37 protein-coding genes and 1 tRNA gene are annotated in these 43,199 nt (G+C 60.3%); 21 read left to right on the forward strand and 17 right to left on the reverse strand.

Annotated features, from left to right (window positions below):
- On the forward strand, positions 1 to 211 hold a 211-nt coding region (locus tag BN1123_RS21815), incomplete at its 5' end, for a hypothetical protein (RefSeq protein ID WP_231555603.1).
- 71 nt (positions 212 to 282) lie between these two features.
- Positions 283 to 1,395, forward strand: a complete 1,113-nt coding sequence (gene asd, locus BN1123_RS08505) for an aspartate-semialdehyde dehydrogenase (RefSeq protein ID WP_042026412.1) — start codon at positions 283 to 285, stop codon at positions 1,393 to 1,395.
- A gap of 260 nt (positions 1,396 to 1,655) precedes the next feature.
- Here asd and fdhD read toward each other — a convergent pair whose 3' ends face one another.
- The 5 genes from fdhD to BN1123_RS08535 all read right to left on the reverse strand — a co-directional run bounded on the left by fdhD (position 1,656) and on the right by BN1123_RS08535 (position 8,259).
- Positions 1,656 to 2,471, reverse strand: coding sequence for a formate dehydrogenase accessory sulfurtransferase FdhD (gene fdhD / locus BN1123_RS08510; protein WP_042026414.1), 816 nt, complete (start codon positions 2,469 to 2,471; stop codon positions 1,656 to 1,658).
- A 12-nt stretch (positions 2,472 to 2,483) separates the two neighbouring features.
- Entirely contained in the window at positions 2,484 to 4,580 is a 2,097-nt protein-coding gene (locus BN1123_RS08515) for a sigma 54-interacting transcriptional regulator (protein WP_042026416.1), read from the reverse strand.
- Between the two features lie 369 nt (positions 4,581 to 4,949).
- The gene (locus tag BN1123_RS08520) at positions 4,950 to 5,267 is read right to left on the reverse strand and encodes a hypothetical protein (protein ID WP_224209547.1); all 318 of its coding nucleotides are present in this window, start codon (positions 5,265 to 5,267) and stop codon (positions 4,950 to 4,952) included.
- Positions 5,268 to 5,464: 197 nt separating this feature from the next.
- The gene (fdhF, locus tag BN1123_RS08525) at positions 5,465 to 7,609 is read right to left on the reverse strand and encodes a formate dehydrogenase subunit alpha (protein ID WP_082037504.1); all 2,145 of its coding nucleotides are present in this window, start codon (positions 7,607 to 7,609) and stop codon (positions 5,465 to 5,467) included.
- Positions 7,610 to 7,653: 44 nt separating this feature from the next.
- Complete coding sequence (locus tag BN1123_RS08535; RefSeq protein WP_042026419.1) at positions 7,654 to 8,259, reverse strand: 4Fe-4S binding protein; 606 nt, start codon at positions 8,257 to 8,259, stop codon at positions 7,654 to 7,656.
- A gap of 651 nt (positions 8,260 to 8,910) precedes the next feature.
- Between BN1123_RS08535 and BN1123_RS20860 the strand changes: the two genes are divergently transcribed.
- The 19 genes from BN1123_RS20860 (at position 8,911) to hypB (ending at position 29,757) form a co-directional block, all read left to right on the forward strand.
- On the forward strand, positions 8,911 to 10,527 hold the full coding sequence (locus BN1123_RS20860; RefSeq protein ID WP_082037505.1) for a TIGR04141 family sporadically distributed protein: 1,617 nt from the start codon (positions 8,911 to 8,913) through the stop codon (positions 10,525 to 10,527).
- Positions 10,528 to 10,598: 71 nt separating this feature from the next.
- The gene (locus BN1123_RS20865) at positions 10,599 to 11,498 is read left to right on the forward strand and encodes an HNH endonuclease (RefSeq protein ID WP_082037506.1); all 900 of its coding nucleotides are present in this window, start codon (positions 10,599 to 10,601) and stop codon (positions 11,496 to 11,498) included.
- 339 nt (positions 11,499 to 11,837) lie between these two features.
- On the forward strand, positions 11,838 to 12,503 hold the full coding sequence (locus BN1123_RS08540) for a 4Fe-4S dicluster domain-containing protein (RefSeq protein WP_042026420.1): 666 nt from the start codon (positions 11,838 to 11,840) through the stop codon (positions 12,501 to 12,503).
- Positions 12,503 to 14,386 (forward strand): hydrogenase 4 subunit B, encoded by a 1,884-nt coding sequence (hyfB, locus tag BN1123_RS08545; protein ID WP_042026421.1) that lies wholly within the window; start codon positions 12,503 to 12,505, stop codon positions 14,384 to 14,386. The genes BN1123_RS08540 and hyfB overlap by 1 nt, the downstream gene beginning before the upstream one ends.
- A gap of 1 nt (position 14,387) precedes the next feature.
- On the forward strand, positions 14,388 to 15,341 hold the full coding sequence (locus tag BN1123_RS08550; RefSeq protein WP_042026422.1) for a respiratory chain complex I subunit 1 family protein: 954 nt from the start codon (positions 14,388 to 14,390) through the stop codon (positions 15,339 to 15,341).
- Positions 15,342 to 15,421: 80 nt separating this feature from the next.
- Positions 15,422 to 17,140: a hydrogenase large subunit gene (locus tag BN1123_RS08555; RefSeq protein ID WP_017784116.1), complete on the forward strand. Its 1,719-nt coding sequence runs from the start codon at positions 15,422 to 15,424 to the stop codon at positions 17,138 to 17,140.
- Between the two features lie 9 nt (positions 17,141 to 17,149).
- Complete coding sequence (locus BN1123_RS08560; protein WP_042026425.1) at positions 17,150 to 17,695, forward strand: formate hydrogenlyase complex iron-sulfur subunit; 546 nt, start codon at positions 17,150 to 17,152, stop codon at positions 17,693 to 17,695.
- Positions 17,695 to 18,510: an NADH-quinone oxidoreductase subunit B family protein gene (locus BN1123_RS08565; RefSeq protein ID WP_042026428.1), complete on the forward strand. Its 816-nt coding sequence runs from the start codon at positions 17,695 to 17,697 to the stop codon at positions 18,508 to 18,510. Before BN1123_RS08560 ends, BN1123_RS08565 begins: the two co-directional genes overlap by 1 nt.
- Positions 18,503 to 18,937 carry a formate hydrogenlyase maturation HycH family protein gene (locus tag BN1123_RS08570; protein ID WP_042026429.1) on the forward strand — a complete coding sequence of 145 codons (435 nt, stop codon included), beginning with the start codon at positions 18,503 to 18,505 and terminating at the stop codon, positions 18,935 to 18,937. The genes BN1123_RS08565 and BN1123_RS08570 overlap by 8 nt, the downstream gene beginning before the upstream one ends.
- A complete protein-coding gene (gene hycI, locus BN1123_RS08575) occupies positions 18,937 to 19,428 on the forward strand; it encodes a hydrogenase maturation peptidase HycI (RefSeq protein WP_042026431.1) in 492 nt (163 codons plus the stop codon). The genes BN1123_RS08570 and hycI overlap by 1 nt, the downstream gene beginning before the upstream one ends.
- 192 nt (positions 19,429 to 19,620) lie before the next feature.
- Positions 19,621 to 19,712, forward strand: a tRNA-Sec gene (locus BN1123_RS21330).
- Positions 19,713 to 19,928: 216 nt separating this feature from the next.
- On the forward strand, positions 19,929 to 21,341 hold the full coding sequence (gene selA, locus BN1123_RS08580; protein ID WP_042026434.1) for an L-seryl-tRNA(Sec) selenium transferase: 1,413 nt from the start codon (positions 19,929 to 19,931) through the stop codon (positions 21,339 to 21,341).
- Between the two features lie 4 nt (positions 21,342 to 21,345).
- The gene (selB, locus tag BN1123_RS08585) at positions 21,346 to 23,244 is read left to right on the forward strand and encodes a selenocysteine-specific translation elongation factor (RefSeq protein ID WP_042026436.1); all 1,899 of its coding nucleotides are present in this window, start codon (positions 21,346 to 21,348) and stop codon (positions 23,242 to 23,244) included.
- Positions 23,241 to 25,661: a carbamoyltransferase HypF gene (gene hypF / locus BN1123_RS08590; protein WP_042026438.1), complete on the forward strand. Its 2,421-nt coding sequence runs from the start codon at positions 23,241 to 23,243 to the stop codon at positions 25,659 to 25,661. The genes selB and hypF overlap by 4 nt, the downstream gene beginning before the upstream one ends.
- A gap of 144 nt (positions 25,662 to 25,805) precedes the next feature.
- The gene (locus tag BN1123_RS08595; RefSeq protein ID WP_026458475.1) at positions 25,806 to 26,057 is read left to right on the forward strand and encodes a HypC/HybG/HupF family hydrogenase formation chaperone; all 252 of its coding nucleotides are present in this window, start codon (positions 25,806 to 25,808) and stop codon (positions 26,055 to 26,057) included.
- Positions 26,051 to 27,169, forward strand: coding sequence for a hydrogenase formation protein HypD (hypD, locus tag BN1123_RS08600; RefSeq protein ID WP_042026440.1), 1,119 nt, complete (start codon positions 26,051 to 26,053; stop codon positions 27,167 to 27,169). Before BN1123_RS08595 ends, hypD begins: the two co-directional genes overlap by 7 nt.
- Positions 27,170 to 27,254: 85 nt before the next feature.
- Positions 27,255 to 28,259, forward strand: a complete 1,005-nt coding sequence (gene hypE, locus BN1123_RS08605; protein WP_042026441.1) for a hydrogenase expression/formation protein HypE — start codon at positions 27,255 to 27,257, stop codon at positions 28,257 to 28,259.
- A 9-nt stretch (positions 28,260 to 28,268) separates the two neighbouring features.
- A complete protein-coding gene (gene hypA / locus BN1123_RS08610) occupies positions 28,269 to 28,610 on the forward strand; it encodes a hydrogenase maturation nickel metallochaperone HypA (protein WP_042026442.1) in 342 nt (113 codons plus the stop codon).
- A 238-nt stretch (positions 28,611 to 28,848) separates the two neighbouring features.
- Positions 28,849 to 29,757 (forward strand): hydrogenase nickel incorporation protein HypB, encoded by a 909-nt coding sequence (gene hypB, locus BN1123_RS08615; RefSeq protein WP_326938638.1) that lies wholly within the window; start codon positions 28,849 to 28,851, stop codon positions 29,755 to 29,757.
- 169 nt (positions 29,758 to 29,926) lie between these two features.
- Here the strand turns inward: hypB and BN1123_RS08620 are convergent, their stop codons facing one another.
- The 12 genes from BN1123_RS08620 to BN1123_RS08675 all read right to left on the reverse strand — a co-directional run bounded on the left by BN1123_RS08620 (position 29,927) and on the right by BN1123_RS08675 (position 43,133).
- Positions 29,927 to 30,565 (reverse strand): ATP-binding cassette domain-containing protein, encoded by a 639-nt coding sequence (locus BN1123_RS08620; RefSeq protein WP_042026444.1) that lies wholly within the window; start codon positions 30,563 to 30,565, stop codon positions 29,927 to 29,929.
- Positions 30,565 to 31,353 (reverse strand): ATP-binding cassette domain-containing protein, encoded by a 789-nt coding sequence (locus BN1123_RS08625; RefSeq protein WP_026458563.1) that lies wholly within the window; start codon positions 31,351 to 31,353, stop codon positions 30,565 to 30,567. The genes BN1123_RS08620 and BN1123_RS08625 overlap by 1 nt, the downstream gene beginning before the upstream one ends.
- A 210-nt stretch (positions 31,354 to 31,563) precedes the next feature.
- The gene (locus BN1123_RS08630) at positions 31,564 to 32,376 is read right to left on the reverse strand and encodes an ABC transporter permease (RefSeq protein WP_042026445.1); all 813 of its coding nucleotides are present in this window, start codon (positions 32,374 to 32,376) and stop codon (positions 31,564 to 31,566) included.
- Complete coding sequence (locus BN1123_RS08635; RefSeq protein WP_042026447.1) at positions 32,366 to 33,370, reverse strand: ABC transporter permease; 1,005 nt, start codon at positions 33,368 to 33,370, stop codon at positions 32,366 to 32,368. The genes BN1123_RS08630 and BN1123_RS08635 overlap by 11 nt, the downstream gene beginning before the upstream one ends.
- Positions 33,355 to 34,965, reverse strand: a complete 1,611-nt coding sequence (locus tag BN1123_RS08640) for an ABC transporter substrate-binding protein (RefSeq protein ID WP_042026449.1) — start codon at positions 34,963 to 34,965, stop codon at positions 33,355 to 33,357. The genes BN1123_RS08635 and BN1123_RS08640 overlap by 16 nt, the downstream gene beginning before the upstream one ends.
- Before the next feature lie 108 nt (positions 34,966 to 35,073).
- Positions 35,074 to 35,607: a hydrogenase-2 assembly chaperone gene (gene hybE, locus BN1123_RS08645; RefSeq protein ID WP_042026451.1), complete on the reverse strand. Its 534-nt coding sequence runs from the start codon at positions 35,605 to 35,607 to the stop codon at positions 35,074 to 35,076.
- Positions 35,589 to 36,119, reverse strand: a complete 531-nt coding sequence (locus BN1123_RS08650; protein WP_042026452.1) for a HyaD/HybD family hydrogenase maturation endopeptidase — start codon at positions 36,117 to 36,119, stop codon at positions 35,589 to 35,591. The genes hybE and BN1123_RS08650 overlap by 19 nt, the downstream gene beginning before the upstream one ends.
- Entirely contained in the window at positions 36,119 to 37,822 is a 1,704-nt protein-coding gene (gene hybC, locus BN1123_RS08655; RefSeq protein WP_042026454.1) for a hydrogenase 2 large subunit, read from the reverse strand. The genes BN1123_RS08650 and hybC overlap by 1 nt, the downstream gene beginning before the upstream one ends.
- A complete protein-coding gene (gene hybB / locus BN1123_RS08660) occupies positions 37,819 to 39,006 on the reverse strand; it encodes a Ni/Fe-hydrogenase cytochrome b subunit (RefSeq protein ID WP_026457707.1) in 1,188 nt (395 codons plus the stop codon). Before hybB ends, hybC begins: the two co-directional genes overlap by 4 nt.
- Positions 38,999 to 40,024 carry a hydrogenase 2 operon protein HybA gene (gene hybA, locus BN1123_RS08665; protein ID WP_042026456.1) on the reverse strand — a complete coding sequence of 342 codons (1,026 nt, stop codon included), beginning with the start codon at positions 40,022 to 40,024 and terminating at the stop codon, positions 38,999 to 39,001. Before hybA ends, hybB begins: the two co-directional genes overlap by 8 nt.
- Positions 40,025 to 40,026: 2 nt before the next feature.
- The gene (hybO, locus tag BN1123_RS08670) at positions 40,027 to 41,160 is read right to left on the reverse strand and encodes a hydrogenase 2 small subunit (RefSeq protein ID WP_042026457.1); all 1,134 of its coding nucleotides are present in this window, start codon (positions 41,158 to 41,160) and stop codon (positions 40,027 to 40,029) included.
- A gap of 833 nt (positions 41,161 to 41,993) precedes the next feature.
- Complete coding sequence (locus tag BN1123_RS08675; protein ID WP_082037507.1) at positions 41,994 to 43,133, reverse strand: glycosyltransferase family 4 protein; 1,140 nt, start codon at positions 43,131 to 43,133, stop codon at positions 41,994 to 41,996.
- Between the last annotated feature and the right edge of the window lie 66 nt (positions 43,134 to 43,199).

The raw sequence follows: 43,199 nt of genomic DNA on the forward strand, positions 1-43,199 counted from the left end.
ACCTTATGCAGGTGGCCTGCCTGTTTTTTCATCCCCGCCTCTCCCCACCTCTTTTCTACGGCGCTTTTTCCGCCTCCCTACGGTGTTCACACCGCTGGATATTGCAGCGAACGACACAGAATATTGCGCAATTCGACTTGCGCCCGCCGCCACAATCCGTAATGTGGACAGACACATTTTTCGCAACTCGTATTTTGTAACCAGCTTGTAAATGGCCGGCGCCATACAAGGGGTCACGGGATCCACAACGCATTATTAAGCAGCTATCCAGGGTAGGACATTATGAAAAAAGTAGGTTTGGTCGGTTGGCGTGGCATGGTGGGATCGGTTCTGATGAGCCGGATGCAGGAAGAGCAGGATTTCGCCCATATTCAACCTACCTTCTTCACCACTTCCCAGGCCGGTGAGGCCGCCCCCAACTTCGGCGTCGATGCCGGCACTCTGCAGGATGCCTTCGATATCGAGGCGCTGGCCAGGCAGGAGATCATCATCACCGCTCAGGGCGGCGATTACACCAAGGATGTCTATCCGCGCCTGAAGGCCGCCGGCTGGCAGGGTTACTGGATTGACGCCGCCTCTTCCCTGCGCATGGAGCAGGACGCCGTCATCATCCTGGATCCGGTCAACGGTGACGTCATCGAGCAGGCCTTGAACGATGGCATCAAGACCTTTGTTGGCGGTAACTGCACCGTCAGCCTGATGCTGCTGGCCCTGGGCGGCCTGTTCAAGGCCGATCTGGTGGAGTGGGTGAGCGTGGCCACCTATCAGGCCGCCTCCGGTGGCGGTGCCCGCCACATGCGCGAGCTGGTGACCCAGATGGGGATCCTGCGCGACGAAGTGGCGGTAGAGCTGGCGGATCCCGCCTCCGCCATCCTCGATATCGAGCGCAAGATCACCGAGAAGACCCGCTCCGGCACCCTGCCGGTGGACAACTTCGGCGTGCCGCTGGCCGGTGGCCTCATCCCCTGGATCGACACCAAGCTCGACAACGGCCAGAGCCGTGAAGAGTGGAAAGGCCAGGCCGAGACCAACAAGATCCTGGGGATCCAGGATGCCGCCATCCCGGTGGATGGTCTGTGCGTGCGGATCGGCGCCCTGCGCTGCCACAGCCAGGCGTTCACCATCAAGCTGAAGAAGGATGTGCCGCTGGCAGAAATTGAATCCCTGCTGGCCGCCCACAACGACTGGGTCAAGGTGATCCCCAACGATCGCGACATCACCGCCCGCGAGCTGACCCCGGCTGCCGTCACCGGTACCCTCAGCATCCCGGTGGGTCGTCTGCGCAAACTCAACATGGGCCCCGAGTATTTGGCCGCCTTCACCGTGGGTGATCAGCTGCTGTGGGGCGCCGCCGAGCCCCTGCGCCGCATGCTGCGCATCCTGCTGGCCCGCTAATTCGCCGCGCCAATACCAAAAGGGCGGGGAGTCACACTCCCCGCCCTTTTTTACGGCCTCTTGCTGGTGATACCTTTGCCTGTCACTCGCACCTGATGGCACAGGGCAAGCCGCCCCCATCACGCCTTAACGTTGTTCTGCCCCATCCCTGTGAGCTTATCCCTGCCCTGTTACACCCACTCAACGCCAATGTCAGCACTGAATGTCACTACTGATGCCAGTGCCTATCCCGGCGAAGTGGTCCGGCACCAATCCAGCACTTATGCCAGCACGATACGCTGGCGGCCGCTGTAGATCTCGGCGCGCCCCGGGCGGCAAAACCCCACCAGGGTGAGACCGGTCTGTTCGGCCCGCGCCACCGCCAGTTCGGTGGCAGCCGAGATGGCGAGCAGGATCTCCACCCCGGCGCTGGCAGCCTTTTGCACCATCTCGAAACTGGCGCGGCTGGTCACCAGGATGGCGCCATCGCGCCGGCCGGTGCGACACAGGTGGCCCACCAGCTTGTCGAGCGCAATATGGCGCCCCACGTCTTCGCGAATGGCGAGGATGTTGCCCGCCCCGTCCACATGGACGGCGGCGTGGGTGGCGCCGGTGCACTGCCCCAGCAACTGCAGGGGGCGCAGCCCATCCAGCGCCTTGTCAATAAGACCCACCGCAAAGCGCTGGCTGTCCGGCAAGGGGGGCAAGGTGCGCACCACCTGCTCCAGGCTCTCGCTGCCACAGATGCCGCAACCGGTGCGTCCCGCCAGGGTGCGCCGCTTCTCCTTGAGGCGATAGATGCAGCGATTGGCCAGGGTGATGTGCAGCTCGATGCCCTGACAGCCATTGACCTGCTCGATGTCGTGAATGTCGTGCAGGCCGTCGATGATCCCCTCACTGAGAGAAAAGCCGATGGCAAAATCCTCCAGATCGGCGGCCGAGCACATCATCACGCTGTGGGCGATGCCGTTGTAGACCAGCGCCACCGGGGTTTCGCAAGGCAGCTGCATGGCGCTGTCGGTGGTCACCTCACGCCCCTGATAGTGCACCACCTCGCGCGGCGCGGCGCACCGGAACACGTCACTCTCTTGCCACATCTTGTTGCCGCCTTATTCGATGATCCTGGGATCCTTTGCCGAAATACCGAGCCGCTTCATTTTCGAGAGCAGGGTGGTGCGTTTCATGCCAAGACGCTGGGCCGCCCCCCGGGCACCGGCGACGATGCCGTTGCTCTCCTTGAGCGCCGCGATGATCGCCTCGCGCTCATCCTCCGGCCCCTGCCGGAACAGGGGGGCATCGGGCTCGTCATAAACCAGGGTCTCAATCTTGTGATAGCCCTTGAGGGGCAGCAGCTCGTCGGGGGAGAGATTGAGCACCTGACCGCGGGTCATCACCACGGCCCGCTCTATGATGTTCTCCAGCTCGCGAATATTGCCGTACCAGGGGAGCGACACCAGCATCTTCATGGCATCGGCCGGAATGGCGGTGATGGTACGGCGCATCCGCTTGGCGATCTTCTTGATAAAGAAGTTGACCAGCAGCGGGATGTCTTCGCGCCGCTCGCGCAGGGGCGGCAGCTCGATGGGAAAGACGTTGAGCCGGTAGTAAAGGTCGCTGCGAAAGCGCTTGTTCTTGACCATGGAGAGCAGATCGCAGTTGGTGGCCGCCACCAGTCGCACGTCCACGGCGATGGGGTTGCTGTTGCCCACCCGCTCCAGCTCGTGCTCCTGCAATACCCTCAACAGCTTGGGTTGCAGATCGATGGGCATGTCCCCCACCTCGTCGAGGAACAGGGTGCCCTTGTGGGCCCGCTCGAAGCGGCCGATGCGCTGGGTCAGGGCGCCGGTGAAGGCCCCCTTCTCGTGGCCGAACAGATCGCTCTCGATAAGGCCGGTGGGAATGGCGGCGCAGTTCACCTTCACCATCTCCCGGCTGCTGCGGGCACTGAGTTGATGAATAGCCTGGGCGATCAGCTCCTTGCCGGTGCCCGTCTCCCCCAAAATCAACACGGTGCAGTCGCTCTCGGCCACCAACCGTACCTTCTCCATTACGCTCTCCATCACGGGGCTCTGGTAGATGATGTGGGAGAACTCTCCCCGCACGGCGGGTTCGCCAATACGAAGGGTCTTCTCTTTCGCGCCGTTGGTGTTGGAGATCTCCTGCTGCGACTGCACGTTGTTCATGGCGATCGCCGTGCGCGCCGCCACCTGTTCGAGCAGGGAAATGTCGATATCGACGAAGAAATCCACCTCCGGGTGAGAGAGGATCAGCACCCCCAGCAGGTTGCCCCGATAACGCAGCGGCAAGATGCAGGAGCTGTTGGCCTCGGGGGGCAGGATCTGGGTGGCGAAGCGGCAGTGGGCATTGCAGCCGTGGCCATGCTCGCGATAGATGAAATAGGGTTCGCTGTGACCCAGGGCCCCCTGCAGGCAGTTCTTTTCGAAACAGGAGTGGTCGATAATGCCGGGCTGCTCGCTCTGGCTTTCGTTCACCAGATAGCTCTTGAAGCTGTCGGAGGTGGCGTTGTATTCAGCAAGACAGAGGCTGCTGATGGCAAAATGGTGCTGCAGGATGGCAAACAGGCTTCTTGGCAGCTCGGCGATGCGCACCAGTTTGATCACCGCATTGGTTACGTCCACCAAAATTTTGCAGCTGTCGCGCTCAAGGCGCAGGGAGTGGGCCTGCTCCAGGGTGCGCTCCTTGTCCTGCACGTTCTCCAGCGCGATGGCGATGATGGCCGCCAGCTGGGTCAGTTTGGCCAGCACCTCCATGGGAAAGGCGCGAGCCTCGCGGCTGATGAACTCCACCCCGCCCAGGTGGCTGCGAGCGGTGGTGATGGGCAGTTGGCAGTAGGATTGCAGGTCATCATAGACGGGGGTGCTCGCCAACAGGGCGCAGCGGTTTTCAAAGCGGGCAGCGGGTAGAATGATCGCCTGCTCCTTGGAAAAGTGAAGGTCTGCCTTGCGGCAGACGAGGTGCCTTGGGCCCCTCTCCCCCATGTAGCAGAAGATGGCCTCCTCCCCCGTCCCCTGGTTGAGGATCAGGTTGACCCGGATCACGTCGTCGAAACAGACGTCTATCTTGTTGAGTTTCTTGATGAAGTCATCGAGCGTCACGGCCGACAGCAGGCTTTTTGAGAGCAGGAGGAAACCGTCATCCCAGATGGGGGAGATCTCGTCCAGCGGGATGGCACTCACATTCAGCATTACGGCCTCACATTGGATCAGTGTCAGTCACAGAGCCGGCCTGCCATGCCGTGGCATACTGATTCGCCATGGCAACCGGATATAACAACAAGGGGTCGCCCTCATGCTGCTGACAAATATTGAATGGCATGATGCTTTATCAAATGTTGCAATTCAAAACGGGCACGTAACGAACAATAACAAAAGATAACATCGTCAGCGTCGATATATTCAAAGCTGGCGTGCCATCATAATGAAGCGGCGGGTTCATTACAAATCAGGCTGAATATTTTCTCGCGCATTTGTCCACATTTAATCAAGCCCGCGATTAAATAACTGATAATTAATTCAAGAGTGCCGCCCGAATTATTTGACGCAGAGCAATCTGGCTCACTGGCACTGATCACCCTGGCCCTGCTGCCACTGCAGATGTCCGCTTTTCAGCCCACCCAGGATAAAGAGCGCCGAACAGCCCTGAAAGGCCATCAGCAGCCAGCTGGCGTTGTCGGCCAGCTCCTGCGCCACCGTCCGGTGCGTAAGGTAGACCAGCAAAGTGATCAGCCCCAACAACAGGGCGTTGATCAAGGTGGTCGAGACGAAGGCGATCAGCCAGGCGATGGTGGTACTCAGCGCGGAAAATACCCCGCGCATGGCCAGCCGCGCCGCCATGAAACAACCGAAAAAGCCAAAGCCCAACAGAAATATCATCTCGTCTTGCCAGATATAACAGCCAATACCCAGCAATATTGCGACAAAATAGCCACAAATATAAAAGATACCGAATAACCGGTTGATATCATGTTGCATGATCTCACCCATATCGAAATTTAACCAAGACAAGGGTAACCGACTCACAAGATGAGTCGGTCCCTTATTTTTATCTCTCCAAAGAGAGTGGTTGCCAATTACCCCTTGGCGGCGCTGCGCAATTTTGCCTTGAGCGCGCTGTACTCGGTCTGGACGTAGACTTCTGCCTCGGCCTGATCCGGGATGCGCTCAATTTTCACCGCGCAGTATTTGTACTCAGGGGTGTAGGAGACGGGGTCCACGTGCTCGATGGTGAGCTCGTTGCAGGCCCCGATCCACCACTGGTAGGTCATATAGACCACCCCGGCATTTACTCGCTCGTTGTAGTTGGCCCGGGTAATGACTTTGCCCCGCCGCGACGAGATCCAGACCAGCGCCTGATCCTTCACCCCGAGTTTTTGGGCATCAGTCGGGTGGATCTGCACATAGCCCGGCTCATCGGCCAGGGTCTGCAGCGCCGAACAGTTGCCGGTCATGGAGCGACAGGAGTAGTGGCCGACTTCGCGCACGGTGGAGAGCACCAGCGGGTACTCGGCGCAGGGCTGCTCCAGCGGCGCGCGCCACTCGGCGGCAATCAGCTGACCCTTGCCGCTCGGGGTGCTGAACACATTGCCCTCGAACAGGGTGCTGGTGCCCGGATGATCCTCGGTTGGGCAGGGCCACTGCACACACTTAAGATCCGCCATCTTGTCATAGCTGACCCCGGCGTAGAGCGGGCAGAGCGCACGCATCTCGTCCCAGATCTCTTCGGTGTTGTGGTACTCCATGGGATAACCCATGGCGGTGGCCATCAGCGAGAAGATGGCCCAGTCGGGTTTGACGTTTTCAGGGGGCGTCACCGCCTTGTAGAAACGCTGGAAGCCGCGATCCGCCGAGCTGTAGACCCCCTCGTGCTCGCCCCAGCTGGTGGCGGGCAGAATGACGTCGGCCATCTCGGCAGTCTGGGTCATGAAGATATCCTGTACGATCACCAGATCCATCCCCGCCAGGGTACGGCGGAACTGACCGAGGTCTGCCTCGGTCTGGGCCGGATCTTCACCGAAGATGTAGAAGGCCTTGCACTTGCCCTCCTCCACCTTGTGACCAAGCTCGGTAAGCCGGTAACCGGGTTTCTGGGAGAGCGACTCCACGCCCCACGCCCTGGCAAACTTGGCGCTGATCTCGGGGTCGCTCACCGACTGATAACCCGGGAACTGGTGCGGCAGCATCCCCATGTCGCAGGTGCCCTGCACGTTGTTCTGGCCGCGTACCGGCCCGCAGCCGGTACCACGCCGACCGAAGTTGCCGGTCAGCAGCGCAATACCCGCCAGCCCCTTGACCACGTCCACCGCCTGACCGTACTGGGTCACCCCCATGCCCCACAGGATCATGGAAGCAGGCGATGCGGCATAGGTGCGAATGGCGGCGCGGATATCCGCGGCTTTCAGGCCAGTGATCCCCTCGACATATTCCGGGGTGTACTTGGCCACTGTGGCCTTGAAAGTGTCGAACCCTTCGGTGTAGTTGACGACGAACTCTTTGTTGTAGAGCCCTTCATTGATCAACACGTTGGCGAAGGCGTTGACCAGCGCCATATTGGAACCGTTTTTGAGCGGCAGCCACTGATCGGCGATGCGGGCGGTCTCCACCATGCGCGGATCACACACAATCACCTTGGCCCCGTTGGCCTTCGCCTTGAGGATATGGCGGGCAACGATGGGGTGAGAGTCAGCAGCGTTGTACCCAAACACCAGCAGGCATTGGGTCTCTTGAATTTCGGGAATGGCGTTGCTCATGGCGCCGTTGCCTACAGTTGTCTCCAGACCGGAGACTGAGGGTGCGTGTCACACCCTCGCGCAGTGATCGACGTTGTTCGTTCCAAGCACGGCGCGGGCAAATTTCTGCATCACATAGTTGGCTTCATTGCCGGGGCCACGGGCAGAGCCGGTGGTCATGATGGCGTCCGGGCCATATTTCGCCTTGATGGCAGAGAGGCGGCTGCTGGCGAACTCGATGGCTTCGTCCCAGGAGACGGCTTCGAGCTTGCCACCGCGCTCGCGGCGGATCATCGGGCTCTTGAGACGGGGGGTCAGCAGGTTGGTGTCATTCAAGAAATCCCAACCGTAATAGCCCTTGAGGCAGAGCTGCCCCTCGTTGGTCCGGCCGTTGGCGCCTTCGGCCCCCACCACCTTGTCGTTTTCAACCAGCAGGTTGATCTTGCAACCGGTGCCGCAATAGGGGCACACGGTAATGACTTTTTTCATGACTCACACTCTTTTATTAACGAAAAATGTTCGGTAAAACCCGCTCAGACCTGCGCCGGGACATGGCCTGCCAGCAGCGCCTCAGCACTGGCCAGCTGCTTTTGCCGGTTCAGGGTCTCAAGGCTCTCCGGGGTAACCAGTCGCAGTGCCTGGGTCGGGCACACCTCGACACAGGCCGGGCCCGCCTCGCGGTGCTGGCAGAGATCGCACTTGAGCGCCTGCGCCTTGCTCTGCACACGTTTGAAAAGCGCATCGGCCGCGGGGGCCACTTCTTTCACCACCACCGCCATGGCGCCGTAAGGACAGGCCACCACGCAGGACTTGCAGCCGATGCAGCGCGCCTGCAGCACCTTGACGCAACCATCCTCGCTGACGATGGCGTTGTTCGGGCAGGCCATGGCGCACGGCTTGTCTTCACACTGGCGGCAGAGCACCGGCGTGGTCACCTTGCTGCCCACGATGACTTTGAGGCGCGGCTGAAAATGGCTGTCTTTGGAGACCAGATGTCCATCCTCGATGGCAAGATGCAGGCCGCCCTCCCGCGCAAGGGTCCCGCTGCAAGACCCTGACTGGTGTGAAACGGCGCACGCCACCTCACAGGTACGACACCCAATACAGAGACCGGGATCGGCAATCACGAAGCTGTTCATAGAGAGGGATCCTAAATGGTTCGTTACACCGGGCCGCCCGCCGACAGGCAAAGAGGCGGCCAGCCCCCCACAAGGCATTTATCAGACCAAAACGGGCCAATAGAGCGACATATATTTACAAGCAACTGAAAATAAAGGATTAATCAGAAATGGCTGTGTGCTGTTGATCACCGCTGACGAGGGTGATGAAGGGATGGGAAGTGTGATCGACACGACAAAAGTGACGAGATCGACACTGGTGGCCCCCCCAACCCCAATCGCTTTACAAACAGAATCGAGATAGGTTGGAAACTAGGGTCGGGCGCCATGTTCCAAGCAAATGGAGCAACGAAACCCGGGGAAATCCCCCTGAAAGGGTACAAAATGATTTGTACAGAGCACTGGTCGGTCTATCGCAAAGGACGGTTGTTTGGTTTTACTATTGAGTTTGCCAAGTAACACCTAGCCGAAACGCACAACAAACGGCCCGCTATTAACAAATTTGTTGAGCTAGAGCCTACTTTACGCCCCCGCCTCTTCTGTTTTTCACCTGTCCGGTTATCATGTGCCTCACTTGAAGACTAATCAGACAATATTGAGCTCATGATTAACTCCACCATGTTCATTAGAAAAATACATGTGGACATGGTTATTGATAAATAGTGGGATCACATGCCGAATCAAAGACAATATAGATACTTGAACGTCTTATTAGCTAAAAATGAATTTACTGATAGTACATTTTCAGATTTTATGAATCCTGAATCTAGATATCATATATTCTCTGTGGAGCCTCAGCATAATTTGGAAGGTGCACTATATGTCAAAATATCCCATGAAAAAAGGCCACAGTGGGCGCAATTATTAGATAGTGTTGCAGGACAAACTATAGAGCAATTATCAAATAAGTCTAGCTCTGCGGCGCTACTAGTACGTGTTAGAGAAAACATTGTTGTATTCACATTTGGTTATGGTCGATTTTTATTAAATCTAAGTATGTTTGAGCAGGACTTTGGGCTGAAAACCGCTCTCAATACTCTTGATCACAAAAGTTTAAGAAGTATAGATCTACATACAATAGAAGATCAGCCTATTCAAAGAAAAACTCAAACGCTTCGTGGCTCTGAAGCTAGTGTATTTGGTGTTGATATCTTTAGAGATGTACTAAGAGCGGTGACGGGTTCACCTAGAGACTCTGTGAGCTACAAAAATATATCTGGTGGTGACGCAATTTTCTCATTTGGTTTAGAAATGTCAGTACAGGATATACCCATGATAGTACAAGAACTAATGAACTACTATAAGATGGATTTATATAAGAGTTCATTTGGCTGGGTCGATAATATACGGCGAGTTAAAGATAGCGCAACAACATCGACTTTAGAAGAACAGTTAATAGAGGCTATTAGAACTAAAAACAAAAACTTATCTATAACCTTACCAGAAATAATTGAATGGGATTCAGTACTTGGCTTCAGCTTTACTAGGACTAAAAGAACTATATCACCAACAATTGATGTGTCTACATATCTCGATAACATAGATATAGACTCTTTATCAAATGATTCTATACGAAGAGACCGACTATACGTCACAGATATTCACGGGAATGAGTTTGGATACTCAATATACTCTTGCTTATATCTCGAGTTAGAGACTGACAATACTAAACAGGTTATTTATGGTGGTAATTGGTATGAGATCGACAAAACATTTATGCAAAGTATTGATACAACTCTCTCTCTCATAAATACTAGCAATATCCATTTTCCTGGTGTTCAAGTCTGGGAAGAAGATGGTAAACAAATGATAGAGACAGAAGGAGATTACAACGCACGAATTGCGGATTATATGAGCTATTACTTACTCGATAAAAAGTTAGTGAAATGCACAAAAACGACGTCCCCAATAGAATTATGTGACTTACTCACAGACTCCAAAAAACTTATACATGTAAAACACCGAAAAGGTGGCTCTGCAGGTTTGAGCCATCTATTCGCTCAAGGTTCTGTTTCTGCAGAGATAATTCTTGGAGATAGACAGTTTAGAAAGGAATCACGAAAAGTATTACGCAGGGTATCTGTACGAGCACAAGAACTTATCCCTATAGATGGGTTACAAAGTTCTGACTATGAGATTATATTTTTAATATTAGGCGACACCAGTGATAATGTTAAAGATAATTTACCATTCTTCAGCAAAGTTAATTTGGCACGTGTATATGAAAATCTGTCACAAAAAGGTTTTAACGTTAGCGTTACTGGTGCTGAAAAAACACACAAACTTTAATAAAACAAGGTTACGCGCAATCTAAAGTAGATGGCTACATCGTAATCATGCATTATATATTAGGGGGGGATATGAAGTATTTATTTTGCAATGTAGGTTGGATGAAGCGATATGATGGCATTTATAATGATAAACCTGAGCGAGGTGGCGCCTATAACAAAGACGAAATTGGACATGAGGCTTGTAATTTTACAGTAGTAGATGATCATGTATTTGGTTATGTAAGACCTACGGGACAAATAAAACTAGAGAAGTTAGGTGCATCTAAATCAGATGAATCCATAGATGATGTGTTAGTAATTTGGACTGCTGGCCCAGATTCTGGTGGTACAGTGGTTGTGGGTTGGTATAAACATGCGACTGTATTTAGATATGAGCAATTTTTAAACTCGGAAAGCATAAAACATAAAGAGAGTGGGATAAATATATTTCGAATTAAGGCACATAAAGACAATGTAACCTTATTGCCTATGGAACAACGTCATTTAATGATCCCCAGGGCAGTAAAAGGAGGAATAGGACAAAGTAACGTTTGGTTTGGCAACACTGAAGACAGCGACCAATATACTAAACCAATTCTAGAGTTTATTGATGGTTATGGTTCAAGTGATATCATCCCAGATATCGATTTCTCTGCTCTGGAAGGCAACCCTCGGTTGTTAGCTCATATCAAAAGAGAAAGAAACCAGAGGCTCGTTAAGCTTAAGAAGAAAAAAACTTTAGAACACACAGGCAAACTTGTATGTGAAGTATGCTCTTTCGATTTTAAAAAAATCTATGGTGCTCTAGGTGAGGATTTTTGTGAAATTCACCACCTTATAAAATTGGCGGATGCAGAAAAGCAAGTAGAGACCACATTGTCTGATTTAGCTGTAGTTTGCTCAAACTGTCATCGAATGCTTCATCGAGATAGTCCAATGAAAACACTCTCTCAATTGAAAAGTATTGTTCGCACCGGAAATCCTTCCTAACAAAGCATTCTGCCGTTATTCCATAACCTAGCTATTAATATAAATAGTGCAATGAACTTCGTTCATTGCACCCTACCCTTATCTCCCGTTTCGCTATCAGTCCCACGCGCAGACCCCTTCCTATTGAGACTCTCTGTGTCGATCACGGTTCTTTCCCCTCGTCACAAGTGACGAACGTCACAGTTCGACATCTACCAGCCTTCTTGCTGCGCTCTCACCTAAAAAATAAATTCATTTAAAAACATAAACTTATAGTGATAATTCACGCCAAATCCATATTGGCCCGCATTTTGCCATCCAGCACCTACTCCATTCCTTCGCGACACGACAAGGTAGGTTATGAACCGCTTCGTTATCGCTGACCCTAAGCTTTGTATCGGCTGTGGCACCTGTATGGCGGCCTGCAGCGAGGTACACAAGGCGCAAGGTTTGCAACAAGCCCCCCGTTTAACCGTTATGCGACACGAGCAGGCGACCATGCCGGTTCAGTGCCGTCACTGTGACGATGCCCCCTGCAGCAAGGTGTGCCCAGTCGAGGCAATTCGCCAGACCGGCGATTGCGTGCAACTCAATGAGTCGCTCTGCATCGGCTGCAACCTCTGCGCCGTGGCCTGCCCCTTTGGCGCCATCCAGAGCGGCGGCAGCCGTCCGGTGGCCGTGGCCACCAGTTACGACACCTATATTCCCTGCTCCATCCGCTCCAGCAACCCCTCCACCTCCGCCGGCCTCGGCTGCTTTGGCGAGGATCTGCTGAGCTGGGAGCCGGGCGTGCGCAGCATCGCGGTCAAATGCGACCTGTGCGAGTTTCGCGCCGAAGGGCCAGCCTGTGTCGATGCCTGTCCCTCCCAGGCACTGAAGCTGGTCAATGACGGCGACACCGAACGCGCTACCCGTATCCGTCGCCAGCAAGCGGCCGACACCAACCCGCAGGGGGCCTCTGCCTTCTCGGCGCCCGCCACGGCGCTCCCTGCATCCGATCTATCCACCACAGAGGGAGCGTGCTGATGTTGTCCCCCCTTGTTATGGCCACGCTCCTGCTCTTTTTGCTGGGCGCTGCCGCCGGTTTGCTGCTGCAAAAGCTGCCCGCACTGGCCAACCGCCTCAACAGTGGCTTTGCCCTGCTGGGCTCGCTCGCGGGCCTGGTCGCCGCCATCCAGATCTTTGCCCAAGGTGCCCCCGTCGACGGCCAACTCTGGCTGCTGGGCTCGGTCCATCTCGACATGCTGGCCGCGCTGATGCTGCTGGTGATCAGCACCGTCGGCGTCGCCGTCGCCCTCTACTCCTTTGCCTATATCCGCGAATATCAGGGCAAGGGGGATATGGCCATCGGCGCGCTGATGAACCTCTTCCTCTTTGCCATGGTAGGTATGGTACTGGCCGACAATGCGCTCGGTTTCTTGCTCTGCTACGAGCTGGTGACCCTCACCACCTACTGGCTGGTCAAGACCAACCCGGATGCCGCCAAACAGAGCCGGCTTTACTTGGTGATGAACCATATCGGCATGGCGCTGGTGCTGATCGCCTTCTGGCTGCTCTGCCGTGAAAGCGGCTCGCTGGAGTTCGCCGCGCTGCGCGAGCACCATCTGGCGGGCGGTTTGGCCTCGCTGGTGTTTCTGCTCAGCTTCTGCGGCTTTGGCCTGCGCGCCGGTTTCGTGCCGCTGCACGGCTGGCTGCCGGTGGCCGAGCCCGTTGCGCCCTCCCATATCTCGGCGCTGATGTCCGGCGTCATGGTGAAGCTGGGTCTCTTTGGCATCTTGCGGGTCAGCATCGATTTTCTCGGCGCCAGCCAGCTCTGGTGGGGCTATATGGTGCTGATCTTCGGTGCCTGCTCGGCAGTGCTCGGGGTGCTGTTTGCGCTGGCCGAGCATGACCTCAAGCGGCTGCTCGCCTACCACACGGTGGAGAACATCGGCATCATATTGATGGGGATGGGCATCGGCATGATCGGCATCGCCAACCAGCAACCGGCGCTGGTGGTGCTGGGGCTGCTCGGTGCGCTTTATCACCTGCTCAACCACGCCATCTTCAAGAGCCTGCTCTTTATGGGCACCGGCTCCGTGATGTTCCGCCTCCACACCCGTGACATGGACAAGATGGGTGGTCTTGCCAAGCTGATGCCCTGGACTGCGCTGGCGTTCCTCATCGGTGCCATGGCCATCTCGGCGCTGCCGCCGCTCAACGGCTTTGTCAGCGAGTGGTTTATCTACCAGTCGCTGCTCTCCATGACCAAACTCGGCACCTCTGTCGTTGCGCCGCTCGCGGTAGTGATGCTGGCGGTGACCGGCGCCATGGCGGTGATGTGTTTCGTCAAGGTGTACGGCATCTGCTTCTGCGGCGCCCCGCGCAGCGAGAAGGCGAGTCACACCCGCGAAGTACCGGGGGCCATGGTGGCAGGCACCCTGCTGCTGGCCGCCGTCTGTCTGGTGCTGGGTCTGGGCGCCCCCTGGATTGCCCCCCATATCGCCAGCTACGGTCAGGCGCTGGTCTCCACTCAAGTCACGAGCCAGATAAGCGTGGCCACCGGCGCCACCCTGCTGCCGCTGGATAGCAGCCAGGCGATCCTCTCCCCGCCCGTTATCGCCATCACCTTGCTGGGGCTGTTCCTCATTCCGCTGCTGGTACTGGCCATCTTCAAGGGGCCCAAGCTGGGTCGTCGTCACGCCGGCACGCCGTGGGCCTGTGGTTACGCCTATGAGGAGCGCATGAGCCTCACCTCTGGTGGTGTCACCCACACCTTGCGCCAACTCTGCGCCCCGCTCTATCGCAAGCAGCCGCAGCTCGATCTGGCCAGCGCCCTGCACGGGGTGAGCGATGCCAGCGGCAACACCGGCTGGCTGCTGCACGGCCTTGTACTGGCGCTCTTTATCCTGATGGCTGTAGGAGTCTGATATGCCTGTTCTTGAAATGCCGAGCTGGGGCATGGTTGCCCTCGCCCTGACCCAGGCCATCGCCATGCTGGCGCTGGCGCCGCTCGCCACCGGCTTCAACCGGGTACTGCGGGCCAGGATGCACTCCCGTCAGGGGCCGGGTCTGCTGCAGGATTACCGTGATATCGCCAAGCTCCTGCGCCGCCAGGAGGTGACCCCCGAGCCTGCCGGTATCCTCTTCAACCTGATGCCTGCACTGCTAATCGCCGCCCTCTTGCTGGTAGGGATGGCGCTGCCGACCCTGACTCGGGAATCCCCCTTCCCCATCGCCGGGGATCTCATCACCGACATCTATCTGTTCGCCATCTTCCGCTTCTTCTTCTCCCTCTCGGGACTCGACAGCGGCAGCATGTTTGCAGGTATTGGTGCCCGCCGCGAGCTGACTCTCGGCATTCTGGTGGAGCCCATTCTGGTGCTCGCCTGCTTCATCATGGCGATGATGGTGGGCAGCTCGGATCTGGGCAATATCAGCAGCTATGTGGCGACTCAGCCACTGGCCGCGCCCATCGCCACCCTGCTGGCCGGCGCCGCCTGCGCCTTCGCGGTCTTTGTGGAGATGGGCAAGCTGCCCTTTGACTGCGCCGAAGCCGAGCAGGAGTTGCAGGAGGGGCCGCTCACCGAGTACTCCGGGGCGAGGCTGGCCCTGCTCAAGCTCTCCATTGGCCTCAAGCAACTGGTGGTGGTGCAGCTCTTTCTGGTGATTTTCCTGCCCTTCGGCAAAGCGGCCAACTGGAGTCTGCCTGCGCTCATCGGCGCAGCGCTGATCCTCGCCTGCAAGCTGCTGGTGGCCTTTTTGCTGGCAGGCATCATCGAAAACGCCATGGCCCGTACCCAGTTCGTGCGCACCCACAAACTCACCCGCTACGCCTTGGGACTGGCCCTGCTGGCGCTGCTCGCCTATCTGGTCGGGATCTGAATCATGCCCGCCAGCACAGCAACTTTTTCCGATTTCATCATTTGTGAATGCTCATTCCCGAACATTAAAGTGAGAACTGCATGACCATCGCCATTTCGGATCGCATCGGCTGCGACTATATCCAGCAGGTGCGAGCACAACTGCCCCACGCCATCGTCGACGAGGAGTGGCAAACCGCCGATCAGGCCACCATCACCGTCAAACCCACCAGTCTGGTCGAGACGGCCAGCCTGATCTTCCACCAGCTGGGGGGCTGGCTTCCGCTCTCCTTTGCCAATGACGAGCGCAGCCTCAACGGCCACTTCGCCGTCTACCACGTCTTCTCCATGGAGGGCGACACCAAGTGCTGGATCACCGTCAAGGTGCTGGTAGATGCCGATACCCAGGAGTACCCCTCCATCACCCCGACCATTCCGGCGGCGGTGTGGGGTGAGCGGGAGATCCGCGACATGTACGGCCTGCGCGCCATCGGCCTGCCGGACGAACGTCGGCTGGTACTGCCGGACGACTGGCCGGAGGATATCCATCCCCTGCGCAAGGACGCCATGGATTATCGCCAGCGCCCGATGCCCACCACCGACACCGAGACCTACCCCTTCGTCAACGAGCTCGGCAGTGATGCCAACCGCATCGTGCCGGTCGGGCCGCTGCACATCACTTCGGACGAGCCGGGTCATTTTCGTCTGTTCGTCGATGGGGAAGACATCATCGATGCCGACTACCGCCTCTTCTATGTCCATCGCGGCATGGAGAAGCTGGCGGAAACCCGGATGGGCTATAACGAAGTGGCGTTTCTGACCGACCGGGTCTGCGGCATCTGCGGTTTTACCCACAGCGTCGCCTACACCACCTCGGTGGAGAACGCCATGGGTATTCCGGTGCCGGAGCGGGCCAAGATGATCCGCGCCGTGCTGCTGGAGGTGGAGCGCCTGCACAGCCATATCCTCAACATCGGCCTGTCGAGCCACTTCACCGGTTTTGACACCGGCTTCATGCAGTTCTTCCGGGTGCGGGAGAAGTCCATGACCCTGGCCGAGCTGCTCACCGGCGCGCGCAAGACCTATGGCCTCAACCTGATTGGCGGGGTGCGCCGCGACATCTTCAAGGAAGATCGCATCAAGGGTGCCCAGCTGGTGCGCGAGCTCCGTGATGAGCTCAAACCCCTGGTGGCCATGCTGCTGGATACCGCCAACATCTCCTCCCGCCTCATCGGTATCGGCAAGCTCGACCCGCAGATTGCCCGCGATTTCAGCTGCGTCGGCCCCATGGTGCGGGCGAGCGGCTTCAAGCGCGACGTGCGTCGGGTTCACGACTTTGCCGGCTACCGCGAGCTGCCGATGGAGATCCAGACCAAGGCGGGTTGCGACGTGCAATCCCGGGTGCTGGTGCGCATCCACGAGCTCTACGACTCCCTCGACATGATTGAGTTCGGCCTGGAGCACCTGCCGGAGGGGCCGCTTTTGACCGAAGGCTTCACCTACCAGCCGGGCAAGTTTGCGCTGGGCTTTACCGAGGCGCCCCGCGGCGAGAACGTCCACTGGAGCATGACCGGGGACAACCAGAAGCTGTTCCGCTGGCGCTGCCGCGCCGCCACCTACGCCAACTGGCCCGCTCTGCGCTACATGCTGCGCGGCAATACCGTGGCGGATGCACCGCTCATCATCGGCAGTCTGGATCCCTGCTACTCCTGTACCGACCGGGTCACCCTAGTCGACCCCAAGAAGGGCAAATCCACCGTGGTCTCCTACAAGGAGATCGAGCGCTACGGCATCGATCGCAAAAACTCTCCGCTGAAATAAGGGGTCATCATGATCAAGCTGTTCAAGACCATCCTCAAGGCTGGCACCCCAACCGCCAAGTACCCCTTCGCCCCTATTGATGTGAACCGGGATTTTCGAGGCAAACCCAAATATCAGGCGGATCAGTGCATCGCCTGCGCCGCCTGCACCAAGGCCTGCCCGGCCAACGCGCTGGTGATGGAAGTGGACATGGAGACCGGCGAACGGCGCTGGGAGATCTCCATGGCGCGCTGCATCTTCTGCGGTCGCTGCGAGGAGGTCTGCCCGACCCGCGCCATCGCCCTCTCCCCCGAGTTCGAGCTGGCAGTGACCAACAAGGCGGATCTCTATGAGGAGGCCCGCTTTGCGCTGGCCCCCTGCACCCTGTGCGGCACCTACTTTGCCCCGAGCAAACTGGTGGCACTGGTGGAGGATACCCTCAAGCAGGCGGGCACACCGTTGACCAACCCGGAGCGGCTGCACCACTGCCCCGACTGCAAACGAAAACAGAGCATGCTGAGCCAGCCTGACTCGGCCCTGATCACACCGATAGCCACACAACAGGAGTGGATGTGATGAGCAAGATCAAAGGCATAGAACCGGTTGTCGGCCATGCCCATACCCGCGCCGTGCCGCTGGCACAGGATCCCGAGATCACCAAACTCAAGAAGAGCCTGCTCAAAGACATTCGCCGCTCGGCCTATGTCTACCGGGTCGATTGCGGCGGCTGCAACGCCTGCGAGATCGAGATCTTCGCCACCATCACTCCGCTGTTTGATGCCGAGCGTTTCGGCATCAAGGTGGTCGCCTCTCCCCGCCACGCCGACATCCTGCTCTTTACCGGCGCGGTAACCCGGGCGATGCGGGTACCAGCCCTGCGCGCCTACGAGGCGGCGCCCGATCCCAAGATCTGCATCGCCTACGGCGCCTGCGGCTGTGACGGCGGCATCTTCCACGACCTCTACTGCGTCTGGGGCGGCACCGACAAAATAGTACCGGTGGATGTCTATATTCCGGGCTGCCCCCCCACGCCGGCAGCCACCATCTACGGCTTTGCCGTGGCGCTCGGTCTGCTTGAGCAGAAACTCAAAGCCACCAGCCACCAGGTGCAACCGTGTGAGCGGGTCGAACTGCGCCACACCGGTATCCCCAACGAAATCCGGGTGATGATCGAGCGCGAAGCACGCCGCATGGCCGGTTACCGGCAGGGACGGATCATCGCCGACGAGTTTATGGCCCTGCTCGAAGGGGCGACCCAGCAGGATGTGGATCTGCGTATCCAGAGCTACCTCGATCAGCACGAGGATCCGCGCCTGGCGGAGATCGTCAACAACCTCGCAAACGCCTGCCTCAACCGGGCGGCCGGCAAGGGAGAGGCGCTGCATGGCTGACCAGGTTTTCTTCTATCGCCTCTCGCGCAAGTTCGTGGATGAGCAGTTCGACGTGCCCCCCGCCTCAGCGAAGGAGATGGGGCAAGCCAAGGAGGTGATCTACTACAGCCTCGCCATCGGCCATCACCTCGGCATCGTCGATTGCCTGCGAGCAGACCTGGTCTGCTCGCTGACCGGTTATCGCGACTGGGTAGCCAAGCTGCCCGCAGGGAGCGAGGCGCGCCGCAAGATGGAGGGGTTTCTCACCTTTGGCGAGATCACCATCTATCGCGAGCACTGTCATATGCTGGCCTGCGCCTTCGACCGACTGCGCAAAGCCGACAATCTACTTGATGAGCAGGAGCTGGGCTGGACCAACACCTTTATGGATCAGCTCACCGCCCTCTTTAAAGACCCCCATATGTACCTGATGGTAAGGAGCCGCTGATGGGCTGCAATCTCGTGTTGACCGTGGGCAATGCCATGATGGGGGACGACGGTGCCGGCCCCTATCTCGCCGACAAGCTGCAAGCCGCCCCCCTGCCCGGCTGGATCCATATCGACGGCGGCATCGCGCCGGAAAATGTGGTCTACAAGGTGCGGGAGCTGCAACCGGAGCGAGTGGTGCTGGTGGATGCCGCCGAGATCGGCGAGAAGGCGGGTACCCTCAAGGTGATCCCCCCCGAGACCATCGCCGAAATGTTTATCTTCTCGACCCACAATATGCCGCTCAATTTCCTGATCGACGAGCTCAAGACCTTTGTCCCAGAGGTGATCTTTGTCGGGGTACAACCGGCCATCGTCGCATTCTCCTTCCCGATGACCGGGATGGTGAGCGGCGCCATGGATTATTTGCATCAGCATCTTGATTGCGCCCGGGATAGCGGTTTGTTAATAAATAAACTGGCCCAGTGGAATATGACACAGGATACCGCTTGAATATTTAATGGAGTGTTAAAAGACACCTGTCACAATATTTAATCAATGCTCGATGTTAAATGAATGACATCGAGCTAATTGTCCTGTTTTTGATATAAAACAATTCAATCTGAAATTTGCAAAATATTGTCTCAATACGACCAGAAAAGCATTGCCAGCACGTACAGATTGGCCCAGAATGGCGGCCAACGCGGAAGTTGATGGGGTCTGGTGGCCCCCTCGGTCTTCAAAACCGATGTGAGCCGAGAAGGCTCTGGCAGGTTCGATTCCTGCCTCTTCCGCCACTTTCATATATTAAAATCATATATTAGGTAAATCGAATCAACACCGCTTGCCAATATCATTCCGGGCAGCTTCAATTTGACCACCCATTAATTTGTCAGAATATGTCGCATCATTAATATTCTGAATCATTTGGCTGCGTCAATATATCCATCTTGCCTGGTTCCCCTATCGGTGAAGCGTGTGTATCCCAGCCACGCACTCTTCGGGGGACTCCCATGCTAGACCATGCTTTGACTCATGCCGCCTTCGACGATCCGTTACCACGCCATCAGCAGCCGACCCATCGCCTGCCCCAGGTGGAGCAACTGCTGCAGCAAGCCTTTCTCGTCCCCCATATCGCCTGCTTGAGCCGGCCGCTGGTGACCTGGGTGGTGCGCGAAACCTTAAACGAAGTGCGCCAGAGCGAGGCATTTCGCCAGCACGGGGTGACCCCCGCCCACCTTGAGACACTCATTGCCAAACGCTGCCAGCAGCAAGTGCGCCGGCGCCAGACCCGGGTGATCAACGCCACCGGCACCCTGATACACACCAATCTGGGGCGCTCGCCGCTAAGTAGCGAACTGTGGGACGAGGTGCGCGATCTCAACACCGGTTACAACAATCTGGAACTGGAGCTCGCTACCGGCAAGCGCGGCGGGCGCAAGGGGCTGATCGCCACTTTGCTCACCTGCCTCACCCAGGCCGAGGATTCGCTGGTGGTCAACAACAACGCCGCCTCCCTCTTCTTGCTGTTGCAAGAAGTGGCCAAGGGGCGCGAGGTTATTGTCTCCCGCGGCGAGCAGATCCAGATTGGCGGAGGCTTTCGCATCCCCGACATTCTGGCGCTCTCCGGCGCCAAGCTGGTGGAAGTGGGCACCACCAATATCACCACAGCCCGGGATTACCTCGATGCCATCACGGATCAGACCGCGCTGGTGCTGATGGTGCACAGATCCAATTTCGCCATTCGCGGCTTTACCGAATCCCCCGATATCGGCGAGCTGGCCCGCGCCCTGCCGGATCATGTGGTGCTGGCGGTGGATCAGGGCTCGGGCTTGACCTGCGAGGAGTTTGCGCCGGATGAAACCCCGGTGCGTCAATACCTCAAGGCGGGGGCGGATCTGGTCTGCTACTCCGGCGACAAGCTGATGGGCGGGCCCCAGTGCGGCATCATCAGCGGCCGTGCAGACCTAATCAAGCGGCTGGAAAAACACCCCATGATGCGCACCTTCCGCCCAAGTCGCATCATCCACTCCCTGCTGGAACGCCTGCTCATCCACAAGCTCAACAAGTCTCCCCTTGGTGAAGGGATAGCCCAGCGCACCCTTGCCGATCCTGCTGCCATGCAGGTTCGATCCGACCGGCTGATGGCCGCCCTGCCCGATTGTTTTGACGCCCTGCCCGCCCAGCTGGTGGTGGGGGGCGGCACCCTGCCGGACGAGTTCTACCCTGCCCCTGCGCTGGCCTGCCGGGATCCGCGTCCGGCCCAGCAGCTGCTCGATGCCCTGCGGGAACTGCCGGTGCCGGTGATTGCCACCGTGCGCCAGCAGAAGGTGCTGCTCAATATGGCCACCCTGCTCGACGAGGACATGGCCCCCCTGATTGCCCAGCTGACCGATCTGCTCACCCCTGCACCACGGGAGTCCTGATCCCATGACCTCCTATCGCGCCGTTATCGGCCTCGCCGGCCACGTGGATCACGGCAAGACCCTGCTTATCAAGGCCCTCACCGGCATTACCACGGCCCGCGCCCACGAGCAGGCCATCGGCATGACCCAGGATCTCGGTTTTGCCCATTTTGACGATGGCCAGGGCAACACCATAGGCGTTATCGATGTGCCGGGTCATGAGCGCTATATCCGCAACATGGTGGCGGGGCTCTGGAGCCTGGATCTGGTGCTGCTGGTGATCGCCGCCGACGAGGGGTGGATGCCGATGACCGGCGAACACCTGCGCCTGCTCAAGGCCATGGGGGTGCCACGCCTTGTGGTCTGCATCAACAAGTGCGATCTGGTGAGCGCCGATGAACTGGCGCTGCTGGAAGAGCACCTGCTGGAGCGGGTGATGGACGAGAGCGGCATGGTGCCCGATATCGTCAGCGTCAGCGCCAAAACTGGCGAGCATATCGACGCCCTGCACGCCGCCATCCTGCGCCAGCTTGCCGATCTGCCAACATCGCACGCGGCTCACGATCAGGATGCCCCGCGTCTGTATGTAGACCGGGTCTTTACCGCCAGCGGCACCGGTACCGTGCTTACCGGCACCCTGCAGCAGGGCAGCCTCAAGGTGGGGAAGAAGCTCCTGCTCCAGCCTGCCGGCCGCGAGGTGCAGGTGCGATCCCTGCAGGCCTATCACCAACAGGTCGATGAGATCGGCGCCGTCTGCCGGGTAGCGGTGGGCCTTAAAAAGGTGCCCCACAAAGAGGTGGCCCGCGGTCACTGCCTGACCCGCGCCGATGGCCAGTGCGAGGCGGCGACCCACCTTATCGTGCGGCTCAGCGAGGTCGGCGGCAGCATCCGGGAGCAGCGCTCCCCTCTGCACAACAAAGAGGTGGAAGTGGCTCTCGGCAGCTGGCACGGCCGGGCCCGTTTCGTTCCAATCAAGGATACCCGGCTGGCGCGACTTATCTTCAACGACCCCATCCCCTGCTTCTTCGGCCAGCCGCTCGCCATCATCCGCCACGGCAGCAGCGAGTTGCTGCATGGCGGCCGCATCCTCTGGTGCGGTGATATTCACCCCGCCAGACGCAAGGCACTGCACGCCCTGCTGGGCAATCTGCCGGATGATCTCACCGACTACCACCCCGCCAACCTTGAGCTCGGGCTCAACGGCTATGTAGCAGCCAGCCGTTTTGGCGCCCTTGCTACCGAGCTTCCTGCCCATCTTGTGCAACTGGGCGACTGGGTACTGGAGCGCACCTGGCTGGCCCAGCGCAGTGACGAGCTTCTTGGCACCCTGGCAAGCGAGCCCTTGAGCGCCGCCGAGCTTGCCGCCCGCCTTGGCATTGCCCAGTCGGTTATCCAAGCCCTGTTGCAACAACTCAAAACCGGGCAGCTTGTGCGCCTTCATCACGACAAGTGGCAGCCGGGCAGCGGTGAATCGGAAGATGATCTGGAAGAAGAGGCACAGTTGGTGCTCAAACTGGTGCGAGATCAAGGCAAGGAGGGGTATGAGCCCGGTAAACTGGGCCCCGGCGGCGTGACGGTGGATCCACTGCTCTCCCTGCCAGCCAGTTTGCGCCAGCGCCTGCAACAAAAGGGAGCGCTGCAAAAACAGCTGCGCAATCTGGCCAGACTCAAGTATCTGGTGCAGCTGGAAGGACCCATCTACTACGACGCTGCGCTTTACAACCAAATGGTAGAAACCGTGCTGGCTGGCCAGCAGGTGGGAGATCTGATCGACATGGCGTCACTCAAACAAGTCACCGGATTGTCGCGCAAATACGCCATCCCGTTTTGCCTTCGCATGGAGATGGACGGCTGGGTGCGCCGGGAAGAGAACGATCGCCGGGTATTGCGCATGCCAGCGCGCGCTCATGAGGTGCCGGCATGACGGCGCAACCTGACATCCAGACCACCACCCGCCAGCGCCTTGAGTTTCATCTCGACGGTATCGTGCAGGGGGTCGGTTTTCGCCCCTTCGTCTATGGCCTGGCCCTGCGCCACCACCTCACCGGCTATGTCTTGAATGACGCAAGCGGCGTCACCATTGGCGCCGAAGGGTCGCCCGAGCAGCTGGCCGCCTTTGCCCGCGAACTGCGGGAGCTGGCGCCACCGCTCAGCCGGATCGATCACTTCAGCGAGCGGGTGCTGCCCCTTGACGATGACCCCGACCATAATTCCGACTACGATGGTCAGTTCCACATCAAGGCGAGCGAGCAGCAGAGCGCGGCCACAGTCGCCATCTCACCGGATCAGGGGATGTGCGAGGCGTGCGCCCGAGATGTGGCCAACCCCCTTGATCGCCACCACCGCTACCCCTTTACCAACTGCACCCACTGCGGCCCGCGCTACACCATCATCCGTCGCCTCCCCTACGACAGGCCCCATACCGCCATGGCGGGCTTTGCCATGTGCCCGCGCTGCGCGGCAGCCTACGAAGATCCGCTGGACCGGCGCTACCACGCCCAGCCGGTAAGCTGCCCCGAGTGCGGCCCGCACCTGACTTGGCGCACCGGTACGGGGGATGCCCTGGCCGAGCGCGAGGATGCCCTGCAAGCCGCCGCCCGCGCCCTGCAAACGGGGGCGCTAATTGCAGTCAAGGGGATGGGCGGTTATCACCTGATATGTGATGCCCGCGATGAAGGCGCCGTGGCACGGCTTCGCCAGCTCAAGCGGCGCGAACGCAAGCCCCTGGCTGTGATGATGGGCTCCCTTGCAGAGGCCCAACTGCATGTCACCGGCAGTGAAGAAGAGTGGAACCTGCTCGTCTCCCAGGCCAGGCCCATTACCCTGCTGCGCAAGCGCACCAAGGATGATCGGCCATCCCAACAACCAGCGGTGCCGCTGGCCGAGGGGATAGCCCCCGGCATCCCCTATCTCGGTGTCATGCTCCCCTATACCCCGCTCCACCAGCTGCTGCTGGATGCCTGCGCCATCCCGCTGGTGGCCACCAGCGCCAATGGCCGTGGCAGCCCCATCCTTGTCGAATGCGAGGCGGTGGTGCGCGAGCTGGGGCATCAGATCGACGGCATCCTGGATCACAACCGCCCCATCCTGCACCCCTGCGACGACAGCCTGGTGCAGTGGGCGGGTGGTCGGCGCCAGACTCTGCGTCTGGCGCGGGGCTATGCCCCCTGCACCCCCAGCCTGCAGGAGGCGGTAAAGGTGCCGATGCTGGCGGTCGGGGCCCAGCAGAAAAACCAGCTGGCGCTGGCCTTCGCTCGCCAGCGTATCTACAGCCCCTATATCGGCGATCTGCACAGCCTGCCGATGCAGGATCACTTCGAACAGACCCTCGCCACCTTTCAGGGGCTGTACGATCTCGTACCCGAGCTGCTGGTCTCGGATCGCCACCCCGGTTATCTCAGCCACCAGTGGGCCAGGGAGTATTGCCGCGAACACAACGCCACTCACCTTGAGGTGCAGCACCACCACGCCCACTTGCTGGCGGTGATGGCCGAGCACAACCTGACCGGCCCCGTACTGGGCTTTGCCTTCGATGGCACCGGCCTTGGTGATGAGGGGGCGCTCTGGGGTGGCGAGCTGCTGATCGCAGACGTACAGGGATTTGAACGGGTGGCACACCTCAAGCCATTTCGGCTGATCGGCGGTGAGGCCGCCATCCGCGAGCCGGTGCGCCAGTTGCTGGGGCTGCTGTTTGAGTCGTATGGCGTCGATGAGATCAGACAGCTCGATATTCCGCTGATCAACAAACTGCCCATAGAGCGGATCAGCAACCTGCACCAGCTCTGGCATCTCGGTCGCAACGCGCCCCATACCAGTTCCATCGGTCGGCTGTTCGATGCCGTCGCGGCGCTGCTCGGCCTTGTCGACACCCCGGATTACGAGGGGGAAGCAGGCCTCCTGCTGGAGGCGGCGGCGCTAAGGCTTTCGCCGCACGAGCAGCCTTGGCCGCTCCATTTTGAACTGATGGAGCAGCCCGATGGTCCACTTCTGATCGACTGGGCGCCCCTGGTCGATGCGCTGATCAAGGCCCGGGAGCGCACCACGATTGCCAGCCTGGCCGCCGGCTTTATCCGGGCCATCAGCGAGCTTGTCGTCGCTCTTGCTAAGCGCTTTGCGGGCTACCCGGTGGCGCTTGGCGGCGGCGTGTTTCAAAACCGGGTGCTGATGGATGCCCTCATTCCCCGTCTCGAAGAGGCCGGATGCGAGGTGTTGACCAGCGAGATCCTGCCGCTCAACGACGGCGGCATCGCTGCCGGACAACTCTGGTTTGCCATCCACCACAGGGCGGCGCAAACCGGTGTTGCCAGTCCTGCCGAAGGCGCCACCAGCCTTGATAAGTGAGAGCCGAGAACGAAAACCCGATGCGCCTTTTCCTTGTTCACCCCCCTCTTCACGACAAGCGCGAGCCCGACGCGCGCACGGCCCGCATCGCCGTGCCGCGGGCCCGTCACCTTGCCTTCACCCGTTGCATTTCGGAGTCCTGATATGTGCCTTTCCATTCCCTCCCAGGTGGTGCAGCTGCACCCCGAAGACAACTGTGTCACCGTCGACACCCTGGGGGTACAACGCCGGGTCAGCTGCATGCTGCTCGATGAGCCCCTCGGGATCGGGGACTATGTGCTGCTCCACATCGGTTTTGTGATGAGCAAGATTGATGAAGAAGAGGCGCAGGCGAGCCTCGAGAGTTTCCGCCAGATGGTGGCCCTGATGCCTGAGCAAGAGACGCTGCCATGCTGACCCTGAATGATCTGTTCCAGGGCTTTCGTCAGCCCCAGGTGATCCGCGCCCTCGCAACCCAAATCACCGAGCTTGCAAAAGATCTGCCCGAACCGCTGCGGGTGATGGAGGTGTGCGGCGGCCATACCCACACCATCATGAAGTACGGCCTGCACCAGCTCTTGCCGGCGAACATCGAGTTCGTTCACGGCCCCGGCTGCCCGGTCTGCATCATGCCCAAGGAGCGCATCGATCAGGCCATGGCGCTGGCTCGCGAGCCCAACGTCATCCTGGTGACCCTGGGGGACATGATCCGGGTGCCGGGCTCCAGGGGTTCCTTGGCCCAGCAGCGGGCCAAGGGGAGCGATATCCGCCCCGTCTATGACCCCCTCGATGCCCTGCGCATCGCCAAGGAGAACCCGGACAAAACCGTGGTCTTCTTCGCCATCGGGTTCGAGACCTCCACTCCCATGACCGCCGCCTTGCTGGCGGCCGCCGAAGCTGAGGGGATTGAGAACCTGCTGTTTCATATCAACCATGTGCTGGTGCCCCCCGCCATCCACGCCGTGATGGCCGACGGGGTGGCCCGGGTCAACGCCTTTATTGGCCCCTCCCATGTCAGCGTCATCACGGGCGCCGATATCTATCTGCCCATCGTGGAGCGCTATCAGGTACCGGTAGTGGTGAGCGGCTTCGAGCCGGTGGATGTGATGGAGGCGCTCTTGATGATGGTGCGCCAGAAGGTGGAGGGACGCTGCGCCCTCGAGGTGCAATACAGCCGGGCCGTCACCGCCAGCGGCAATCAGGCGGCCCAGCGGCTGGTCGAGCGCTATTTTGAGACCCGCGAGCACTTTCGCTGGCGGGGCCTGGGGGATATCAACGCCTCCGCCCTGCGTCTGCACGATGACTTCGCCAGGCGTGATGCGGAGCGTCATTTCCAGCTTGATCAGACACCCATCGATGATCACAAGGCGTGCCAGTGCGCCGATATCCTGCGCGGACTGGCCAAGCCAAACCAGTGCAAGGTCTTTGGTCGTGGCTGCACCCCGACCCAGCCCATGGGCAGCTGCATGGTGAGCTCGGAGGGGGCCTGCAATGCCTATTACCGATATATGGGGATCCAATCACGATGAGAGAGAGTCAGTTAAGCCACGGCGGTCGTGTGAGCGGTCGAGATGAACCCGTCTGTTTCGTCAATCTTGTGGAGAGCCAGCCCCGATGAGAGAAATTCAACTTAGCCACGGCGGTGGCGGGGTGGAGATGAATCAGCTGATAAACCAGCTCTTCTTCCACCACTTTGGCAACGAGATCCTGCTGCGCGGCGAAGATGCCGCCCTGCTGCCGGTGGAGGGCCCCGTTGCCTTCACCACCGACAGCTTCACCGTCTCGCCGATTTTTTTTGAAGGGGGCGATATCGGCAAGCTGGCCATCGCCGGCACGGTCAACGATCTGGCCATGATGGGGGCCAAGCCGGAATACCTCAGTTGCAGCTTTATCATCGAGGAGGGCCTCCCTTACGCCGACCTCGCCCGCATCGTGGAATCCATGGCCCGGGAGCTTGCCAAGAGCGGTGCCCGCATCGTCTGCGGCGACACCAAGGTGGTGCCCAAGGGGGCGGCGGACAAGATCTTCATCAACACCAGCGGGGTCGGCAGCTTCCCGCTGCCAGAACAGAGCCGGGGCATTTCGGTGCGCAATATCAAGGCCGGTGACGCCATCCTGGTGTCGCGGGATATCGGCAGCCACGGCGCCTGCATCCTGATGGCCCGCGACGCCCTGCAGCTGGGATCTGATCTCAAGAGCGACTGCACCACCCTCTGGCCCCAGGTAGAGGCGCTACTGAACGCGGGCTTCACCCCCCACGCCCTGCGCGATGCCACCCGTGGCGGCCTCGCCGCCGTGCTCAACGAATGGAGCAGCGCCTCCCAGGTGGCCATCGAGCTGGAAGAGTCCGCCATTCCGGTCTGCGATCCGGTGCGCGGCCTGTGCGAGCTCTACGGCTTCGAGCCCTATGATCTCGCCAACGAGGGGACCATGGTGTTGGCCCTGCCCGCCGAGCAGGCGCAAGACGCCTTGGCCATCTTGCAGCAATTCAACCCCTCCGCCAGCCAGATTGGCGTGGTTCAGACCAGCGCGCAGCACAAGGTGATCCTGAGCAACCCCTGGGGCAGCCGCCGTTATCTGGAGCTGCCGCAAGGGGAACTGCTCCCGCGGATCTGTTAAGGAATCCCTATGCACGAAATGTCTCTGGCCATGGCCGCCATCGATCTGGCGGCCGAGCAGGCTACCCAGCGGGGCTTTCACAAGGTCACCGCCCTCTGGCTCGAGATCGGCAGCTTCTCCTGTGTCGATCAGAGCACCATCGCCTTCTGTTTCGAGGCCGCCGCCAAGGGGACCGTCGTCGAGGGTGCCCGCCTGCATTTTCAGCACAAGACGGCCGAAGGTTGGTGCTACGACTGCAGCAAGACGGTGCAGCTCAGCGAGCGGGGCCAGCCCTGCCCCGACTGTGGCGGATACAAGTTACGCGTCGCGCAGGGCGATAGCCTGCGCATCACCGATATCGAGGTAAGTTGAAATGTGTAGCGTATGCGGATGCGGCCAGGCGCGGATCGCCGGTCACGAACATGAACACGACCATGAGCACCATCACGACCATGCTCACTCCCACCACCATGAGCACGATCATCGCCATAGCCATGGCGACCATCACGAGCATGATCACGGACAAGATGCACCGCGCACCCTGATCGTTCACCACCACTACCACCATCAGGGGGATGTCCATCACCACTACCACGGTGTGCACTTCCCCATGGAGCCGGTGCCTCATGATCATGGCCACGAGCACACCCATGATCACCCTCACAACCATCACCATGATCATGCTCATCTGCACCATCATGCCCACCCCCATCAACATGATCACGCACACAGCCACTCTCATGAACATGAACATGAACATGAACATGAACATGAGCATGAGCATGAGCATGAGCATGAGCATGAGCATGAGCATGAGCAGGGTGATCTGCACTACGGCAAGGGGGAAGCGGGACTGTCGGTGCCCGGTATGGGGCAGCGCCAGCTGATCGCCATCGAGATGGATGTGCTGGCCAAGAACAACCTGCTGGCAGCCCACAACCGCGAACACTTCGAAGCCGCCAACCAGCTGGTGCTGAACCTGGTATCGAGCCCGGGCTCGGGCAAGACCACCTTGCTGTGCGAGACCCTGCGCCAGCTGGCGGGCAAGCGCCCCTGCGCCGTCATCGAGGGGGATCAGCAGACAAGCGCTGATGCCGATCGCATCCGTGCCACCGGTGTGCCCGCCATCCAGATCAACACCGGCAAGGGTTGCCATCTGGATGCCAAGATGGTGCACGACGCCTGCCACCAGCTGCCGACCCTGGATGGCGGCGTCCTCTTTATCGAGAACGTGGGCAACCTGGTCTGCCCCGCCAGCTTCGATCTCGGCGAGAAGTACAAGGTAGCGATCCTCTCCGTCACCGAGGGGGAAGAGAAGCCCCTCAAGTACCCGGACATGTTCGCCGCCGCCCAGCTGATGGTGATCAACAAGATTGACCTGCTGCCCTACGTGAGCTTCGATGTGGCCCGCTGCATCGAGAACGCCAAGCGAGTCAACCCCTATATCCAGGTGATCCAGGTGAGCGCCACCACGGGCGAAGGGATGGAAGCCTGGTTAAGCTGGCTGGCCAGTGCCTGAACCGGTTAAACGCCGCCGATAACGGTAGAAAACAAAAGAGGGAGGCTGATGCCTCCCTCTCTTTTATCTGCGCACCTTGCCAACGGTTCTCTCTGTCCAGAATGACCAGAGTCTCACACTCGCCCCCTCACCCTGGCCCTCTCCCCGGGGAGAGGGGGAACACGGCCACTCAGGCCGCGTGATGGGCTCTTTGCTCTGCCACCGGCTGCTCCTCGCCAACCCGGATGATGCGATGGCAGATCTGGCGCAGCAGCGCCTGCTGATGGCTGAAGATCAGCATGCCAAGCCACCGGTTCTCGCACTCGCGTATCAGCTCGCGCCAGATCTGGCGTTGCAGCCTGGGATCAAGCTGGGCGGTCACCTCGTCGGCGATCAGCAGCCGGGTGCGGGGATCGAGAGCCCGCAGCAGGGCGATACGGGCCAGCTCGCCGCCGGAGAGCTGACCGGGCTTTCGGCCAAGCCATTCGGGTTTGACCAGAAAACGGGCCAGCATGGCCTCGTCGGGGCGCCACACATCCCACAGCGCCTGGCCCGTGCTGCGGTGGGGATTGAAGGTGAGCTCGGGGTGCTGGGGCACCAGCTGGATGGGGTGGTAGCCCTTCCATTGCCGTGGAATCGCCTTGCCATCGAGCAGCAGGGTCCCCTCGCTCGCCGGCTGCCAGCCCGCCAGCACCCGTCCGAGGGTGGTCTTGCCATGGCCGCTCGGGGCGGAAATCCCCACTCGCTCGCCAGCCTGGATGGTGAGGCTCATCGCCTGCCAGAGCGCGCGATCCCCCTGACGCACGGTCAGATCTCGTACTTCAAACATCAGGACGCCTCCGGCGCAGAAAAGAGCGCGTTGAACTCCGGCAATGCCTGCCAGTGATCCCGCAGCATCTCGCTGCCCTGCCCCTGGCGCAGGTGGTGGCTGCTCAAGGTATCGCTCACCCGCCCCCGATGGAGCGCCACGATGCGATCGGCAAAGCGCGAGGCCAGCGCCAGATCGTGGGTAACCCAGAGGATGCCGCTGCCTTGGCTGGCGATCTCCCGCAACTGGGCCAGCAGCTGACAAGCCAGCTCCTCGTCGAGCCAGGCGGTGATCTCGTCCGCCAGGATAAAGCGGGCGCCGCTCAAGGCCGCGGTGCAGGCCAGGATGCGCTTGGCCATGCCGCCGGAGAGCTGGCGCGGATAGCGCGCCAGGGTCGCGGGGGGTAGCTGGTAGCGCGCAAGCTGCGCGCCAAGTTGCTCACGGGAACCGCGCTGGCCGCACAACCTGGCAGCACGGCCCAGCTGGCGCTCCACCGTCAGCAGCGGATTGAGGGCGCTCACCCCCTGCGGTACATAGCAGAGGGTGTGACCGCGCAGGCGGGCCCGACTCTCGTCGCACAGGGGATCGCCGTCGAGGGCAATGGTGCCGCGCATGCGCAGGTTGTCCGGCAGCAGGGTGAGCGCGCTTTGCAGCAGCAGGCTCTTGCCCTCACCGCTCCCCCCCACCAGCGCGACGATTTCGCCGGGGGCCAGTTGCAGGCTGATATCGGTCAGCAGCGGTCGCCACTGGCGCCGCCCCCACCAGGAGTAGTGGGCCGCCTCTATGGTCACCTTGTCGAAGGTCAGCATCGTTTACTCCCAAAAACAGTTGGATGGTTGCCCTGCCGCCCCTTGATCAGGGCAAGGCCGCACGGCGGGATCAGCACCCCTCCCCCCCGAACCAGAGCCGCTGCAGGGCGCGCGAGTAACCTGATCGAACTGCAGCGCCAGCGACAACATAATGAAACTGAGGAAGAGCGCCAACCAGACTGTGCTGACGCCAGATGGCGGTATCAAATATCAGCATGTATCCCCCCCAAACCAGAGCCGCTGCAGGGCGCGGGTGGCCTGATCAAACAGCAGCACCAGCAACAGCAGCATCAGACCGGGGAAGAGGGCCAGCCACCAGCCGCCCCCGGCGAGATAACGCAGGGCATCGGCCAGCAGCAGACCCAGCGAGGCCTCGTGGGCCGAGAGGCCAAACCCGAGAAAACTCAGGGCGGCGCTGTGCAGCACAGCGTGGGGGAACATCAACAGGGTGCCGATAAACCACTGGGGCAAGAGTCCAGGCAGCAGGTGGGCCCGCCAGCGGCGCCAGGACCCCATCCCCTGGCAACGGGCCAGGATCATATAGTCGCTGCTGGCGATGCGCCGTGCCTCGGCGCAAAGAATGAGTGCCAGCTTGGGCCAGTGGGTCAGCGCCACCGCCAGGATCACCCCGCGCATGCCGCCCCCCACGGTGAAGCAGATAAGGATCAGCAGCAGCATATGGGGCAATGCCAGCATGGCGTCGATGACCAGCCGCACCGCCACATCACAGCGCGGGTGAACCAGCGAGACACTCGCCGCCACCATGGCCAGCAGGCCGCTGCACAGGGCCGTGCCAAGACCAAGTTCGAGGCTGGTGAGGGTGCCCTGAAAGGCGCGTTGCCAAAGATCCCGCCCCATTTGGTCGGTCCCGAACCAGTGAGCCAGCGACGGCGGCTGATGGCGGGCCAGCAGATCCATGGGCACCTCGTGGGCCGAAAGCCCCCAGCCGTAACCGGCCAGCAGCGCCAGGGCAACCAGCGCAAACCCCAGACGCAGCAAGGAGGGAAGCGGATTAAACAGCATGCTCCCCCTCCCAACCGACATTCATGCGTGCCACCAGCAGGCGGGCGGCACTGTTGCCCAAAAAAACCAGCAGGGTGCAAAAGAGCACTATCCCCATCAGCAGGGGGATATCCCCCCTCAGCCCCGCATCCACGGTGGCCTGACCTAGCCCCGGGTAGGCGAAGACCTTCTCCGCCAGCAGCGACCCGCCAATCAGCTCACCCAGCGAGGCAAACTGCAGGCAGAGGGCCGGGGTCAGGGCGTGGCGCAGCACGTGAAAGCGCAGCATGGGCCAACCGCCATCCCCTTGCGCGCGGGCGTAGCGAATAAAGTCGCTCTCCAGCACCTCGGCCACCCGCCCCCGGGTGTGCAGGGCGATATTGCCAAGTCCCAGCAGGGTCAAGGTCGCCACCGGCAACACCAGATGCCTAGCTCGCATGGCCCAGTCCACCTCATCAGCCGACAGACCCGGGGTCCAGGCGCAGCAGACCGGAAGCCAAGGCCAGTGCACCGCAAACAGCGCCAGCAACAAGAGGCCGACCCAGAAGGTGGGCAGGGAGGCAAGCAGGTAAGCAAAACGGCAGATGAGGCGATCCGGCCAGCGGTTGAGGTAACGACCGGCGCACAGGCCCAGCAATATGCCCAGCGAGCCCGACAGCAACCAGGCACCCCCCAGCAGCAGGAAGGAGGCGGCAAAGCGACTGCCGATCACCTCACCCACAGGCGCGTTGTAGAGCATGGAGTAGCCCAGATCCCCCTTGAGCACCTGGGTAAACCAGTGCCAGTAGCGCAACCACAGGGGCTGATCCAGCCCCCAGCGGGCGGCGATGCGGGCGTACTGCTCGGGGGGCACGTGCAACAGATCGTTGCCGATATAGGCCTTGACGGGATCGATGGGGGAATAGCTCAGGAGCACGAAGGTCCCGAGCGATACCAGACACAGGAGCCCTGCCAGACGCAGCAGGGCTTTGCTCGCCATTTTCAGCATGGCAAACGAACTTAGCGGCACGTCCACCGCCAATCTTGCAGGTTGCCCAGCAAAGACCAGCTGCCGTGGATCTCCGGCGCCCCCTTGCCAAGGTCGATGCAACTATTGGCCAGATAGGTGTGCTGCACATTGAGCAGCCAGGCCCAGGCGGCATCCCCCTGCACTCCGGCGCCGGTTTTGCCATCCCACTCCACCTGCTGCCAGAACGGCACCGCCGCCTGCCAGTCGGGGGCATCCAGCGCCTGCTTGAGATGAGCATCCACCACCGGATTTTGGTAATAACCCGGGTTGTAGAACTCCACCCCGGCAGAGGCGCTCTGGTAGTGGTGATAGAGCTCCATGGGATCCAGGCTCCCCCACCCCATCAGCACAGGATTGGCGTGCATCTCGCGTTCCACCTGTTCCCAGCTGCCGGACTTGAGGCTCACCTCAAGGCCGATGGGTTTGAGCATGGCCCGCACCGCCTCGGCCAGATCCCGCCGGGTGCTGTCGCCGCTGGTATACCAGAGGGTGAAGGCGGCGCGCCGGGAGCCCTTGCGGCGAATGCCGTCTTCCCCTACCTGCCAGCCCGCCTCATCCAGCAGGGCGTTGGCACGGGCGACATCCCCATCCTTGAAAGCGGTCGCCTTGCCCTGCCAGGGCAGCCCCTCCACCGCGCTGTAGGCAGGGATGGCGTGCCCTTCCAGCAACTGATCGGCGAGCAGCTTGCGATCGATGGCATAGTTGATGGCCCTGCGCACCGCCACATCCGAGGTCACGTCGTTGCCGACGGGGTTGCCATTGGCATCCTTGCTACCCGCAGGCGGAATGGGGAAGACGATGCCGCGGTTCTCCACGCTCGGGCGCACCCAGAGCTTGAGGCTGTCGGGCACTGTGGGGGCCAGCGAAGGAGCGATGCGCACCAGATCGAGCTGACTGCTCCGGGCGGCGGCATAAGCGCTCTCTTCATCGATAAAGACGAACACCAGCCGCTTGAAGTCGTTGTTGCCACCGGCGTAATAGGGATTCGCCTCCACCACCAGCTGCTGGCCGGGCAAAAAGCTCACCAGCCGGTAGGGACCGGCGCCGACGGGATGGCGGGCGTAAGCCTTGGGATCGTAATCCTTCTTCGAGACGATACCCAAAGAGCCCAACACGTTGACGAAGGTACTCTGGGGGGCGCTCAAGGCAATCTCCACCTGGGTGGGCGACACCACTTTGGCCGAGACGAAGTTGCCCATGTCGATCTTGCCGCCGCCTTTGGCCGCGCTGTTGTAAGTGAAGGCCACGTCCTCGGCGGTGAGCGGCGCGCCGTTGGAGAATTTCAAGTTGGGTTTCAAGGTGACGAGCCACCCCTTGCCATCCTTGCTCGGGATCACCGACTCGGTCAGTACGCCCTGCCAGCTCAAGTCTGCATTCTGCTTGAGCAGTGGGCTGTGCAGCAGCAGGTAGCTGCCGTGACTCCAGCCAAGCAGGGGGTCAAACCCTTCGGTGGGTTCGCTACCGATGGCGAGTTTGAGCTCGGCGGGGACGGGTTGTGAGGCAGCCAGGACGGCCTGAGAGCCAACCCCCAGCAACAGAGCCAACAGGGCGGCTGCGCCGCGACGCAAACCGCTGACCTGATCATAACCTTGCATTGTCATGTGATCCCTTCTCTGTTTTGTCACTCATCGCGGGCAACAATTCGCCGGCGAAAGATGCGAGTGAGGGGCCAAAACGGCCCCTATTCTAAACCTGATGACGGATGAAACCTAACGCTCGGCGCCAGCGGCACCCGGCAGGCGCCGGCCACCAAACAGCCGTCGGCGCCCCAGATCCACGGTGCCACCGCCCTGTTGCACCGGCAGCGAGAGCAGCATCTTGAGGGTGCTGCTCACCAGTGCCCGCCCCTCGTCGGCCCCCAGGTGGGGATCGAGGGGGGACATGAGCGAGCAGGCCAGCAGCTGCCCCGTCTCGGGCAACTCCCCCACCATAAAGGTCATGTTGCCGCAGGGCAGTTGCAGCGCCAGGCGCGAGGCGACGGGGCGCAGCGGCCAGAGCTGATCCGCCCCGGGCAGCACCACCACGCTCAGCATCCAGGGGGTGAGCACGCAGCCGAGCCACTGCCCCTCAAACGCCACGCACTCGGCCACAACCGGTATGCCCTGGCGATAAAAGGGCAGTGTCTGCATCTCGTCCCGGGCGATGCGCTGGTACTGGGCCACCAGCAAGGGAGCCGGGTTTTCGGCAAAACCGGCAAACTCGGCCACGTCGGCGGGCGCCTCGCTTAAATGGGACTGCGCCATAGGCCCTCCTTGTGCATCTCTGCCCGCTCCTCTTCAGAGAGCGCAATGGCCGGGGTACCGAGCTCGGCCAGCAGGGTCAAAATCCGCCCCTTGGCCTCCTCCATCGCGGCCGCCACCACGGGGGTGAGGCCGATATGGGGTTCGAGGGACTCGGGTTCGACCCCGATCAGGGTGAGCCGCTTGGGCGACTCCCCCGTCATATGCAGTGCAGAGAGCACGTCCGCCAGCCCCAGTTGGTGGGGGGAGATCTTGCGGCCAAACAGGGTCGGGATCTCCTCATCCTTCAGGGTCACCACGGTGCCGGGGGGATTGCCGCTTCGCACCGCGTCCGCCAGTATGATGTGATCGCGGCTCGCCATCGCCTCCAGCAGCTCCATGCCGGCGGTGCCGCCGTCGAGCAGCTCGATACCGGGGGCGAAGCGGTATTCGCGCCCCAGCGCCTCGACGATGCGCACCCCCACTGCCTCGTCGCTCAAGAGCAGGTTGCCCACTCCCAGGATCAGGGTATTCATCACAGCACCTTCACCTGGGTCACGTCGCCATTTTGGGTATCCACCACGTGGACCGCGCAGGACATGCAGGGGTCAAAGGAGTGGATGGTGCGCACCACCTCGAGAGGCTTGGCGGGATCGGCCACCGGGGTGCCCACCAGGGACTGCTCGTAGGGGCCTGGCTCGTCGTTGAAGTTGCGCGGCCCCGAGTTCCAGGTCGAGGGCACCACCGCCTGATAGTTGGCGATCTTGCCCTCCTTGATGACCACCCAGTGGGAGAGCATGCCGCGCGGGGCCTCTTCAAAGCCCACGCCACGAAACTCCTTGTCCGCCGGGATCTCCGCCTTGATATAGGCGGTGGTGTCCCCCTTGCCGATGTTCTCCACCAGCGCCTGCCACTGGTGCGCCAGGGTGTCTTTGAGCACGCAGCAGCGCACCGCCCGGCCGATGATGCGCCCCATGGTGGAGTGCAGTTGCTCGGGCTTGATGGCCGCCCCGGTGAGGGTCTTGTAGACACCATTGAGCTGATCAAAATGCGCCACTGTATCCGGGTGCTTGGCCGCGAGTTTCACCAAGAGGTCTGCGAGCGGCCCTACTTCCACCACCTTGCCGTAGAAGGTGGGGGATTTGACCCAGGAGTACTTGCCGTCATCCTGCCAGCCGGTGTAGTTCGGCTCGGTCTTGCCCTCCCAGGGCTTGAGGGGTTCGTCATCCTGGTACCAGGCATGCTTGTTGCTCTCGGCGATGCCGTCCATCAGCCAGGCATCCTGGTGACTCTCGATGGGGCGATAGTTCGCCAGATCGCCGTTCTTGATGTAACCGCCCGGCATCAGGAAGCTGCCGCCGTTGCCGTCGGTGGGGAGCTCAGGCACGCTCAGGTAGTGCTTGGCCCCCTGCCCCAGGGTCAGCCACTCGGGATAGTGGGCGGCGATGATGGCGGCGTCCACCTTGTAGACCTGCTCGATAAACTCGCCGAGGCGATCGATGAAGCTCTTCACATACATGAGGCGCTCGAGGTTGAGCACGCTCGGAGCATCCAGGTTGATGGGGTTGGCGACACCGCCCACCGCCAGGTTCTGGATGTGGGGGGATTTGCCCCCCAGGATGGCGACGATGCGGTTGGCATCGCGCTGGCACTCCAGGGCTTGCAGGTAGTGGGCCACGGCGATGAGGTTCACCTCCGGGCTCAGTTTCATCTCCTTGTGACCCCAGTAGCCGTTGGCGAAGATGCCGAGCTGGCCGCTTGCCACCAGGGCGCGGATCTTGTCCTGCACCTTGGTCAGCTCATCGGCGCTGTTGAGGGACCAGGTCGATACCCCCTTGAGCATGTCCGCCGCCTTCTGCGGGTTGGCCTGCAGGGCCGCCGTGATGTCCACCCAGTCCAGCGCCGAGAGCTGGTAGAAGTGGACGATGTGATCGTGAATGTTGTGGGCCGCAATGATGAGGTTGCGGATGTACTGGGCATTGACCGGCACCTTGGCGCCGATGGCGTTCTCCACCGCCCGCACCGAGGCGATGGCGTGAATGGAGGTGCACACCCCGCAGATGCGCTGCACTATCATCCAGGCGTCGCGCGGGTCGTTGCCCTTGACGATCTCTTCCATCCCGCGCCACATGGTGCCGGATGACCAGGCTTTGGTCACTTTTCCGCCTTCGATTTCACAGTCGATACGCAGGTGCCCCTCGATGCGGGTGATGGGGTCTATGGTGATACGTTGGCTCATACGTTGGCTTTCCCTCGGGCCTGATAATCTTGGTGAACACGTTCAAGTGATGGCAGTACCGGCAACAGCCGGATCAGCAGCAAATAGGCACACACTTCGATGGCAACGAAGCCAAGGGAGATCAGCACCTCCTCGGTGCTGGGGAAGTAGTGATAGCCATTGCCGGGGTTGAAGGCGAGCAGGGAGTAATCCAGTCGCCAGAGGGCCGAGCCCAGCAACATGCTGAGGGCCCCCAGGAACAACATGCGCGAGTCGCGGCGGCTCTTGTCCCAGTGGAACACCAGCAGCGGGAAGATCATCAGCGCAATCTCGCTCCAGAACATGATGGAGTAGCGACTCCACTCGGAGAGATACTCCGACTTGTCGTGGATGACGATCTCCGCAAAGCGCAGGGCCACAAACAGGATCAGGAAGATGTCGATCACCTGGGTCAGTTTGTAGAAGAGCGGCTTCTCGTTGGGGCCGCGCCCCGCCAGTCCCGCCTGCACCAGGGATCCTTCAAACACCACGATGGAGAAGCCCATGATGAAGGCGGTCAGAAGCGAGAAGACCGGCAGCAGCTCGTAGCTTTGCCAGAGCGGATGGATCTTCTCCCCCGCCACTATCATCAGGGAGCCCATGGAGGACTGGTGCATGGTGGGCAGCAGGGCCCCGAGCGCCAAGATGAAGAACATGATCTTGTTGAGCCGCGCCATGGAGGTCTTCCAGCCGAACTTCTCCAGCAGCACGGGGGCGAACTCCAGGGCCATCACACCGATGTAGATGGTCATGCAGACCGCCGTCTCGAACAGCACCGAGGAGGTGTTGAAGTGACCCGGCAGGTAGAAGTACGGCAGGTTCCAGTAACGACCCACGTCGATGGTGATGGAGAGCCCCCCCAGGGAATAACCAAAGAGGCTCGCCAGCAGCGCCGGACGCACCAGGGGGTGATACTCGCCCCGGTTGAAGACGTAGACGGCCCAGGCCAGCGCCCAGCCACCGCACGCGAAACCGGTACCGATCAGCAGATCAAAGGAGATCCACAGACCCCAGGGGTAGCCCCCATTGAGATCGGTAACCGAGCCCAGTCCGAAAAACAGCCGCTTCAAGATCAGCATGCCGCACAGCACGGCGAAGGGCGCCAGCACCAGCACCGGCCAGCTGACCAGCTTGCCGCCGAGCGGATGCGCCTTGTGATTACTCATGATCCTTGCCTCCCTTGTCACTACCCTGATCGTGGCCTGCATCATGGTGGTGATCGTGGCCGTTCTTCTTGGTATTGCGGCGGATCAGCACCGAGAGTCCGGTCAGCACCACCATGGGCAGCACCATCCCCTTGTAGAGGGTGTGCTGGATATGCTCGGAGCGGGCGCCGGAAGAGAGCTCCGGCAGATCGGGCATGTCGAGCTTGGTGTAGGGCACGCCGGCCAGCACCAGCACCTGGGTGCCGCCGCCCTCTTTCTCGCCATAGACGTAGGGCTGGTAGTTGGGCACTTGGTGCAGGTAAGGGTCATTGGCCTGCAGGGTCTGGCGTGGATAGGCGTATTCGCTGCCGGGGGGCGCCAGCAGACGGCGCTTGGCCTCGGCCAGCAGCTCTTCACGGGTGCCGAAGATGACGGCGCCGGTGGGGCACACCTCGACACAGCCGGGCAGCTTGCCCTGATCGATCCGCTCAAGCCCCTTCTGGTTGCACAGCTCGCACTTGTGAATGGCGCCCAGCGGGTTGTCGTACTCGTATTTGGGTACGTCGTAGGGGCAGCCCACCATGCAGTAGCGACAACCGGTACAGACGTCCGGGTCGTAGTGGACGATGCCGGTCTTGGGATCCTTTTTAAGGGCCTGCACCGGGCAGACGGAGACACAGTTGGGATCGACGCAGTGCATGCACTGCTTCTTGATGTAGGCGTAACCATCCACCAGCTGATCTTTGTGCTCCCCGGTGCCACTTCGCCACACCTGGATGATGTTGTTGGTGTAGGGGGTCAGCTTGTCGTTGTTGGACCAGATCTGATCGCCGGCCGGATTGGCCGGGTTGCCGTTCAGGCGCTGGCACTCCGCCACGCAGGCCTGACAGCCGACGCAAAGGGTGGAGTCGTACAGCATGCCCAACGCCCCGGGGATGGGCGGGTTGTTCTGGGCGCCCGCCAGAGCGTTGCCGGAGACGGTGGTGCCCGCCGCCAGTGCACCGACTGAGGCGAATTTGAGGAAATTGCGTCTGTTCACGGTTACTCCTCCCGTGATGGGTGCTGCCCGGCTTCGTGGCGCTTCTGCTGGCGTCCGAGTTCACGCACCGTCATCAGACTCACCCCGACCAGCACCCCGAGGGCGCCACCGATGAGGCCGCTGGCCGTCGGGGTGATGTGCCCCCCTTCCTGGATGGCCACATCGGGCTTCTCTGCCCGTGGGGTGGGATTTTCCACCTTGGCAAGCTGGAAGATCCCCTTGCTAAAACCCACCCCCTGCTCGTTGCAGCCGTAGCAAGGATGGCCGATGCCCACCGGCCAGATGCCGCCGCCGATGTCGCAAAACTCCAGAGTCGAGCAGTTGCCGTAGGTTTCGGGGCCCTTGCAGCCCAGGTGATAGAGGCACCAGCCCTGACGGTGACCCTCGTCGCCAAACTCCTTGGCAAAGCGGCCGGCATCGAAGTGGGGGCGACGCTCGCAGTTCTCGTGGATGAGCCGCTCGTAGGCAAACAACGGGCGCTTCTTAGCATCCAGCGCCGGCAGCTTGCCGTAGGTGATGTAGTAGGCCACCGTGGTGAGGAAGTTGTGGGGGTTGGGCGGGCAACCCGGAATATTGATGATGGGAGTGCCGATATTGCCGAGGGCCTCTTCCAGGCTCACGGCGCCTGTGGGGTTGCCACCGCTGGCGGGTACCCCGCCCCAGGCGGAGCAGGAGCCGATGGCGATGACGGCAGCCGCGTCGGCTGCGGCGCGGCGAATGTGATCGACGATGGGCTCACCGGCCACCATGCAGTAGATGCCGCCATCCTTGAGCGGAATGGAGCCATCCACCACCAGCACGTACTTGCCCTTGTAACGCTCGATGGCGTTGTGCTTGTTCTGTTCCGCCTGATGACCAAAGGCCGCCGAGAGCACCTCGTGATACTCGAGCGAAATGGTGTTGAGGATCAGGTTCTCTATGGTGGGGTGAGTGGCACGGAGCAGCGATTCGGTACAACCGGTACACTCCTGCGCGCCGATCCAGATCACCGGAGGCCGCTCGGGGCTGGTGAGTGCCGTGGCCATCTGGGCCACCGCATGTTGACTTAATCCCAGGGTTGCGGCCATCCCGGCGCACAATTTCATAAAATCACGGCGACTAATTCCATGAGCCGATAAAAAATTATCCTCGACCATTCTTCTTATTCCCGTTTGTGAGCACTTGTTTAAATGCTTAGTAACGGAAATGCTAAGGATTCACTCCCCCTGCTATATTGATCTCCATCAATTCCCTTGGGGTTACCCATATATTCCGGGCGAGTTACATCACAAATAACCTCATTTACCCCCAAAGGGATACTTAATGCCTCGTGGTTTTTATAATTTTAATTGGATATTAATTAATTAATCAAAGAGACAAAACTTGTTCTTTTTTATTTTATTTAACACTGCATGAAGTGGTTCAAACAGGCTTATTTAACAGACTGTTTTCTTGCCTTAACTGGCTACTGATATATACCTTTAGCCATTATGCTGCATATATGCCACCGCCCCCAGCCAGGGCTTGCGCCACCTCACTCCATGACTGAAGGACAGCGCCGCATACCTTGCCAAACCTGACGTCTATAGCATCCTGACACGACTTCCCTTCCTCTAACAAACGGCTCCAGATGAGGGCGACAACCATGAATAGTAGATATTAAGAGGCAGCTATAGGGGATCTCATCGGCAATAAAATGCATCAGCATTCAAATTTTCAGCGTGAATAAAGGTTGGCCTTCAGGAGAGCAGACAATCATTTAAACTTTTTTATAACCTGGCTGTTAACCATTGAAAAACATGGATGTTAACACCTGAAACAGAAACATTTACCTTCACGTCACCTTGCCGGATTGACCAGGGCGTAAATAGATAGAACGCCCCTCATGACATTGATAATAATTCTTGTTTCATGGAAGCGTGCACTATTATCTGGTTGCACTTTCGCCCCCTTTAAATATGTTGCGCAACAGCACGCTGATTGCTTTTTATCAGCGAAGCAACCTCTCCCAGCCGTCCACCACGCAGGCGTAAGCCTGCCCCGCGCGATAACCGGCGCCTGCCAGCTGGCGGGCGTTGGCACCAAGCGCGCTGACCCGCGCCGGATCCGCCTGCAAGGCACCAAGGACTCGAGCCAGATCCTCCGCATCTCCCGGCAGGTATTTGCAGCAATGGATGCCGTCACCAAGCTGCCTGTCCCACCAGGCCCCGTCGGCGGGGATCACCACACACAGGCCGGCAGCCATCGCCTCCAGAATGGAGAGGCCGAACGGTTCCTGATGGCTGGTCGAGACGAAGATGCCGCAGCGGGCGCGGATCTCGTCCAGATTGGCGGGATTGGCATGCCAGCGGGTATCGGGCAGATCCGGTCTCGGTTGGCTGCAGGGCTGCAAGGTTCCCTTTGGCTGCAGGTAGCAGACCTCCAGTTCGGGGCGCGGCCCGCTCATGGCCTGATGGGCCGCCAGCATGGTCTCGAGCCCCTTCCAGCGCAGCAGGGAAGCCGCCCACAGGATGCGGGGACCGCCCCGGGTGGCCGTCGGCCACTGCTCATCACCGAGGCCATTGGTGAAAGGTTGCCAGTGAGCGGGAAACGCCGACTCGCCGAGCCGGTGTAAAAGGACGCCAAGGGAGGGGCGGCAGCTCTCGAGATAACAGACCTGGCTGGCACGCCACAGGGCGCGTGCCGAGAGTCCGGAGCAGCCAACCGGGCCATGGATAAGCTGCACCACGGGAATGCCGAGCACCCGGGCCGCCCAGTAGCTGCACAGATCCACCCCGGGGCCGGAGGCAGCCAGCAGGCAGCGCACCTGCCCCAATCGCCAGCAGAGCGCCAGGATCATCAGGGTCTGCCAGCCCTGCTTGAGCAGATAACCGGCCCCGGATTCGCGCCCCCGCAACCAGGAAGGGAGCCAGAGCCTGTGGTGCCGGCAACGGGGCCAGGAGTCGGGATCCTGGGTCAGCACATGGCAGGCCAGCTCAGAAAATCGCCCGGCCAGCTCGTCCAGCATCACCTCGGTGGCCACCTTGGAGCCGCCGCGAAAAGAGATGGGGTCCACCAGCACTATCTTGCCCGCTTCTCCTTCTCGGCCGCGCTTTCCCTTGCCGGCAGCCGCATCCTGGTGCTGGGTCATGATTGCACTCCTTTATCCGATTGGATGGCCGCGGCCCGGCCCCCAGCCAGCAGGCCTTCCCCCGCC

Source organism: Aeromonas enteropelogenes (assembly GCF_000819845.1).
In the GTDB taxonomy this organism is placed as follows: domain Bacteria; phylum Pseudomonadota; class Gammaproteobacteria; order Enterobacterales; family Aeromonadaceae; genus Aeromonas; species Aeromonas enteropelogenes.

What these genes read in the sequence shown, in the direction of transcription:
- asd (WP_042026412.1), top strand. Translation starts at nt 283, where the DNA reads ATGAAAAAAGTAGGTTTGGTCGGTTGGCGTGGCATGGTGGGATCGGTT.
- fdhD (WP_042026414.1), bottom strand. Translation starts at nt 2,471, where the DNA reads ATGTGGCAAGAGAGTGACGTGTTCCGGTGCGCCGCGCCGCGCGAGGTG.
- BN1123_RS08515 (WP_042026416.1), bottom strand. Translation starts at nt 4,580, where the DNA reads ATGCTGAATGTGAGTGCCATCCCGCTGGACGAGATCTCCCCCATCTGG.
- BN1123_RS08520 (WP_224209547.1), bottom strand. Translation starts at nt 5,267, where the DNA reads ATGATATTTCTGTTGGGCTTTGGCTTTTTCGGTTGTTTCATGGCGGCG.
- BN1123_RS08535 (WP_042026419.1), bottom strand. Translation starts at nt 8,259, where the DNA reads ATGAACAGCTTCGTGATTGCCGATCCCGGTCTCTGTATTGGGTGTCGT.
- BN1123_RS20860 (WP_082037505.1), top strand. Translation starts at nt 8,911, where the DNA reads ATGCCGAATCAAAGACAATATAGATACTTGAACGTCTTATTAGCTAAA.
- BN1123_RS20865 (WP_082037506.1), top strand. Translation starts at nt 10,599, where the DNA reads ATGAAGTATTTATTTTGCAATGTAGGTTGGATGAAGCGATATGATGGC.
- BN1123_RS08540 (WP_042026420.1), top strand. Translation starts at nt 11,838, where the DNA reads ATGAACCGCTTCGTTATCGCTGACCCTAAGCTTTGTATCGGCTGTGGC.
- hyfB (WP_042026421.1), top strand. Translation starts at nt 12,503, where the DNA reads ATGTTGTCCCCCCTTGTTATGGCCACGCTCCTGCTCTTTTTGCTGGGC.
- BN1123_RS08550 (WP_042026422.1), top strand. Translation starts at nt 14,388, where the DNA reads ATGCCTGTTCTTGAAATGCCGAGCTGGGGCATGGTTGCCCTCGCCCTG.
- BN1123_RS08555 (WP_017784116.1), top strand. Translation starts at nt 15,422, where the DNA reads ATGACCATCGCCATTTCGGATCGCATCGGCTGCGACTATATCCAGCAG.
- BN1123_RS08560 (WP_042026425.1), top strand. Translation starts at nt 17,150, where the DNA reads ATGATCAAGCTGTTCAAGACCATCCTCAAGGCTGGCACCCCAACCGCC.
- BN1123_RS08565 (WP_042026428.1), top strand. Translation starts at nt 17,695, where the DNA reads ATGAGCAAGATCAAAGGCATAGAACCGGTTGTCGGCCATGCCCATACC.
- BN1123_RS08570 (WP_042026429.1), top strand. Translation starts at nt 18,503, where the DNA reads ATGGCTGACCAGGTTTTCTTCTATCGCCTCTCGCGCAAGTTCGTGGAT.
- hycI (WP_042026431.1), top strand. Translation starts at nt 18,937, where the DNA reads ATGGGCTGCAATCTCGTGTTGACCGTGGGCAATGCCATGATGGGGGAC.
- selA (WP_042026434.1), top strand. Translation starts at nt 19,929, where the DNA reads ATGCTAGACCATGCTTTGACTCATGCCGCCTTCGACGATCCGTTACCA.
- selB (WP_042026436.1), top strand. Translation starts at nt 21,346, where the DNA reads ATGACCTCCTATCGCGCCGTTATCGGCCTCGCCGGCCACGTGGATCAC.
- hypF (WP_042026438.1), top strand. Translation starts at nt 23,241, where the DNA reads ATGACGGCGCAACCTGACATCCAGACCACCACCCGCCAGCGCCTTGAG.
- BN1123_RS08595 (WP_026458475.1), top strand. Translation starts at nt 25,806, where the DNA reads ATGTGCCTTTCCATTCCCTCCCAGGTGGTGCAGCTGCACCCCGAAGAC.
- hypD (WP_042026440.1), top strand. Translation starts at nt 26,051, where the DNA reads ATGCTGACCCTGAATGATCTGTTCCAGGGCTTTCGTCAGCCCCAGGTG.
- hypE (WP_042026441.1), top strand. Translation starts at nt 27,255, where the DNA reads ATGAGAGAAATTCAACTTAGCCACGGCGGTGGCGGGGTGGAGATGAAT.
- hypA (WP_042026442.1), top strand. Translation starts at nt 28,269, where the DNA reads ATGCACGAAATGTCTCTGGCCATGGCCGCCATCGATCTGGCGGCCGAG.
- hypB (WP_326938638.1), top strand. Translation starts at nt 28,849, where the DNA reads ATGGAGCCGGTGCCTCATGATCATGGCCACGAGCACACCCATGATCAC.
- BN1123_RS08620 (WP_042026444.1), bottom strand. Translation starts at nt 30,565, where the DNA reads ATGTTTGAAGTACGAGATCTGACCGTGCGTCAGGGGGATCGCGCGCTC.
- BN1123_RS08625 (WP_026458563.1), bottom strand. Translation starts at nt 31,353, where the DNA reads ATGCTGACCTTCGACAAGGTGACCATAGAGGCGGCCCACTACTCCTGG.
- BN1123_RS08630 (WP_042026445.1), bottom strand. Translation starts at nt 32,376, where the DNA reads ATGCTGTTTAATCCGCTTCCCTCCTTGCTGCGTCTGGGGTTTGCGCTG.
- BN1123_RS08640 (WP_042026449.1), bottom strand. Translation starts at nt 34,965, where the DNA reads ATGACAATGCAAGGTTATGATCAGGTCAGCGGTTTGCGTCGCGGCGCA.
- hybE (WP_042026451.1), bottom strand. Translation starts at nt 35,607, where the DNA reads ATGGCGCAGTCCCATTTAAGCGAGGCGCCCGCCGACGTGGCCGAGTTT.
- BN1123_RS08650 (WP_042026452.1), bottom strand. Translation starts at nt 36,119, where the DNA reads ATGAATACCCTGATCCTGGGAGTGGGCAACCTGCTCTTGAGCGACGAG.
- hybC (WP_042026454.1), bottom strand. Translation starts at nt 37,822, where the DNA reads ATGAGCCAACGTATCACCATAGACCCCATCACCCGCATCGAGGGGCAC.
- hybB (WP_026457707.1), bottom strand. Translation starts at nt 39,006, where the DNA reads ATGAGTAATCACAAGGCGCATCCGCTCGGCGGCAAGCTGGTCAGCTGG.
- hybO (WP_042026457.1), bottom strand. Translation starts at nt 41,160, where the DNA reads ATGGTCGAGGATAATTTTTTATCGGCTCATGGAATTAGTCGCCGTGAT.
- BN1123_RS08675 (WP_082037507.1), bottom strand. Translation starts at nt 43,133, where the DNA reads ATGACCCAGCACCAGGATGCGGCTGCCGGCAAGGGAAAGCGCGGCCGA.